Below are 56492 nucleotides of genomic sequence, written 5' to 3' on the forward strand. Positions count from 1 at the left end.
ACCAAGGGCCGGGAATTCCCGATATCCGAAAAGTCATGGAAGACGGATTTTCAACGTCTGGCGGACTTGGTGCGGGACTTCCCGGTGTCAAAAGGCTGATGGATGAATTCAGCTTAAATTCTGTAGCGGGGGAAGGAACAGAGATACAAGCCATTAAATGGCTTCGGTAGGAGGTAAGAACGTGGATTTTAGGGAGGTTATTGAGCAGCGGTATCATCAGCTGCTTAGTCGATATATAGCCGAATTAACAGAAACATCTTTATATCAAGCCCAAAAATTCAGCCGAAAAACAATCGAGCACCAAATTCCTCCGGAAGAAATCATCAGCATACACCGAAAAGTGCTGAAGGAGCTGTATCCGAATCTCCCGGAAGATGTTTTTCATTCGCTGGATTTTTTAATAGAAGTCATGATTGGATATGGAATGGCTTATCAGGAGCATCAAACCCTCAGGGGGATACAGCAGGAAATCAAATCAGAAATTGAAATCGCAGCAAATGTTCAGCAGACGCTGCTCGGAACAAAGATTCCGCAAGAGGAAGCGCTGGATATCGGCGCCATCAGTGTGCCCGCTAAACAGATGAGCGGGGACTACTACCACTTTGTCAAAGACAAGGAATCCATTAATATCGCAATCGCGGATGTGATCGGAAAAGGCATTCCGGCAGCTCTTTGTATGTCCATGATTAAATACGCGATGGACTCTTTGCCGGAAACGGGCATACATCCATCTCAGGTGCTGAAAAATTTAAATCGGGTTGTTGAACAAAACGTTGACGCCAGTATGTTTATTACGATGTTTTATGCAAATTACAATATGGACAAGCATCAGTTTACATATGCTTCAGCGGGACATGAACCGGGATTCTATTATTCTCAAAAAGACAACACATTTTACGATTTAGAGGCCAAAGGGCTCGTTCTCGGCATCTCGCAGGATTATGACTACAAACAATTTGATCAGCATCTGGAAAAAGGCGATATGATTGTTTTATTTTCTGACGGCGTCACAGAATGCAGAACGGAAAACGGTTTCTTGGAGCGCCCTGATCTGCAAAAGCTTATTGAGGAACATATGTGTTCCTCCGCGCAGGAAATGGTCAAAAACATTTATGACAGCCTCCTCAAATTGCAGGATTTTCAGCTTCATGATGATTTTACGTTAATTGTTTTGCGAAGAAAGGTTTAGCATCAGCCAGACGGGGGTATAAGACAATTAGTGATTTGAAGGAAAATTTGAGGTGATACGAATGAATATAAATGTTGATGTGAAGCAAAACGAGAATGATATACAAGTAAACATTGCAGGAGAAATAGATGTATACTCAGCTCCGGTGCTCAGAGAGAAGCTCGTTCCTCTGGCAGAACAAGGCGCTGACTTAAGGATTTGCCTGAAAGATGTCAGCTACATGGACAGTACCGGATTGGGCGTTTTTGTAGGCATCTTTAAAACAGTGAAGAAGCAAGGCGGTTCGCTGAAGCTCGAAAATCTATCTGATCGGCTGATCCGTCTGTTTGACATTACAGGCCTGAAGGACATCATTGATATTTCTGCAAAGTCAGAAGGTGGAGTGCAATGAAGAATAACGCTGATTACATCGAAATGAAAGTGCCGGCCCAACCTGAATATGTAGGGATTATAAGGCTGACGCTGTCAGGCGTCGCAAGCAGAATGGGCTATACGTACGATGAAATTGAAGATCTGAAAATCGCAGTCAGTGAGGCGTGTACAAATGCGGTTCAGCACGCTTATAAAGAAGATAAAAATGGGGAAGTGTCAATACGATTCGGTGTGTTCGAAGACCGTTTAGAAATCATTGTGGCGGATGAAGGAGACAGCTTTGATTTCGATCAAAAGCAGCAGGATCTTGGGCCGTACACACCTTCACACACAGTTGATCAATTATCAGAAGGAGGGCTCGGTCTATATTTAATGGAAACGCTCATGGATGAAGTCAGAGTGCAAAACAACTCCGGCGTCACCGTAGCGATGACAAAGTATTTAAATGGGGAGCGAGTTGATCATGACACAACCATCAAAAACTACGAAACTAACTAAAGATGAAGTCGATCGGCTCATAAGCGATTACCAAACAAATCAAGACGAACAGGCGCAAGAAACGCTTGTGCGGGTGTATACAAATTTGGTTGATATGCTTGCGAAAAAATATTCAAAAGGCAAAAGCTTTCACGAGGATCTCCGTCAAGTCGGCATGATCGGGCTGCTCGGCGCGATTAAGCGATACGATCCCGTCGTCGGCAAATCGTTTGAAGCTTTTGCCATCCCGACAATCATCGGTGAGATTAAACGTTTCCTAAGAGATAAAACATGGAGCGTTCACGTGCCGAGACGGATTAAAGAACTGGGCCCAAGAATCAAAATGGCGGTTGATCAGCTGACGACTGAAACACAAAGGTCACCAAAAGTAGAAGAGATTGCTGAATTCCTTGATGTTTCAGAGGAAGAGGTTCTTGAAACGATGGAAATGGGCAAAAGCTATCAAGCCCTATCCGTTGACCACAGCATTGAAGCGGATGCGGATGGAAGCACCGTCACGATTCTTGACATTGTCGGATCTCAGGAGGACGGATATGAGCGGGTTAACCAGCAAATGATGCTGCAAAGCGTGCTTCACGTCCTTTCTGACCGTGAAAAACAAATCATCGACCTTACGTATATTCAAAACAAAAGCCAAAAAGAAACTGGGGACATTCTCGGTATATCTCAAATGCACGTCTCGCGTCTGCAGCGCAAAGCTGTGAAGAAGCTCAGAGAGGCCTTGATTGAAGATCCCTCGATGGAGTTAATGTAATGATCCAGGTTGAAGAAAACGAGCATATTCAAACTCTTGTATACCAACTGAATAAAGAAGGAAAATCGATTTGCGGCGACAGCTTTTTTATGAAAGCTGATGATAAGGAATTGATTTGTGCAGTAGCTGACGGACTTGGAAGCGGATCGCTTGCCAACGAATCTTCTGCAGCCATCAAAGACTTAGTGGAAAACTATGCGGATGAAGACGTACAAAGCATTATCGAACGCTGTAATCAGGCGATGAAAAACAAAAGGGGTGCAACAGCATCTATCCTGAAAATCAATTTTGAACAAAGGCAGTTTACGTACTGCTCTGTCGGAAACGTACGGTTTATTCTGCATTCCCCGTCTGGTGAAAGCTTTTATCCTCTGCCGATTTCAGGCTATTTATCAGGCAAGCCGCAAAAATACAAAACGCACACCGCCACTTATGAAAAGGGGTCAAAGTTCATTATACATACAGATGGACTCAACGTACCCGATATCCGCTCCCATTTAAAAAAAGGCCAATCGGTAGAAGACATATCGAATTCGCTGAAAATGTATACGACATCGAGAAAAGATGATCTGACCTATATTCTTGGACAGCTGTCCTAGAAAATCAGAAAACGAGAAGCCGTAACGCCGGCTTCTTTTTTTATGCGTTTTTTTCGGTTTTTGATACACTAGAGAAAGAACGACAATATTGGAGGCTTTGGTTACATGGAAACGTCAGCCCTTTTAAAACAGCAAATTGCGAAAGAAATAGGATTATCACAAAAACACGTTGAAAGTGTCATCCGCCTGCTGGAGGACGGCAACACAGTCCCCTTTATCGCCCGGTATCGAAAAGAGCAGACGGGTTCGATGGATGAGGTTCAGATTCAGACGATTTCTGAACGCTGGCAATACATACAGAACCTAAATCAGCGAAAAGAAGAAGTTATCCGTCTCATTGCAGAGCAGGATAAACTGACAGATGACCTAAAGCGAAAAATCGAGCAATCGGTGAAGCTTCAGGAAGTGGAGGACCTTTACCGCCCGTATAAACAAAAACGCAAAACAAAGGCAACAGTCGCAAAAAGCAAAGGCCTTGAGCCGCTTGCAGACTATATTTTAACACTTCCGCAGGATGATCGTTTGGCAGCAGTTGCAGACCAATACATCAGCGAAGAAAAAGAAGTGTTCACACGGGAAGAAGCAATTGAAGGCGCCAAGCACATTATTGCGGAACAAATCTCAGATGAGCCGAATTTCAGAAAGTGGATTCGCCAGGAAACCTTCAAAAAAGGAACCATTAAATCTGCAGCTGGAAAATCGGCAGACGCAGACGAGAAAAACGTGTATGAAATGTATTACGAGTATGAAGAGCCAATTTCAAAAGTCGTTCCGCACAGGGTGCTGGCGATGAACCGCGGCGAAAAAGAGGACATTTTAAAGGTGTCTATCGAGCCGCCCGCGGATCACATCAAGGCGTATTTAGAAAAACAGATCATCAAAAACCGCCCAACGTCCGTAAAAGAGATTTTGCAGGAGACGATTGAAGACAGCTATAAAAGGCTGATCCAGCCGGCAATCGAACGTGAAATCAGAAAAGAGCTGTCAGAAAAAGCGGATGAACAGGCAATTCACATCTTCTCTGAGAACTTGAGAAAGCTTCTGCTTCAGCCGCCGATGAAAGGCAAAACCGTGCTCGGTGTTGACCCGGCCTTCCGAACTGGCTGTAAGCTTGCTGTGTCAGACGAAACTGGAAAAGTATTGAAAATCGATGTCATCTATCCGCATGCACCAGTCAAGAAAACAAAAGAAGCCCACGAAAAAGTCAAAGCCATTCTTGAGCAGCATCAAGTCGAGATGGTGGCGATTGGAAACGGCACGGCGTCCAGAGAAACAGAGCAATTCATCGTCAATGTACTGAAGGACATAACTCGTAAAATTTATTATGTGATCGTCAATGAAGCAGGAGCAAGCGTCTATTCGGCTTCTGAGCTTGCCAGAGAAGAATTCCCTGAGCTTCAGGTTGAAGAGCGCAGTGCCGTATCTATTGCGCGAAGACTTCAAGACCCGCTCGCGGAGCTCGTTAAGATCGATCCGAAGTCTGTGGGTGTCGGGCAGTATCAGCATGATGTCAGCCAAAAACGCTTAAATGAATCTCTGCGTTTCGTCGTCGAAACGGTCGTTAACCAGGTTGGAGTAAACGTCAACACAGCCTCCGCCGCGCTGCTGCAATATGTAGCTGGACTATCGAAGTCGGTCGCAGGCAACATTGTCAAAAAACGTGAGGAAATCGGAAAGTTTTCGAATCGAAAAGAACTGAAGGACATCCCCAGACTCGGTGCGAAAACCTATGAGCAATGCATCGGTTTCTTAAGGGTGCAGGAAGGGACAGAGCCTTTGGATAGAACAGGCATCCACCCGGAAAGCTATAAAGAAACAAAAGCGCTATTGAAAAAGCTCGGCCTTTCAACAGAACAAATCGGTACGGCAGAATTGAAGGATAAAATCAATCAGCTGGCGCTTTCTGAAACGGCGAAAGAACTGGGAATCGGCGAAATCACGCTGAAAGATATTTGTGAACAGCTGACAAGGCCGGAGCGCGATCCGCGTGATGAGGTGCCAAAGCCTTTGCTGAAAACAGATGTCCTTCAGCTGGAGGATTTGAAAGAGGGAATGGAACTCCAGGGCACCGTGCGCAATGTCGTGGACTTCGGAGCGTTTGTTGATATCGGGGTCAAACAAGACGGGCTTGTGCATATCTCAAAACTCAGCAATCAATTCGTCAAGCATCCTCTTGATGTCGTATCTGTCGGCGATATTGTGACAGTTTGGGTTGACGGCGTAGATGTGCAAAAAGGCAGAGTATCGCTGTCTATGGTAAAATAAAAGCACTGCTTACGAGCAGTGTTTTTTCCTATAGAAATACCAGCATTGATTCAGCAGTTTAATTTGGTAATTATCTTTTTCAAGGAACGCTTTTTGCATCTGTTTTTTAAGCCAATTTGGCATAGGCTGATTCCTCCTCAGCTTTTATCATATGAGGGACGGTGATTACCATATTGTATGCGAACGGTGAATTGTCCCGTTCAATGTTTTTTAAGTGAGGTGCACCATGGATAACGAAGAGCTTCAAAAGCTGACAGAGGATATTTCAGAAACGTATTTTAAAAAGCCGTTCCGCCACCATGCGGTTTTTAATGACAGGCTTAAAACCACGGGCGGAAGATATCTGTTAACTTCCCATAACATTGAATTGAACAGGAAATATCTGATTGAGCACGGCAGGGAGGAACTGATCGGCATCATCAAGCACGAGCTCTGCCATTATCATCTTCACCTTGAGGGAAAAGGATATAAGCACAGAGACAGAGATTTTCGATTGCTGCTGCAGCAGGTCAACGCGCCAAGGTTCTGTACACCCCTTAAGAAAAAAACTGAAAGCAAAAAAACTTATATGTATATCTGCACAGCCTGCGGCCAACAGTATATAAAGAAGCGTGCCATGAATCCTGACAGATACAGATGCGGAAAATGCCGCGGAAAAATAAAAAGAATTTTTTCGTGAAAAAGGTTGACGAATATGGCAAGCCTATGTTACATTATAAAAGTCGTCACGAGAGATAAATAAAAAATATTTACCTCTTGACACTGGAAACCAAGGCTGATATAATAAGTCTTGTCTCACTATTCCACAGTAGCTCAGTGGTAGAGCTATCGGCTGTTAACCGATCGGTCGCAGGTTCGAATCCTGCCTGTGGAGCCATATTGGAGAAGTACTCAAGTGGCTGAAGAGGCGCCCCTGCTAAGGGTGTAGGTCGCGTAAGCGGCGCGAGGGTTCAAATCCCTCCTTCTCCGCCATAAGATTTCGATATAAGTTCTCAACCATCGGCCCGTTGGTCAAGCGGTTAAGACACCGCCCTTTCACGGCGGTAACACGGGTTCGAATCCCGTACGGGTCATTCCATTTCGTTGGGCTATAGCCAAGCGGTAAGGCAACGGACTTTGACTCCGTCATGCGTTGGTTCGAATCCAGCTAGCCCAGCCATTTTTATTTTTTGAAATCTAATAGTAAGAGCCATTAGCTCAGTTGGTAGAGCATCTGACTTTTAATCAGAGGGTCGAAGGTTCGAGTCCTTCATGGCTCACCATTGTGTCTTATGCGGGTGTGGCGGAATTGGCAGACGCGCTAGACTTAGGATCTAGTGTCTTTACGGCGTGGGGGTTCGAGTCCCTTCACCCGCACTTTATTTACAAAGTGCACGCAAATTGGTTTTACTAGGTTAAGAGCCTAATAAATCAGCACAAACACAATTCAATGATCACGCGGTCGTGGCGGAATGGCAGACGCGCTAGGTTGAGGGCCTAGTGGGTGAATAACCCGTGGAGGTTCAAGTCCTCTCGGCCGCATCCCAATAATACCAAGGGTTTAACCACCTTTGGTATTATTTTTTTATGCGGAAAATACGGCTATAGAAGAAGACTTGCTCACCAAAACTCACCAGTTACTTAAAGTAAGTCGTCCAAACGGTCGGCAGTTTCCTTCTGTTTATTAGGGAAAAGGTGTCCGTAAGTATTCATTGTGAAAGAAGCGGAACTATGTCCTAATCGTTCAAAAAAATAAAGGGTGATACATATTATACATGACTAATATGCATTACCCATTTCTTTTTTGTTCAAAAATCGCGCCCGATTGTTGAAGAACATAAGCTAATACAACTGACTCGATTTCTAAAGTTGCTCCATTCTTTATTTAAACAACTCATCCACAACCTGTTTTAAAATCTCGTAAGACTGAATTTCCTTGCTCAATTCGTAAATATTAGATAACGCAATTAATTCATCTACTTGATACATTTGTTGGAAGTCAATTAGTTCGCGACGAATTGTTTCTCGATCACCCATGATTGTATACCCCAGTCGATTATGGAGAATTTCTAATTCAAACTGTGATAACGATTCTAGGAAGTTTTCAGTGGGTGGAATAAGCTTACTTAAATTATTTGTATAAATATCAATATACACCTGCAAATGACTTGCAGAAATAAAAGATGCCTCGTCCATAGATTCTGCTGCAATCACATTAATGCAAGCGATCACATAAGGCTCTTGTAAATAAGAAGACGGTTGGAAATTTTCTCGATAAATAGAGAGCGCTTCTTCCATCGCATGGGGTGAAAATTGAGCGCCAAATGCATAGGGTAAACCAAGCTTTGCAGCAATTTCCGCTGAATCGTTTGAGGATCCTAACACAAAAACAGGCACATGCGTTCCAATACCCGGATAAGCGCGAACCTCTCCCTGTACACTCTTATCCCCGACAAAACGCAAAATATCATTTACTTCTCTTTCAAAGAAAAACACGCCATTATGGTTGGAACGACGAATCACATCGGCCGTTTTTTGATCCGTTCCGGGTGCGCGTCCTAATGCCAATCTACACGATTTGGATATAATGTTTCAAGTGTTCCAAATTGCTCCGCTACGATTAATGGGGAATGATTTGGCAGCATAATACCCCCTGAACCTACGCGAATGTCTTTTGTATTTGCTAATATATGTTGTACAATTGATACGGTTGCTGCACTTGCATAAGCGTCGTGATTATGATGCTCTGCAAACCAAATCCGTTTATAGCCCATATGATCTACAGCTTTAGCTAATGACACTGCAGAATCAATCCCTTGTTTCATTGTTTCTCCTTGTCTTAATGGAGCAACTGATAAAACAGATATATCAAATTTTTTCATAATTTCACCTCTAAAAATAATGAACTTATACAAAATCAGTGAAAAAACCATTTTAAATAAATGTCTCATATTAAATGGTGTACATTCCTCTTTTGATTTGTATGCAAATAAATATATACTTTCTCAATCGATCAATACATAGGGAAAATAAAGTTATTTAACAGTTTCACTTTATTTTTAAAGTTTTAAACAAACATAAAAAAATGTACAGTGAACAAACTATGTAAAAAAAATACAACTTGTTTTTCAGAAAGGATACAAGAAAATGATTGATGAAATAGATAAAAGAATACTCGATGAGCTGTCTAAAAATAGTCGCCTTACAATGAAAAAATTAGGGGGAAAAAGTACATCTCACTGCTCCAGCAACCGCATCAAGAGTAGTAAAGTTATTAGACAATGGCATAATAAAAGGATGCAGTATTGAAGTGAATCAAGTGAAATTAGGCTTCTCTATACATGCTTTTCTTAATATTTTTATCGAAAAAATCCATCATCAACCCTATTTAGCTTTTATAGAAACACAAGGTAACTATGTAATAAACAATTATAAAGTTAGTGGAGACGGTTGCTATTTGCTTGAATGTAAATTTCCCTCAAACGAGGTATTAGATCTATTTTTAAATGACTTAAACAAACATGCAAACTATAAAGTGTCGATTGTTATTGGTAAATAGTTAACCTTTATAAAACGGAGATGTGTGGTCATATAACTAACATGATATATTTCTGCTCTAAAAAGCCTTAGTTTGGATATGAAATTTACCAAGCTAGGGCTTTTTTTATACATAATGTCACATTCATACATTATGATAACCACATTATTCATCAGACATTAAATGACGTATTATACGAAAATCATGAGTCAGTACGTCTATTAGAGAAAGAGACAGTCATTGTAAAACATATGCCGAATCGCTTTTTCAATACAGATTTACATGAAAAGCTACAGAACAAGGGGTGAAAGAATTAAATCGCTCCTGCTGAGCATGTTTGCGACATAACGTCTTTCCTTCCACAAGAAAGATGATTCAGCAATTTAAAAAAGGATGTTCAGAAAAATAACTTCTGGACACCCTTTATTCATTATACTTTATTTTGTTTTTCGATATCATTATTCCCATCTGATAAAAGATCAAGGTGCCCTGTTTTTGATCCAAGTAAGACTATGTACAGAGTGTTTTTGCCATAAATATAGATATTGATGAAGGTATACATAAAGCACCCAATTGATCGATTTACTTTAATGTTAGTTCCCTCAATATCTCCATTCTCTTCCGATTTTTACCTGAAGCTGCTGGCCATGTTAAATATAGCTCTCCCAGAACTTTTCATTATGCTATTATTACATAATTTCTCTATCATTTTTTATCTGTTTGATCTATTTAAACGTTAATTCCTTTCGAAAATAAAGTCAAAGAGTTAAAACACTTTTTTTTATCTATGTATTTGAACACTGCTGATATTATACACTTAACTCTGTCGAAGTAAGACAAATAAAAAAGAAAGTGAGTTGTAAATATGAATATTACACAAATTCGAAATGCAACAATTGTTGTAAAATACGCAAATAAAAAATTTTTAATAGATCCTATGTTAGCAGAGAAAGGTACGTACGCTACTTTCCCTGAAACGATCAGACAAGATCTATTTAATCCTTTGGTGAGTTTGCCAACATCAATTGATAACATTCTGGATGGCGTAGATGGAGTAATTGTTACTCATCTACACCTAGATCACTTTGATGATGTGGCAAAAAACGTATTGCCAAAAAACATCAAAATGTTTGTTCAAAATGAAGCAGATGCAAAAGAAGTAAAATCAAGTGGTTTCAAAAATGTAGAAGTACTGCAACAAGACACTGTTTTTGAAGGGATCCAATTAGTAAAAACAAATGGTGAACATGGCAGAGGAGAAGAGTTATTAAACTTAATGGGTGATGTTTGTGGATTAGTATTCAAGCACCCAAGTGAAAAAGTTTTATATGTAGCTGGGGATACAGTTTGGTATGATGCTATCGAAGACGAGATTCATACACATCAACCAGAAATCATTGTGGTTAATGGTGGAGACAATCAAAGATTAGATTTAGGTTCACTCATCATGGGAAAAGAAGACATCTATGAAGTTCACAAGGCTGCTCCTCATGCTAAGATTATATCTGTTCATATGGAAGCTGTTAACCATTGGACACTATCTAGAGAAGAATTAAAAAAGTTTAGTAAAGAAAAAGGATTCTCAAGTAATATTTTAGTTCCAGAAGACGGAGAGTCTTACACATTTTAATATGAACACCGACAAATAAGATTGTCTTGTTCATTTTTTAAAAATAGAAGAAGCTCATAATTATAAAAACTAATCATGAGCTTCTTCTAATAATGAATATAATTAAATATTAAATATATCGAAAATCCTAAATATATAGAATAACAAAAATGGAATGTTATGACAAAAAAACTTGAAAAGCAACAAAGATTTGTCGTTAGGAGGTAGAATTCATGGTAATGACAAAAAAAGATACAAATATATCAACACAGCAGCCTCTTTGGTTACAAGGTTATATTGATTCACCAGAAAAACAAAACCAACTTTATAAAAAAACATTAAAAATATTGATTTTTTCACAAATATTTGGGGGAGCAGGACTTGGTGCCGGGATAACAGTTGGGGCGCTTCTTGCACAAGATATGATAGGATCGGAAAATGTAGCAGGAATTCCAACTGCCCTCTTTACTTTTGGATCTGCCGTAGCTGCCCTACTTATAGGAGCATCTTCACAACGTTTTGGTCGCAGAGCCGGACTTGCAGGTGGTTTCCTTATAGGTGGATTAGGTGCTATAGGTGTTATAATTGCGGCTTTAATCAACAGCGTTGCCCTATTATTTGTTTCCCTTCTTATTTATGGAGCAGGTATGGCTTCTAATCTTCAAGTTCGATATGCTGGGACAGACCTTGCAAATGAGAAACAACGGGGAACTGCTGCAAGTATGGCCTTGGTTTCTACTACTTTAGGAGCTGTAGTAGGCCCTAACCTAGTTAATACAATGGGGGAATTTGCAGATTCAATTGGTGTTCCCAATTTAGCTGGTCCGTTCATCATGTCAGGAGCAGCTTTTATAATTGCTGGAATTATTCTCTTAATTTTTCTTCGTCCAGATCCGCTGTTTGTATCAACAGCTATTGCAAATGCTGAGAAAAAAGACGATAAAGTACAAATAGGAGGAAGTCTAAAAAATCCTTTTATAGACAAAAAAGGAATAATGGTAGGAGCTGTCATTATGATTTTAGCTCAACTAATCATGACAGCTATTATGACAATGACACCTGTTCACATGGGTCATCACGGTCATGGTTTGAGCGAAGTGGGATTAGTTATAGGGCTCCATATTGCAGCGATGTACCTTCCTTCACCATTGACTGGTTTATTAGTAGATAAGTTTGGTCGCACTACTATGGCTATTGCTTCAGGTGCTACACTTCTTGCTGCTGGATTGGTGGCAGCTATTGCACCGGCAGATTCATTATCATTACTCATCCTAGCACTAGTATTATTAGGGGTAGGCTGGAACTTTGGTTTACTAACGGGAACTGCCCTCATTATAGATTCAACACACCCATCTCTACGCGCAAAAACACAAGGAACATTTGATGTCTTAGTAGCACTATCAGGAGCAGCGGGGGGAGCCTTGTCAGGAATGGTTGTTGCACATTCTAGTTACACAATACTATCAATTTCTGGAGCCGTTTTATCATTGTTACTTATTCCTGTAGTTATTTGGTATTTTAAAGGGAATCAGGAAAAAGCATAAGCTTATATAACTTGCTATACATTTAAAGAACCTAAGTAGACATTACTTTAAGGTGGCAACGGAACCTCCTTTTTTTTATTTATTATAGTAAGGAGTTGACATGGCATTAGTGGCATTTGTGTAATTACACAATTATTTAGTTGTTCGTTTACAGTTAAAAATAGTGCCTATTTTGTCCCAAAATGAATATAAAACGATGAAAATGAGTGTAATGAATGACATCATATACTTGAAATAACAGGCTTTTTTTGTAACTAATGATAAGCATCCGCTTTATTGAGGGATTCGAACTAATAAAGAAGATACCAAACCATATTGGTATCTTTTTTGTTTTTGCTGTAGAGTTATTAAATTCCCTCTTAGGAGTAACGTGACGTGTCATCAATGACAGCAATTGAATCCGATAATTACCAATATAGGTTTGTTTACTTTTTTACTTTTTCGATGTCTTCTTCTCCCCAAGGATACTAATCAGGGGATTATGAGCATGTTGAAGTAAATATGGAGACTTCTCACGATTAATCTTTTGGGTTTAACATATAAGATGGGGAACTAATTATATTAACCCTTTATAATGATTCTCATGTAGTCCTGAAAATTGACAATATACCTATAAGGGTATAATATTGATTCATAAACAATATATGGTTAATAATGTAGTGTGTTAAATTGCATAGTATGAATTGATAGTTGATAACATGTAAATATATATTTCAAAGAAGGGGTTCTAGGCATGGAGTATGATCAAAAGATTAAAAATCGTCTACGCCGGATAGAAGGGCAAATTAAAGGTGTATTGACTATGATGGAGCAAGGAAAAGATTGTAGAGAGGTTGTGACCCAATTAGCAGCTTCACGTAATGCTATTGATCGAGCAATGGGTTTAATTGTGAGCACAAACCTTGAACATTGTGTTCGTGAAAGTTTAGAAAAGGGCGAAGACACACAAAACTTAGTAAAAGAAGCAGTCGACTTATTGGTAAAGAGTCGATAAAAAATTCATCAACCTATGTTTAAGGTTGACGAATTTTTATATGTGTTATATTATACCCCCACCGGTATTAAACGAGTTGAATAATAGCAGATCTTTCGAAAAAATTTTTTGGTTTCAATATACCCCTATGGGTAATTAGTTAGGAGAATAAACATGACAGAACAAACAAAACGTACAACAATTGTCTTATTTAGTGGGGATTACGATAAAGCAATGGCAGCTTATATTATTGCGAATGGTGCAGCTGCCTACGATCATGAAGTTACTATATTTCACACTTTCTGGGGATTAAATGCTTTGCGTAAAGAAGAGCTGGTTCCAGTAAAAAAAGGGTTTCTTGAAAAAATGTTTGGAAAGATGATGCCTCGTGGTGCTGATAAGATGGGCTTATCTAAAATGAACTTTGCAGGTATGGGCCCTAAAATGATTAAAAATGTTATTAAAAAGCATAATGCATTAACATTGCCTCAGTTAATTGAGATGGCTCAAGAACAGGGTGTAAATCTCGTAGCTTGTACGATGACAATGGATCTTCTTGGTTTACAGGAAAAAGAATTAATAAATGATATCAACTATGCTGGTGTAGCCGCTTATTTAGCAGATGCTGAAGAAGGCAACGTCAACTTATTTATTTAATATATCCATTACAAGTTAAATAAATGAAGGAGGTGAAACACAATGGATAGTGGGATAATCATCAATACCTTACTCATTTTATTTTTACTTTGGATTGTATTTCGACGATTTTTACCAGTGCAAGGTGTTAAACAGATAACAACTACTGATTTAAAGTCAGAGCTAAAAAATAAAGGAAAACAGTTTATCGATGTACGAACACCTCATGAATTTCGCACAAGGCATATTAAAGAGTTCAAAAATATTCCCTTTTCAAAATTGGCTCATCAAACAAGTCAACTTTCGAAAGACCAAGAAGTTTTTGTTATTTGTCAAAGTGGAATGAGAAGTCTAAAGGCGAGCAAGGTATTGAAAAAACAAGGATTTAAAAATATCACAAATATTAAAGGTGGTATGAATACATGGCCATAAAACCTTAGATATTATTTTTTTGTATATTTATATACCCCCACCCCTATTTGAAAAGGAGGAAAAAATGGTGAAGGCAAATATTGTGTTAGACGCTAAAGGCTTGACGTGTCCAATGCCCATTGTAAAAACGAAGAAGAAAATGAAGGATTTAAAAGCTGGTGAAGTATTAGAAATTCAAGCAACAGACAAAGGATTTACAGCAGATCTGCAAGCATGGGCAAATAGCACAGGTCATGAATATCTAGGTACTGAAACAGAGGGAGAGATACTTCATCATTTTCTTCGTAAAGGAGGAGAGCATTCATCAGAAAGCGCACCTTCTATTCCTGTGATTTCACTAGAAGCTTTCAAACAAAAAGTGGAAAGTGACGAGCTTCTTAACATTTTAGATGTCCGAGAGGTAGATGAGTATGAAGAAGCTCATATCCCAGGAGTTGTGCATATCCCTCTTGGTGAAGTGGAAAAGCGCTCTAACGAGTTAAACAAAGATGATGAAATTTATATTATTTGCCATTCTGGAAGAAGAAGTGAAATGGCAGCTCAAACGATGAAAAAACAAGGTTTTAAAAAGGTTATTAATGTTGTCCCTGGTATGCGTGATTGGACAGGTAAAACAGAATAAATAAGAAAAGGATGATAACAAATGAGTACAAGAGTAGCAATTATTGCGGCAAATGGTGGTCTATTTGATGCCTATAAAGTTTTTAATATTGCGACTGCCGCAGCAGCAAGTGATCAAGAAGTATCTATCTTCTTTACATTCGAGGGATTAAATCTGATTCATAAGCAAGCGCATCAAGAATTAGAAATGCCGAAAGGGAAAGAACACTTTGCGGAAGGATTTAAGAAAGCAAACGTGCCGGCTATTCCTGAACTGCTTGAAATGGCACAAGAGATGGGTGTTACATTTATTGGTTGTCAAATGACTATGGACGTTATGGGTTTAACAAAAGATGATTTTGTAGAAGGAATTGAAGTAGGCGGGGCTGTTACCTTTTTAGATTTTGCTAAAGATGCTGATGTATCCTTAACATTTTAGTCCCATTAAAAAAAGATTCGATATAGGAGGTATTTAAACATGACCGTAAAGGCAATGACCCCAAAAGAAGTGACAAAAAAAATTTTTAACAAAGAACCTTTATTTATTTTGGATGTGCGTAATGAAAATGATTTTAGTGATTGGAAGATTGAAGGGCATGACTTTGACCATTTGAATGTTCCTTATTTCGATCTTTTAGATGGCGTAGAAGATATATTGGAGAAAATTCCTTCTGATATAGAAGTGCTAGTCGTTTGCGCAAAAGAAGGTTCATCCGTAATGGTATCCGAGATGCTTTCAGAAGCAGGTCTTTCTGTATCCTATCTTAAAGGCGGAATGAAAGCATGGAGTGAACATTTAGAGCCGGTAAAAGTCGGGGATTTAAAAGATGGTGGAGAAATTTATCAGTTTGTTCGAATTGGAAAAGGTTGCCTATCATACATGATATTATCCAATGGAGAAGCAGCCATAGTAGATGCTACACGTATGGCAGAAGTGTTTATAGATTTTGCAAAGGAGAAAGGTGTAACGATTACTCACGTATTTGATACACATCTTCACGCAGACCACATTTCGGGTGGGAGAGTCATTACCGAAAAAACAAAAGCAACCTACTGGTTACCGCCTAAAGATGCTGAAGAAGTGGTATTCGATTATCAGCCGTTGGAAGAAGGAAATGATATTATTATTGGAAATACAACGATTAAAATTCAACCGATTTATTCTCCTGGACATACCATTGGCTCCACTTCTTTCATTGTGGATGATCAGTATCTTCTTTCAGGTGATATCTTATTTATCGATTCAATCGGCAGGCCGGATTTAGCCGGTATGGCAGGAGATTGGGTAGGAGATTTAAGAAAAACTCTTTATAGCCGTTACAAAACGTTATCAAAGGATTTAATTGTATTACCAGCACACTTTATGATCATTGATGAGCTAAATGAAGATGGAAGTGTTGGTAAAAAATTAAGTACATTATTTGCCGAGAACCATGGTTTGAACATTGCTGATGAAGCAGAATTTAGGCACTTAGTGACAGATCATTTGCCTCCACAACCCAATGCATATCAAGAGATTCGCGAAACAAATATGGGGAAAATCAACCCAGATGAAGAAAAACAGCGTGAAATGGAGATTGGACCAAATCGTTGTGCAATTCGGTAAAAGATGATTATTACCAAACAGAGGAGAGATAAACATGAAATCAGATAAATTATTAGACGCAAAAGGCCTGGCATGTCCAATGCCAATCGTCAGAACAAAGAAAGCGATGAATGAACTGGAATCAGGTCAAATATTAGAAGTGCATGCAACTGATAAAGGATTCAAAAGTGACCTAGCAGCATGGTCTAAATCAGGTGGACATGACATCTTAGAGCAAGCTGAAGATGGAGATGTATTGAAATTCTGGGTTCAAAAAGGCTAATGAATATGAAGGGGTATCGAATAAAAAGATACCCTTTTCCTTTGAAAAGGAGGAAACCCGAATGGACATTGCCTTTATTATCACTCTTTTCATCATAGGGTTTATTGGCTCCTTTATTTCTGGAATGATTGGTATTGGAGGATCTGTTATTAATTACCCGATGTTATTATACGTTCCTTCTTTAGTAGGAGTGATGTCATTAACAGCCCATGAAGTTTCAGGGATAGGAGCTATTCAAGTTTTCTTTGCAACACTTGGTGGTGTTTGGGCTTATCGTAGGAGTGGGTTTTTAAATAAAAAATTAATCCTTTACATGGGAAGCAGTATTCTTATAGGGAGTGTATTGGGTAGTTACTTTTCTCATCTCATATCTGAAAAAGGAATTAACTTTATATACGGAATTCTGGCCATTATAGCTGTTATTTTAATGTTGATACCTAAAAGAGGCCGAGCACATAAAGAAGGCGAAGAAGTGATATTTAATAAATGGTTAGCTTCGTCCATAGCCTTTATCATTGGCGGCGTATCAGGTATTTTAGGAGCTGGCGGCGCCTTTATCCTAGTTCCCATTATGTTATCGATTTTAAATATTCCTGTAAGAATCACCGTCGCTTCATCTCTTGGGATCACATTTCTTTCGTCTATTGGAGCAACAGTTGGAAAAGTGATCACAGGCCAGGTTCTTTTTGTACCAGCTCTGGTTCTTATTATTGCTAGTTTAATTGCTTCTCCTATTGGCGCAAAAGTTGGACAAAAAGTAAATACAAAATTCCTGCAATGGATTTTAGCACTATTAATAGGTGCAACAGCCTTTAAAATTTGGTTTGAGCTCCTTTGATATGAGACAACGGGTAAAATGAAGAGTCATAACCGAGTATCATAGTTCCGAACGCGCCTCCTGAACCATACTCAGTTAAAAACCATTTATAACTGTCTGGAAGGGTTACTCTGAAATATGTTGTTGGCTTTCAAAAAGGAAGAGTAGGACAATTCTATCCGGAACTATTAAAATAACATAATCTTTATTTCCATATTTTATGTGAAGTTTCTTTTAATCATCAAGTCATTTTTAATATAGGAGCTATCGATTTTTCGAATAGGATCATCTTATTGCGAATGAGGGACAATCTGCATCCTGATATCGGCTAGGTTTCACGATTCAGAGTGAGAAATCACGAAGAAAAAGCAAACTACATATCGAAGTTTGCTTTTTTGCTATATCAACAATGAGATGCACCTATATTTTTATATCCTCTGGGCAAAGCTTATGTAAAAGCTGCTTAACCGACATTTCCTCAGTCAATGATCGTATTCCTTGCCCAGCCCATAATGACATCTGATCATGGTTATTTTGAAGTGAAGCCTGCTGTCTCATTGCCTTCGTTAGTGTATTTTGATATGGATACGGAAGGGTTTGTGTCTCAAACTGTTCTTTTTCCTCCATCCATTTATTTACGATTCCTCTGGCCTCTTTACCTGAAAATAATGTCGTAAGCTTTGTATCTGCTTCGTTTGCTTCTAGTATTTTCTGTTTATGCACTGGATGGGCGTTGCTTTCGTGACAAATTAAAAAGGCAGATCCGATTTGTACGCCTTGAGCTCCAAGGGTTAAAGCTGCTTTTACTCCTCTATGGTCTATTATGCCCCCAGCAGCTATGACTGGTACGCTCAGTGCATCTGCTGCTTGTGGGATCAAAGCCATTAAACCCACGGCAGACTCACCTTTGGAAGGCAAGAATGCTCCGCGATGTCCGCCGGCTTCACTTCCTTGAAGGACTACTATATCCATTCCCCGTTCTTCCATTAACAATGCTTCCTCTACTGTTGAAGCGGTTCCAATTAAACAGCAACCTGAAGTCTTTAGCTCCTTTACAGCGTCTTCTGGCGGCAGATCAAAAGTGAAGGAGCAAGCCTTTACCTTGTATCTTAAAATCATATCGATTTTTTGGTAGAAGTCATCCCACTCTTCCTGCACAGATGTGAATTGATTTACTTGATCAGCTAACGGTATGTTTTTTTTCCACGAGTCTATTTGATCTTCTGACGGCATTTCTAGACCTAACGGAACAAATACATTCACTTGAAAAGGAGCGTCTGTCAGCTCAAACATTTCTTTCAGTTGTTGCTCTAGTAATTCTGGCGTAAGATATCCCGATGCTAAACTGCCGAGAGCATCTTGATTCGAAACGGCAGCTGCCAGTCGCGGCTTTGTAATACCGCCAGCCATTGGAGCTTGAATAATTGGTTTTGTTAAGGAAAACCTCTTCATAAATTCATTCATACCGAATCCCCCCGTTAAGACATGAATTTTGAAAAAAAGATTATTTTCAATTTTAGTCAAAGACTCGTATTCGCTTAAATTTATCGTTTTCCTTCTTTTTGTCAATTCATGTTTTTCTGAAAATGCTCCCTCATATTCGTTAAAAAAGTAGATAAAGCAGGTGTAATTAAAGTGTCCTTTCGTCTAATAAACATAGTTGTTACTAGAGAATATTTGTCAGAGATCGCATGGCTGCGGATGCGGCCTTGTTCTTCATGCGCGGCAATAATTGAACGAGGCAGCAGTGAAATACCCAAGCCGGCGCTAACACAGCCAATAATTTAATATTCGTTACCTCTCCTAAAACAATTAAAACTACAGGACCACTATTTCTTATTAATTGAATTTACCTTTTTCCAATTGAGATTGGAGTCTTATTCGCTTACCTGAAAATTGAACAAATAATTACAAAATAAAATGATAATATTAATTCGCAATTATTTCCGATTGCTGTTATAATAAAGAAGAATTATTTTTGTTCGGTGTAAAGGATAGTATGAATATTGACTTTTCGTCTTGATGATACTTTGGGCAAGGATAGTAACACAATGTGTGGTAACGCACTAGGAGGCAACAAAAATGGAACAAGGTACAGTTAAATGGTTTAATGCAGAAAAGGGTTTTGGCTTCATCGAACGTGAAAATGGAGACGATGTATTCGTACACTTCTCTGCAATCCAAAGTGACGGTTTCAAATCTTTAGACGAAGGTCAAAAAGTAACGTTTGACGTTGAACAGGGTGCTCGTGGGGCTCAAGCTGCTAACGTAAAAATTGCTTAATCTTTAATCGTTTATACAAACAGGCTCTTTATAGGGCCTGTTTTTTTATGTCCTCTGTATAATACTCAATAAAAAACCCTACTCAACATTCGAGTAGGGGCATGTACAAGGTAATAGAAAAAGATTTAAAACGTCAAAGGTTTGTTTACAGTATAACATAATGGATTGACTATATGCGGAATGTATATAAATTGTTTATGTTCTTTTCGAATACAACTACACGTGAAAAATTCTTTTTATGTTGACGATATGTTACAACTTTCAGATCTTTTTTTATGAAAAGAAGATAACAATTGATGTCGCAGTGAATTTAAGAAATTCTTATAGATAGAGGGGAAATTGATTGATTATTTTCTGGAAATAATCACTTAGAGATACCTAAAGCAATGAAAGCCCTGCCTCTCTCCCATCCTTACGGCTCCTTGTCCGTGCCAGTGAGAATCAGGTTTGGCTTAACAATTTGATAAAACTTTAAAAGTTCGCAGGAAGAAATTCTAATAATAAGAGTTGTAGGACATAGAGGGTAATGTTCTAAAAGTAAAGTTGAATGATTTCCTTTTTAATCATCATAATCTGTTTAATTCAGGATCTTTTTCATGACCTGTAATTAACCTTAACAGAAACTTTTTATTTGATTTTCAGTGATTCCTTTAATTACTTCCAGTTCACTAATTAAAAATTCATATGCGTTATCGAGCATTTTTTTTTCGCTTGCATTAAGTGCTTTTTCTTTTTTCATACGCATTAAATCACGTACAACTTCAGCGCCTTCTTGTATTTCACCCGTTTTTATTTTGTCTGTGTTTACTTTATACCTTTGTTTCCACGGCAGTAACTTATCTGATTCTCCATGCTGATAAATGTGGATAATGTGTTTTAAAGCAAGTATATCAGTAACTGGCCGTATTTTTGAACTTAATATGTTACGCGTTGGTATCATAACTGTCATCTTACTGATTGACATTTTTATGACATAATACTGTTGTTTTTCCTCTAAGAATTCTTTTTCTTCTATGGCTTCAATTATACCGGCTCCGTGCATTGGATAAACAATATTATCGCCAATTTGAAACATTAATCCACCTCCATATATTGTACCCTCTTTAGATTATCATACATGTAGGCGAATTATCAAAATTTCAATAATAACATGATGAATTTTTATTTGTCAATCACTTTTTCAAAATCATATCAAGCAAAAACTATTTAATATTAGGGAACGTCGTGTCGGATTCTCCAACTAGAAAATAAGCTCTCATCACGAGTGATTGGTTTTAGAATGTTGAGGGCCTAGTGTAGTGAGCCAATCATCCTTGGAGGATTCGAGTCCTCTCGGCCGCATCAACGATACCAAGGGCACTTAATGTGGACAGAAAAGGTTTGCTGACGTTTGACATTTTGCTACCGAGAGATGACCACAATTTATACATTAGAAGGGAGCACCATTCACAGGGACTCCCTTTATTAATAGTAGAATAAACCTTATGAACTACTGCTTCACATGAATTTTTTTATATGACAATGGTGTCATTTTCATCGCTTGTTGAAATTTGCTTATAAAATAACTGGTACTGTTAAATCCAACTTGATAAGACACTTCTGTCACATTGGTGTCCGGGTGTTGCAGTAACAATAAGCTTTTTTGGATTCTATAATCCAGGACATAACGTAACGGCGTTTTATTCAGCATTCGTTTAAAATAGCGGCAGCACTCAGAACGGCTCAGTTGGCCAGCTTTTGCAATGTCCTCTAGTGTGATTTTTTCAGCATAATGGTGATGGATCCAGTTTAACATTTGTTTCATTCGGTGACTTTTTATCATTTCAGATTGATCGTACTCTAATTGAAAGCCATTTAAGACTAAGTTTTTCCACATTACAGTTAATTGCATGGTAATGTCAATCTCATAGAGCGATGTCCTTTGTTGAACCAGTTGATTTATTTTTTTAACAGCTTGTAGAATGTTTTTTGCCCAATGTTGGTTTCCATCCAAACATAAATAAGATAAATTAGTTGAAAACATATAGGGCTGAACATAGTTTGGATACAGCTCTTGAGATAAAACGAAATGGGGTGAAACATTTAAGCAAATATACGTACAATCCGAGTGATCCTTTTCTTCTGCCATGTGCAGGCAGCCACTGTTGATAAATAATCCATCTCCTTCTTGTACCACTACTTTTTCTTCATTTATTTGAAAGACCGCCACCCCTTTTAGTATCAAAACAAATTGAATTTCGTCATGCCAATGAAGCGGTATATAGCCATTTATATTTTGATTGATCCTTGTCTCGTAACAGGCAACCGGTAATTCTACCGTTCGGTGTTCTGTTAATTCTTTTAAACTCTGATCAATCAAAAAACTTTTCATTTGGGCATTCTCACCTCAATATATTTATATTTTTTCGTTCGATTTGAGTATTTTTTATAAGGGTTCACATTTATTATAACACTATTATTATATTTATTAGTGAGGAGTCAGGTATGAATACTTCCAAAAGAGGAATGGGATTGTTCTATGTAATCACAGGGGCGACATGTTGGGGAATTGGAGGTACAGTAGCGAAAAAGCTTTTTCAAGAATATCAAATTGATGTCAATTGGCTTGTAACGACACGCTTGCTTACGGCTGGAATGCTACTCTTAATGCTCCAATTGTTCAGTAAGGAACGGTCTCAGGTTATTGGGATTTGGAAAAACAAAGCGTCAGCTTGTCAGCTTCTTATTTTTGGTTTATTGGGAATGCTTGCTGTGCAGTACACATATATGGCATCCATTCAACATGGGAATGCTGCCGTTGCTACGTTATTACAATATTTATCCCCAGTCATCGTCATCATCTATTCGCTTTTGCGAAAACGAACTGTTCTTACTAAACAGGATATCATAACAGTATTGCTTGCTTTGGCCGGGTGCTTTTTTCTGCTAACAAATGGTTCAATTTCTCAACTTTCAGTACCAGAAATAGCAGTAGTATGGGGAATCTTATCAGGATTCGCGGCAGCTTTTTATACTTTATATGCTGTTGGTTTATTAATCAAATTTGATTCTCTTGTTGTGGTAGGTTGGGCTATGGTTATTGGAGGTTTTGCATTAAGCTTTATCCATCCGCCATGGCAACTGGATTTTCAATTCTTAACAGCCGAGGCATATGCATACATTTTATTTGTTATATTGTTTGGAACAATGATTGCGTTCTGGTTCTTCATCAAAAGCCTGGAAAGCCTTTCACCTAAAGAAACAAGCCTGTTAGGCAGCTTAGAGCCGCTATCAGCAGTTATAACAACTGTTGTTTGGCTAAAGGAACCATTTGGCTATTTTCAATGGATTGGTGCTGTATGTATTATAGGAATCACTCTGATATTGGCTTTACATAAAGGACCTTCTATTCAGAGTGAAAAATCTATTGGAAATCATGCAAATAATAATTTATAAAAGATAAATAAGATACTTTATTAAGGCCCAGTAGGTGAAGGGTTAAGCGATAATACCAAGAGTTATAGGCCTTTGGTGTTTTTTTCACCTATCTTTAAAAGTTAGTCAGCCATTTCCTTAGTCGTTATTACCATCCGGTAGTAGAATGGTCTCGCGAAAGTAAAGATAAGCCAGACTGTGTTAAAAGGGTATACACCCAATTCTGAAAAGATTGTTGGCACATAGCATGTGAAGTACACCAAAAGGGATCGAGTAGAAGAATGTAGGATGGAGGATACCATATAAAACAATAGGTTCTGGATTGCCTATATTCCATAAATTTTGTTATGTTGTTAGATAAAGGATCTAAACGTGTCATTTAACTGCATATGAGATACATCTTTAAATCGATTTAAAGATGCACTTTGGTATATGGGATTTGATCAAGATTACTTATAGCTGTGATACTCACTGCATATTCTTTTGTTGAGTAACATAAAATGGTTATCGGATTTAAAAAAGGCAGGACTACCCGCTCTTTAGGTAAAGGGGTTATAACATTGTTAAAAAGGTTTTGTCTGGTTTGTTTAACGCTTATGATATCTATCGCTGTTGTGCTAGTAGCTGCTAAAGATTCTCCTGGAAATAACGTCATTTCATTTGATCAGCCAATTATCTTATTGATTTCAATTGGCATAGTAGTTTTTTTATTCATCCCTCCATTAGCCATGTCCTTTTTTGGCAACTGGGTTGTAAGAATCATATCTGGAGTATACCAATGTTTTATCGTTTTAACTTTTCTGGGGCTCATACCAATTGGATTTCTTATCCCTAATGGCTTTTTGACAATCCTTTTTTCTATTGCTGGAACTTTAGTCAGTATAGCGAGTGTTGTCGTAACCTTATGCGTTGGCAAGAATAAAAAACTTACATAATAATAGAATTGCTGCTTTGTCAAGTAGACAGTGATGTAATAAAACTAGGTGAGAGGGCTATAGCGGCCTTCTCTTTTTATGTTGCGGACTTGAATATAGCCCTTGATGTTTTTTTTGTTGCATCATCTCCGCTTTAGGCTTAATCTATTGAATAATAAGCAGAACCTCTAGACGAATAAAATAAATACTGTGATGTCAAAAATAAATTGGCTGGACTTCATTAGTGTTCATTACGTAAATGTACGACGAACCAGTAAGTCTTAACGCCTGGAAAGAGGGGAATTCCTTCATGACAAACAGCAAAACAAATCCGAAGGTTGATGATTTTTTAAGTAAAGCAAAAAAGTGGAAGAAAGAATTTGAGAAGTTGAGAACCATCACTCTTGACTGTGGGCTGACTGAAGAGTTTAAGTGGATGCATCCTTGTTACACATATAATAATAAAAATATCGTTTTAATACATGGGTTTAAAGAATATTGTGCGCTTCTGTTTCACAAAGGTGCCTTGTTGAAGGATCCCCATGAGATTCTTATCCAACAAACGGAGAATGTACAGGGGGCGCGCCAGATTCGGTTCACCAATGTTCAGGAAATAGATGAAATGGAAACCATTTTGAAAGCCTATATTCATGAAGCCATTGAAGTTGAAAAAGCCGGTTTGAAAGTGGAGAAAAAGAATATAGAATTCATTATTCCTGAAGAGCTTCAACATAAATTTGATGAAATCCCTGACTTGAAAACAGCTTTTGAAGCATTGACCCCGGGACGGCAAAGAGCGTACATTCTCTATTTTTCTCAAGCCAAACAATCCAAAACCCGAGAGTCCAGAGTTGAAAAATATGTGCAAAACATTCTCGATGGAAAGGGATTAAAGGAGTAGAATTCGGCTATACAAAGGGGCTAAGTAAACTGCGGGGAATCTCAAATCAATCAATGAGAAAAGTCTACCTAAACAGGAAACATACCAAATGATATTGGTATGTTTTTTAATTTACATTCTTAGTGGAGTGTAAATAATAATTACGGCGCTTATATGTATCCACACTGTTATGTTTTCAGGGGACATCAAGTTTACTGTACATACTCTTTTTTTATTAAATAATCTTTAATGAATTGTATAGCCTGCGCTTCGTCAGCTCCATTAGCCATTATATATATTTGGTGTCCAGGTTTAATTCCTAAGTCCATAATGTCCATGACGGACTTATGCGAGTGTTTTAGGTTGACAGTTTTCCCTCGGTATTCAAGAAAAATATCTGATCTAAATCGATGCGATAAACTTACTAACAGGGTTGCTGGTCTTGCAAATCCTGTTTCCTTCATGATCGTAAACTGTTTTTTAATCATTCTTCACCTCATAGGTTTATTAAGAAAGGGGACATACCATATCCGCTATCAGGTTTATCCCAAAATGGGACGCCTTGTCGCTCTGAGGAAAAGTTTAGCCCCGCGCCAGGCTGTCTGCCGCGGATGGGGATAAAAGCATGACAAGTACCGCCGCTATGTGGAGACCGTGCGCCCAAATAAGCAAGTTGACATACACCCTTTCTCATTTTGTGTGCAAAATTTTTTGTACTAAAATGGACAGTGACTTCATTTGAAAAAGGACAAGCAGTGTTGATTAATAAATCAGCAGTTGTTTATTATTGTAAATAGAAAAATAGTGTGTACAATGGTCAAATTCATGCAATTCGTTGATTATTCAACGTTTCAAACTAAATTGTTGATTATCTTAGGAAAGTTAGGTGACCAGCTATGTCCAAAGTGGATAGAAGAATAACCAAAAGCCAAGAAGCGATTAAGAGGGCTCTGATTGAGCTGATGACTGAAAAAAGTTTTGATCACATAACCATTAAGGATATTGCTGATAGAGCAAATGTTAATCGAGGAACCATTTATCTTCATTACTTAGATAAATTTGATCTCTTAGATAAGATTATGGAAGAGCATATAAACAATATGGGGGATTTTTGCGAATCAGCAGCTGAAATGGATTGGATTGAATCAACGATACACTGTATGGAATACCTAGAGAGAAATTATTTATTCTTTTCAACGATGTTGGCAAGTGAGGGAGCGCGATATTTTCGCAGTCAGTTCCTTAAGTTTAATATCGAAGAGTTCAAGAAAGATGTCGATATAACGAAAGGAAAAAATCAGGGCCAAAGTGAAGATGTCATTGTTGAATTTGCTGCAAATGCATACGTAGGCGTCGTCGAATGGTGGTTAAAAAATGAAATGCCGTATCCACCTCGTATCATGGCAGAAAGAGTGGGGGAATTGTTAGAGAGGATTGTATAATTTAACCTGCGATCAGAATCCTTCATTTCATTCAGAAGCCAATGAGATGGATGGAGATGATCAAACATGCCCCAGACCGTTTTATTATTGCGGTTGAAAACAGCCTGCACAATGTTAGGAGCTTGCATAATAAAAACATACCAAATAAAGAATATTGGTATGTTTTACATTCATATAGAATCTTCATCTGTCAAACTTATTGCTTTTTTGAAATCGGTATCCATATTTCACTTTTAAAAGAGGGTGATGTTACATCCTTATGCTCGTTCCAGAGGATTTCTGGACCTTCTATTTGTTCATAATTTGAAGATGGAAACCATTCGGAATAAATGCGTCCCCATACTTCTTGCAGTGTTTCCGGAAATGGTCCGGCCGCTTCGAATACAGCCCATGTTGAGGCAGGAACTTCTAGCTGTGAGAGATGATGTGGACATTGTTTTGTTGTGGCTGCGCCAATATAGTGATCAAGCTCTCCTTTTCCCTCTAACCGATCTTCAGAAAAGTTCGTGGATGCACTAATCAGACCCAAAGGGGCTACATTCGATAGGTTTTTAAGCTGATTGATTGCTACTTCATCTAAACTTTCCCACATAGATGCAATCTCCGGATTAACCCCTTTGAAAATAATAGGGACCCTTTTCTTTATGCCAACGATGCGAAAGGCCTCTTTTTCTTCAATGCGAAAGTTCATTTCACTTCCTCCTTTGATGGATAACTGGAAGGTCATGCGCGGATAAGCTTTAAGTGAATGGCCATTACGCCTGGCTTCTGATGGTTTTATGCCGTGCAAATGTTGAAATGCCCGTGCAAAAGAATCCGGTGAGTGATAACCATACTTGATTGCAATGTCAATCACCTTTACGCTGCTATCTTTAAGTTCAAAAGCTGCAAGAGTAAGACGTCTGCGGCGGATATATTCCGATAATGTAATACCTGCAAGGAAGGAAAACATTCTTTTTAAATGATATTCAGAGCAGAAAGCAAGCTTTGCAGCTTCTTTAAAATCAATTTCATTAGTAAGATTTTCTTCAATATACTCTAATGCTCCATTCATGCTTTTTAGCAAATCCATTTGTTTGACCTCCTTTAACAAAAGAATAACAGGGGTGAAATATATCTACCCGACTTTCTGTGCACAGTTTTGCAGGATAACTTAACCTAAAACAGTGCCCATTTTGTGCCCGAAATGAATATAAAATAGGCATTGAAATGACTATAAACGTTTTTCTAACTGATCATATGCTTCCTCTTTATTGAGAGCCTGCTAGAATAACCCGGGAGGTTCAAGTCTTCTCTGTAGCATTAATGAATCGACATCATATCAATGAGCTGCTTTACTTTCTCATCGTCGCCTGTATCAACATATACTTTTTTTGTGTTTTTGATGATATTTTCAGTCACTTCACGCATTACGCCTTGATCTAAATGATGAGCGGAATCCCAGCGTAAAGGAACATTGTATACGTTAATCGTGCCATCCCCATTGCCGCTATAAGTTATTGATCCATCCACTAATCGAGAACCTGCTAATTGGATGATATCTTCTGGATAACTGGCACTGGTATCATCATTTGGGTTGATTGGTTCACCGGCTGAAATGTGTCGAACATTCAATTCATCTATCTCTTGATTTGCTCCAAGCTGTAGCCACACTCGAGCATATTCAATTTTCTCAGAAGGATATGCTGCCAATACATGATCTTCTTCACCTTTCTCCTCGTTTTTTTCTTTTTCTGAAGAGGTTTGATTTGATTCATCCGTTGAGGATTCTTCTGATCCTGACGCTGGCTCCGATTCATCTTTGCCTATTTTGGTGCTGTCTTCCATCTTGTTGCTCATTTCATCAGATAGTACATCAGAATCATGATTTGAAGGTTGTTTTGCTTCTTCGTGCTTACTGTCCGAACATCCAGCAAGCAATAAGGCAAGCAGCAGGGCAACATGAAAATAAAGTGTTTTGCTGAGTTTCTTCATTTTTTCATTCCTCTCCATTCACTCGGTTGCAGCTTCATATAAAGCTGTATGCATCTAAATATTACCATGTAATAGATATATCTTTTTGAAAAATGAAGAGGAAACGATTTTGGAAATCGATTCTAAAAGACCGGCTGTTATTCTTATTTCAATATATAGGTCATCCAAGAACTGTTGGTGCCATCCTTCCGCGTTCAAGGCTTCTAGGAGATAAAATGATGGAGGAAATTGATTTTAAGACAGCCAATTACACTGTCGAATATGGACCAGGCACAGGTGTATTTACAAAAAAACTGCTTGAAAAACGAAATCCAAAGACGATTATGTTATTAGTTGAACAAAATAACGCATTTTATTTAATCTTGAAAGAAAAATTTAAAGACGAAAAAATGTATTCATTATCAGTGGATCTGCCGAAGAAGGCAGTCGTTATTTTAAGGAATATGGTATACCTTATACAGACTATGTGGTTTCCGGTCTTCCTTTGCAGAAACTAAGTTTGGTTGTTCTAAGCTAGATATGCTATCAATACCATCATTCTAAGGAAAAATAAAAAAAGAGACCAAGCCAATGCTTGATCACTAAGTAAAATCATCTCTTATGTCACTCATTAGCTTTTTAGGCAGGAACACCAAGCTGATGGAGAATGTCATGCCACATCAACATAAGAATGTCTGTTCAATCATTTAACCTAATTCTTTATTGTTTCAACGGACATCATGACATCTTATATCCTGAAATAAACATTTAAAATGAATATGATTCGCCATCTTCAGGCACGAAGACACGTGAGGAGATTCCTTTTTCATGAATAAAGGACTTTAATTCTTCTCTTGATAATCCCCAATGGTTGACAGCCTCCATGTGGCTCACAATAATGTTTGCTTTTGGAGCAGCCTTATACGTTTCATAGATATCTTCTTTACCCATGACAAGAGAACCGCCTTCATAGAATTGATTATCTCCGCCGTTCACTACAATGATGTCTGGCTGATGTGTATCAATCTCTTCCCGAACTGCATCGTACCAGACAGTATCTCCGGCGATATATAACGTTTTCTCACTTTGGTGTTTGAAGACGACACCGCATACAAGACCTGCCAGTTTTAGAATTTCTCCTCTTCCGTGTTCGCCTTTAGTTTTTATCAGTTGAATGCCTTCAAAGATTGTATCTTTTGTTAACACTTCGACATTTTTGAAACCGGCATTTCGCATTTCTGTAGCATCCTCTTCATTTTGGGAGAACAATTTGATCCCTTTTGGCAATAGCTCTTTAGCTGCCTCATCCCAATGGTCGAGGTGCAGATGGGTAACAATCACAGCATCAATGTCTTGAATCAAATTGTCGACAGATGTTGGCAGCTCAACTAAAGGGTTGTTTTGGTCCTGTCTTGGCGCATTTGGGAATGGAGGGTAAGCCCCTTTATCAGCTAACATAGGGTCTATTAAAAACGTTTTGCCTGCATATTCGACAACAAGTGTGGCATTACGAATTTGTTGAATGTTCATGTGCAAAACTCCTTTTCTTACATATGTGTATAGTCTACATACAGCTGCTGAATAAATACATGGAACAAATCAAGTCTTTCTGTCGATTGACTTGATTTTTGAAAGTATTTTGGATCCATTGTCACTAAGGTATAATCGGGGTAATTGAAACACGGTGAAAGAAACGGATTTTATAGTTATGTACAAGGCTGCACCTTTTTAGGAGCTGATGTACAGGATGGTTTTATTTTCATCATATTGAAGGGACTTGATTTCATGTTAGATCACACGGACATGCAAATATTGAAAGAGTTGTCTAAGAATAGCCGCATTACAATGAAGGAATTAGGCGAGAAAGTTCATTTAACAGGGCAAGCAGCCGCCTCGAGGGTTGCCAAATTAGAAGACAACGGTGTAATTGAGGGATACACCATTAAAGTGAACCAAGTGAAATTAGGGTGTTATATACATGCTTTGCTTAACATCTATACAAAAAGCACCCATCATCAGCCATATTTGTCATTTATCAAAACACAAGCGGAATATGTACTCAATAATTATAAAATTAGCGGGGATGGCTGTTATCTTCTTGAATGCAGATTTCCGTCTCATGAAATGTTAGATCAATTTTTAGTGGAATTAAACAAGCATGTCAATTATAAATTATCGATTGTCATTAACAAATAGAGGCTCTTTCTCTTTCAAAGCTAAATAATATGTGAGGTCTAAACCCTCTCGGCCACATCAAATACCAAGGGCTGCAGACCCTTGGTATTTTTCATGCCTTCTTTTATAGTCTGTCTTACTTTGCAAATCGCCGAGCCCCTGCTACGCACATGATAACGGCGATATTCACTGCCACGAGTGCCCAGCCTACTTTCTCGTGCAGAATCACTGAGGCTAGCAAGAGCCCAAAGAAAGGCTGGAGAAGCTGCAGCTGTCCGACTGACGCAATTCCGCCTTGGGCAAGACCCCGATACCAAAACACGAAGCCGATCAGCATGCTGAATAAGGAGACATAGGCAAGACTGAGCAGCGCAGAAACGCCAATAGACGACCATGAGTCCGGCGTAAAATAGAACGACAATGGCAGCATAAGAGGAAGCGAGAGAACGAGTGCCCAAGAGATCACCTGCCAATAGCCGAGACGTCTAGAAAGCCTGGCCCCTTCTGCATAACCAAGACCGCAAACAACGATAGAAGCCAGCATGTATGCGTCGCCAAGCGGAGATGAACCTCCCCCCTGAATCAGGGCGAAGCCTGCCACTAGCAAGCTGCCAGCAGCTGAGAATATCCAGAAGACCGGCCGGGGGCGTTCCCCTCCGTGCAGTACGCCGAAGATCGCTGTCGCAAGCGGAAGAAGCCCAATGAAGACAATCGCATGAGCGGATGTGACATACTGAAGCGCTAAGGCTGTCAGCAAAGGGAAACCGATCACCACGCCGAGCGCCACTACCAACAGTGAAATGATGTCTCTTTTGGCAGGATGCTGCTGCCGGAAGATGAGTAGGAGACATCCAGCCAATACACCAGCTATTGCAGCACGGCACACGGTGAGGAACAATGGGTCGAAGTCCGCCACAGCCAAGCGGGTCGCTGGCAGCGAGCCGCTGAAAATGAGTACGCCTATAAAACCATTTATCCAGCCATTTGTTGTTTTGTTCAATTGCAATCACTCCAAATATATTTCTTTTTCATGATCTGGATGTTCTTAACAAAACCAGTATCTAAGGATTACAATGACTATAAACTGAAATCGGCCTTTTATAAACAGCCAGTTTTCATAAATAAATGCATACCAGTTAGGAGAAAAACGTGCAAATGGATATCACGCCTTTTTTGAATAGAAACCTGGATATTCCGCTTTATCAGCAGCTTTATCGGTATTTCAAAGAAAACATGCATCAAGGGCGTATTCAAAAAGGAATGAAGCTCCCTTCAAAAAGAATCCTGGCGAGTCAGCTTTCCATCAGTCAAACGACTGTAGAACGTGCGTATGAACAGCTTGCGGCTGAGGGCTATATCGTGAGCAAGCCAAGAAGCGGATGGTTTGCTGACTATCATGATTCTGATGTTGCCTATCATAAAATGCCGAGCGCATCACCTTTTAAAGAAAAAGTTCAAGAAAATAAACAATGGATTGATTTTCACTATGGAAATGTAGATTCTTCTTACTTTCCTTTTTCCGCCTGGCGAAGAAGCATGGTCAATAGCTTAGACCAATATGGCGACGAGCTTTATCGGCCGGGAGATGCTTTAGGAGAGTTTGCACTAAGAACACTCATTGCGGAGTACCTGTATCAATCACGCGGTGTCCATTGTGTCCCTGAACAAGTCATCATAGGTGCCGGCAATCCTATTCTTCTGCAAATTTTGTGCCAAGTTTTTGAACCGAATATTTCCATAGGATATGAGGATCCCGGTTATCCAAGAGCACGCAAGATTTTTGAAGCCAATCGTTTGAATATACTTCCTATACCGGTTGATGATGAAGGAATCTGCATACAGAAGATCAAAGAACAGCAGCCGAACCTTGTATATGTCACGCCTTCCCATCAATTTACGCTGGGAACCATTATGACGATTAACAGAAGAATGGAGCTCCTCAAATGGGCGGCTGAAAGTCATTCATTTATCATAGAGGATGATTATGATGGGGAATTTAGATACACAGGGCAGCCGGTTTCTTCTTTGCAGGGGCTTGACCAGCATAACCGTGTCATTTATATGGGCACTTTTTCTAAGTCTCTTCTTCCCTCGCTGCGTATCAGCTACATGATTCTTCCTTCGCCTCTTTTGAAAAAAGGCCATAAAATAACGTCCTTATATAAGCAAACGGTGTCCTGCCACAGTCAGCTGACGCTGGCTGACTTTATAAAAAGCGGAGAGTGGCAAAAACACATCAACAGAATGAGAAAGCTTTACCGGAAAAAAAGAGCCGCTTTATTAGAGGCTGTACAAAGAGAACTGGGAAAGCATGTCAGGATTCGCGGAGAAAACTCTGGGCTTCGTATCTTACTTGACGTTTATTTGCCATTTAGTGAAAAAGAGTTGATTGAGAAGGCAAAGGAACATGGGGTGAAAATTTACCCTGTTTCACTTTCTTATAAAAACAATCCTCCTGCGAAAAGGGTCTCACTTGGATTTGCAGGAGTTTCAGAATTCAACATACGAGAAGGCATCAAAAAACTAAAAACTGCCTGGAGGATATGAGAGGCCAGAAAGCCATTAGGGGATGATGGCTATTAAAATATCCACAGTTATGAATGACAATACTGAAGATATAAGTGCCCTCAGTCTCTAGCTCCTGATCAGTTTTGGATGTAACACTTCAGATGACAGGCGATTGATGAAGCTTTACGTGAGATTTTTTTATTTGCTGATGTCGCAGTGATACAATAAACAAGTACACAAATGACAAAATAGAGGTGTAAGAATGAAGTTAGATGAGTTTACAATCGGTCAGCTATTCAAAACGAAATCTTTAACATTAACAAAAGATGATATTATGCGGTTTGCAAGTGAATTTGACCCTCAATATATGCATGTAGATGAAGAAAAAGCGAGTAAGGGCAGATTTAATGGAATTATTGCTTCTGGCATACAAACACTGGCCATTTCTTTTAAGCTTTGGATTGAAGAAGGTTTGTATGGAGACGATGTGATTGCCGGAACAGAAATGAATCATATGACATTCACAAAACCCGTTTATCCAGGTGATGAACTGCATACCATCGTTGAGGTGCTTGATAAGCAGCCAAAGAGAAATGGATTGGGAATCCTCACTGTATTGTTATCTACTTATAATCAAAAAGAAGAAAAAGTTTTTGAAGGTGAGTTATCGGTATTGATGAAGCAATAACTTATAAGGCCCGCTTTCCTAAAGCGGGCTCGATTCAAAAAGCTAATGGGTGATGGATTTTAGCAAGTTTCTTTTGAAAAATAAGAGGTTAACACATCATAAACAATAGGCAAAGAAGTAAATCCCTCATCTTCTAGAAAATGACCCCCGTGCTGGACTTCATATAACGCAGCGTCAATTTGTTGTGCCAGTTCCTTGCTCCATGAGAAAGGCACAATTTGGTCATCCTTAGAAGCAATGACAGCACGGTGCTTCGCGGACTCGATGATTTTTTGATGATCAATCGATCCCTGTGTAAATTCATCTAACATCTTTAAAGCAGGCAGTGATTTGGCAAAGCCGGAAACCAGTATGATTCCGCCAAGTTGTTTACGTAATTGAATATGTTCCAAAAATCTCAAGATGGCGGGGCATCCTAAGCTGTGCGCAACCAAATACGTATTTTCATCTAAAGTGTGTAGATAAAAAGAGAGTGTATCCAGCCAATCCTCAAGTCTTGGCTGGTGCGGATGAGGCATATTTAAAATGTCTGCTTTGACCCCATCTGCGAGCAGACGTTTTTTCAGCCAAGGGAACCAATGGTTTGTTGAGGATGCTCTGTAGCCATGAATGATATAGACTTGTTTTGTCATTTTTTTCTCCTAACGACTATTTTCATTCAGTATAAAATTCCTCTCTTTGGGAAACAAGTACGCACTTTTTTGTAAGTGGCTTTTACTTATGAGACATTCCTTGTGCCATTCCCCACTTACACATTTCATCTATAAGGGGATACAAAGACAGCCCTCTGGCAGATAACGAATACTCCACTTTCAGTGGGGTTTGAGAAACCTCAGACCGATGAATAAGACCGTCGGTTTGCAATTCCTTAAGCTGTGCGCTTAACATTTTATGGGTGATGAAGGGCATAGCCCGTTTCAGCTCGCCGTATCTCATCGTTTTTTCACACCCTAACTCATAGAGAATTCTCATTTTCCATTTGCCTCCTATCAGAGATAAGGTGTATTCAAATGGGGCTTGTTTACTGCGGCATAGGCTATTCATTGTAATCAAACCTCCTTTTGTAAGTATAATAACAGAATAAATCAGGAATTTCGGTGCGGTGTTGAAGTTTGAGGGGCCTGGCGGGTAAATCTGAGGCGGCTTACGTTCTCTCGGCTGCGAACATGAAACCAAGGATCTTGCTTGATTGGCCAGGGCTGAAGCTTAATCTGTCAGAGCTTGAACCACATGATATTTGTGACGTGATCCACAATCTGAACTGAAAGGGCGATTGCTCAACAGGCTGCATGGCACACTGAATGTTATAAGTCAAAGAGGGTTATCTTACTGTTAATTACTTTATTTGAAAAAACCGATGTTTTTAGCTGAAAATATCTATTATGGTATAGTTAAATATAACGAAATATTTGAGAAATGAGGAATGGTATGAATACAGTCAAAAAACATAAAAAATCTAAAGCGAAAATGATTCTGCAAGTCATTATGGTTGTGATCGGAGGAATTATAGCGGCATATGGACTGGAAACAGTGCTCATTCCAAACAGTGTCTCTGATGGAGGGGTGACTGGTCTTAGCATCGTTGGTTCACAACTATTCAATCTGCCGCTGGGGATTCTGATTGCTGTGATCAACATTCCGTTTGTGTGGTTAGGATATAAGCAAATTGGGAAAAACTTTGCGTTATTATCCATTATCGGAATCATATCGCTTGCCGCGGGGACAAGCTTTTTCCACCACACACCCGCTATCATTGAAGGAGATACCTTGTTAATCACCGTAGTCGGCGGGATTATCCTTGGATTCGGAATGGGGTTAGCGCTGCGTAATGGCGGCGCGTTAGATGGAATTGATATGCTTGCTGTGCTATTATCCAGAAAACTGCCATTTGGAACGAGCGATCTTATCTTATTCTTAAACCTTTTTGTATTTATTTTTGTATCCATAGTATTTGGCTTGCAAGGGGCGTTGCTTTCAGTCATTGCTTACTACATTGCCTCCAAAGTCATTCATGTCGTTGAGGAAGGTTTAAGCGGTTCTAAAACCTTTCAAATTATTACCTCCGAACCTGAATTAATGGTAGAGACCATACGTGATCAATTGGGCCGAAGCGCAACATATAAAGAAGCTTACGGGGGGTTTTCCCACGAGAAATTTAAAGAAATCACATGTGTCATCAACCGCTTAGAAGAAACCAAACTAAAGGAAATTATTAATGATATCGATAAATCTGCCTTTGTTACCGTATATGACGTCGCTGAGGTAAAGGGCAGCAATTTTAGAAACCTGAATAATCATTAGAAAATTTTCGCCACCATCTATTTTGGACATGTCATCATGAGTCGTATCATAGAAATACCAAGGGTTTTGCGCTCTTGGTATTTTTATGTTTGAAGACATTTCCGTCTCATCTACCAGTTTACATGTTGTTTCAATTTTAATGTGTAAATGGAGCAGCTTTGACAATGGATATCGGTAAATAATGTAGGGGTCTCATCAGGAGGTTGATATGAAGGAATTATAAATATTTGATGTTCCAAATATAAGGGATTGTTTATATAAATAAAAGCTTATATAATGGCAGTGGCTAAGGAAACGCGGGGAGATACTCAGGTTTTCGTTTTCGGCGTTTTGATACTTAAGATAAACGGAGCGCTGCATATAGAGACGTATAATCATTTGGCGTATAGATGACGATTTGGTTATATATTGATTTGTGAAGGAGGAGTACATATGACGATTGACGTTGCTGCGATGACTCGCTGTTTAAAAACACTAAGTGATCAAACAAGGCTTATGATGATGACATTATTTCTTGAAAAAGAATATTGTGTCTGTCAATTGGTTGAGATGTTCGACATGAGCCAGCCCGCCATAAGCCAGCATTTGCGAAAATTAAAGAACGCAGGATTTGTGAACGAGGACAGAAGAGGGCAATGGCGTTATTATTCAATAAACAGATCATGTCCTGAGTTTGATACATTGCAATTTCTTTTACAGCAAATCGATCAGGAGGACAAATGGTTAACTCACATCAAACAAAAGGAAACTCAAGCGTGTTGCCAGTAAGGAGGCATTAGATTGACTTCAGTCATTTTGGCTTTATTTATCTTTTTATTCACTTTAGTCTTGGTAATATGGCAGCCGAGAAACTTGTCTATAGGGTGGTCAGCCTGCGGAGGAGCTGTTTTGGCTCTAATAGCTGGAGTTGTCAGTTTTCAAGATGTATTAACGGTGACAGGCATTGTTTGGAATGCGACATTGGCTTTTGTGGCTATCATTATTATCTCATTAATCCTCGATAACATCGGTTTCTTTGAATGGGCAGCGCTTCATATGGCGAAGGCTGCAAAAGGAAACGGTGTGCGCATGTTCGTTTATGTATCAATATTAGGGGCGGTAGTCGCTGCTTTATTTGCAAATGATGGTGCAGCTCTTATATTGACACCAATTGTATTAGCGATGGTCAGAGCTTTAAACTTCAATGAAAAATTGGTTTTTCCTTTTATCATTGCCAGCGGGTTTATTGCAGATACGACCTCGCTTCCGTTAGTAGTGAGCAATTTGGTTAACATCGTTTCAGCAGATTATTTTCATATTACGTTTATTGATTATGCATCCAGAATGATTGTCCCGAACTTGTTTTCGTTATTCGCGAGTATCATTGTACTGTACCTTTTCTTCAGAAAAAGCATACCAAAACGTTATGAGCTGACTGAGGTGAAAAAACCTGTAGAAGCCATAAAAGATCAATACATGTTCAAGCTGTCATGGTATATCTTAGGACTTCTGTTAGTTGGATACTTTGCAAGTGAATTCTTATCGATCCCTGTTTCAGTGGTAGCAGGGATCATTGCAATCTTTTTCTTAATGGCTGCAAAAAAGAGTCCGGCCGTTCATACCAAAAAAGTGCTGAAAGAAGCGCCGTGGGCTATCGTGTTCTTCTCAATTGGCATGTATGTTGTTGTGTATGGTGTCCGAAATGCTGGATTGACAGATGTCCTTTCAGATGTGATTCAAGCCATGGCTGATCATGGATTATTTGCAGGTACGGTTGGAATGGGCTTTATCGCGGCGATTCTTTCTTCCGTTATGAATAACCTGCCGACTGTCATGATTGATGCATTGGCCATTGCCGGCACAGATACACATGGAATGATGAGAGAAGCGCTCATATACGCAAATGTCATCGGCTCAGATTTAGGACCTAAAATAACGCCGATTGGTTCCTTGGCGACACTATTATGGCTCCATGTCCTGTCACAAAAAGGTGTGAAGATTTCTTGGGGCACATACTTTAAAACAGGAATCATTCTCACAATCCCAACATTATTGATTACACTTGTCGGCCTGTATCTTTGGCTGATGATCATCCATTCATGTTCTTAAAAGGAGAAGATAGACATGTCAAAGAAAACAATTTACTTTTTATGCACTGGTAACTCCTGCCGCAGCCAAATGGCTGAAGGATGGGGGAAAAAATACCTTGGAGACAAGTGGAACGTGCACAGCGCAGGAATCGAGGCTCATGGCTTAAACCCTCATGCCGTCAAAGCAATGAAGGAAGCAGGGATTGATATTTCCGACCAAACCTCAGATATCATTGATCCGAACATTTTAAACAATGCTGATTTGGTTGTTACCCTCTGCGGTGATGCAGCTGACAAATGCCCAGTGACACCTCCGCATGTAAAACGCGAGCACTGGGGATTTGATGATCCTGCAAAAGCACAAGGAACAGATGAAGAAAAATGGGCGTTTTTCCAAAGAGTCCGTGATGAAATTGGAGACCGCTTAAAACAGTTTGCTGAAACTGGGGAATAAGACTCAGAAGAAAATTGATGGTCCATCAATGTGTTGTTCAACAGGTGTCTGTAGGCTTAGTGCAGACACCTGTTTTTTTATTCTACTTGAAGGAAAGTTATTTAGCTTAGAGAAAGGAAAATTAATTTTGTTAACAGAATTTGAAGGGGGAAGATGTTACAAAGGGGTTGTCTGTTTGCAGGAACTAATAAAATCCAAATATAACAGCTTGAAACATTTTGTCCTACATTTGTCTATTCAATATTAGACCAAACCATTCCGGGAGCTATTTATGTAGATAACCAAACATTCCCTAGATGTTTTTTGTAGGGACTGAATCAGGCATTTATTTTGTTGCGGGAGAAGAGGGGAATCAAGTTTTTAATGATTTCATTGCTGAATATTATGAAAAACAAAGGAATTCAACAAAGAGATTTACCCTTTTTTCTTCTAACGATACATGGGATAGCGTGATGAAAACAATACTGAGAGACGACTTTAATCAAATAAGAAGAGCTGCATTTTCTTTTCAGCCAAAACCTTCGAAAACGGCTTTTCAGCTGCCAAAGGGGCTAGTGTTAAAAAGAATAGACGAAGACATCATTTCAAACAGTACAGCGTTTAACAGCGCTTATTACGAGGAGTATTGGAATTCTGCCACGCATTTTTTGGGAAATGGCTTTGGATTTGCCGTCGTACACGGCGATCATGTTGTTAGTGAGTGTACTTCTATCTTTTTAGGAAACAATCGAGCAGAAATGGATATCTATACACTTGAAGAATATAGAGGCATGGGCTTAGCTTATTGTGCAGGAAGTAAGTTTATAGAATATGGTCTGGAAAATGGGGTGACTCCTAGCTGGGATTGTGATGTTTGCAACAATTCGTCTATTACATTGGCAGCTAAATTAGGCTTTAATACTCTATTTACTTTTCTGGATAATCGTAATGAAAGAACCTAAAAAAGGTTCTTTTTTTCATTAAGAAGGAGAAATATAAAAACCTTGCGGATTGTTCGACCTGAAACTCGGTTAATGTTTTGAAAATGAAATGATAAACAATAAATACACATCAATGGCTTGTTGTTTTTAGCTAAAAAGGTGAAATGACTGTGTTGACTCTTACCTTCGAGGATACCTTAGTATAAGAGCATGGAAAGGGGGAATTGAAGTGTATACCGTTCGTGAAGTTGCTAAGTTAGCTCACACCACAGTGAAGACGTTACATTACTATCACAAATTAGGCCTTTTGATTCCGGAGCAAATGACGGAAGCAGGCTATCATTTATACGGAAAAAAGGATATCGAACGATTGCAGCAAATCCTTTTTTACAAAGAACTGGATTTGCCTCTCAAAGATATTAAACAATTATTAGATGGAGAAACCGATAGAGAAAGTATGCTGATCCAGCAAAAATATTTATTAGAACAAAAAATCGATCGGTTGAAAGGACTGGTTAAGACAATCAATTCCTCGATCAAAAGCGCCAAAGAAGGAGTCGATTTAGACATGGAAGCAATGTTTAAAGGTTTTGAAACTGAAGAAGAATGGGAAGAAGCCTTAAAAGACCAAAATGAACATTTGAAAAAAGAGTATGAGTTTGACTTATCAAATGAAACCATTGATGTAGAAGCAATGAACGATTCTGCCATAGAAGCGCAGTCATTTAATGAAGACATGGTTCGATTCCTGCAAGAAGGTCTCTCTCCAAACGATGCAACCGTTTTGAATCGTGTAAAAGAACATTTATCCTTTTTAAGAAAAAAGGGGCATCCATCATCACCGCAAGACTTTCTAAATCAAACAGAGTTTTTCATCGTTGATGAGTTTCATAGAAATATGCTTGAGCAATTGCAAACAGGTTACGCTTATTTCCTAAATAAAGCAGCAGCTAATTTGGCAAATATAAAATAGCATCCCTCATAAGCCGCTTTTACCCAGTTTCAAAAGAGGTTTATAAATGAAATTGTAAGCATAAAAATGAGATACCAAACAATGTTGGTATCTTTTTCTTTAGAGTTTTTTAATCCTTTTAGAAGAAACATGGGGGATTAAAATCTGATTCGTTTTATTTCCTTTAAGGTAGGTAAAACACACTCCGCTGACTGTCACCACCCCGCCTAGCAGGGAGAGGAGTACGGGTATTTCACCTATCCACAACCAAGAAATAAGCAAGGCTAAAGCCGGTGTTGCATAAAGCGAAAGGGTTGCTTCTGATGAGCCGACGAGTGAAGTGACATATGCAAGGGCAAAGTATGGCACAATGGTTGGCAATAAACCTAAATAAACAATGGACAATGTTGCGTTCATGGAAGCGTTCATCATCTCTCCGCCTAAGCCTGGCAGAAACATAAGCATAGGTATTGTTCCGCCCCAAAATGAAAATGTAACGAATCGGATAAAGCCATATTTTTTTATATAGCGGGGTTAAAAAACGAAATAAATACTCTCCGAAAAAGCGGCCAGCAGGATGAACAAAGAATGTTGCAACATGGAATGTGCCTAAGGGAGGATTCTTTATCTGGATCAAAATATTGCCTGCAATATCAATGAAGTTACTTTATACGAAAGCCTTATCAAAAGGGATTCTTCTTAATCTCGGCAGTATTTATGCTCGGGAAAAAGGGAATTATATTCGCTTATCATATGCTTATGCATCACTGGAAGATCTTCAAAAAGGGATTTATGAATTGGGCTTGATGATTAAAGAATTGGCCAGCAGGCAGTATTTATCCAATCCTAAAAAAAGAGATCAAGCTTAATGTTCGCTTGATCTGGCGAGTTTCCTCTATAAATAGATCAAGTCTTAGCTTGGTCTTAAAAAGATCATGTTTCTGAACGAAAGGTCTTCCCTACTTCTCTGCCTAAACCAAAATAATGTCTAAAATTATAGATAAGCGGGCTCCATTTAGAGGGGTTGATATGGTTTTCGTTTAATATGATTCTTTCCTCGGCGTGAACATGTAACGCCTGTGTCTCTACAATCGCAAAAGATGATTCATATTCTGGAATCCGAATATGTTTTACCTCAGCTTCAATATGGATGGGGCATTCTTTAATGCGTGTAGGTAAAACTGTTTTTGATTGCAAAGCTGTTAACCCTGCTGCCTCGTATTTTTCTTTTTTATATGTAAACCCGAGCTGTTTCTTTAAAGGCGGAATATCCTTTTTTCCGCTATAGGATGAAATTCTTTCAACGTTTTCCCATAAATCAGGGCCGGGTAAGTTTATGACACATTCTTTGTGTCTATTTATGTTTTCAATCGCTTTTCCTCCCAGGCCTATTCCAAGGACAATATAGTTTCCAAGAGCCCAAGAAGAAGACATAGGACTAATATTAGTGGTTCCATCCTCATTCAATGTGGAAAGAAGAAATGTTGAGGTTCCATAATACATGATGTTTGGTTTGATTTCTTTAAAATGAAGAGTGTCTTGTTCAATATTCAATGCTTATCCCTCCTTGTCATCATTACATTCATATTGTAAAGGTTTAACATTTCAACTATCATCGAAATATGAATGTAAGGAGGAAAAACATGAATCCTAATATTGCCAAAATCTCTTCGCTGCTATCTGATCCCTCGCGTTCTTCCATTCTTCTCAGCCTAATGGATGGAAGGATACACCCTGCGGGAGAGCTTGCATATCTCGCTAATATTAAACCTCAAACCGCAAGTTTTCACCTGAATAAATTGCTTGAAGCAAAGCTGATTAGCGTAGAGAAGCATGGAAGGCATCGGTATTACAGGTTGTCTAACTCAGATGCTGCAAACATGATCGAACAATTGCTTCATATTGCGCCTGAAGCCAAAGTCACATCTTTAAAGGATTCAAAAGAGAAAAGGGACATGCATTTCGCCCGCACCTGTTATGATCATTTGGCGGGTTATGTGGGCGTACAAATTACAAATTCACTCGTTGAGCAAGGGATGTTAAAAAAAATTGATGTAAACTTTAAGGTGACGTCAGAGGGATCTTTGTTCTTTTCGAATTTAGGCATCCACGAAGAGCAGCAGCGAAGTAAGAGGAGAGCATTTGCCTGCTGCTGTTTGGATTGGAGTGAGCGGCAACATCATATTGCAGGGGCGTCAGGAAATGCCCTATTGGTGCGAATGTTAGAAGAAGAATGGATCGTTCGTATGCCGAAAACGAGGGCGATTAGGATTACACAAAGCGGGAAAATCGCATTGGATAAATACTTCAAAGTGAATATTTAGGGAACTTTTTATTAAGAGAATGAGAAAGAAGGAGTAAGATTCGTTAAAATCTTACTCCTTCTCATTATCTTGAAGTTGCTTGATTCCCCATTGCAATAGAGATGCGATTCCAACTGTTTATCTGATTGATGATGAGAACTAGGTCAACATATTGTTTTTCATCATAATGTTCCCGCACTCGATGATAGAGCTCATCAGGAACCCTTTTAGATGGAATGAGCGTGATGTGTTCAGATAGTTCGAGCGCTGCTTTCTCTTCAGGTGAATAAAAATCACATTCATTCCAAGCAGGTAAGCAGTAAATTCGCTGTTCCGTTTCCCCCATTTTGCGGGCATCAGAAGTATGCATATCTAAGCAGAAAGCACACCCGTTTATTTGAGAAACTCTGATTTTAATTAGCTCCCTCGTCAATCGGTTAATTGAAGATTGTTTCGTGTATTTCTCCATATCCATCATCATCTTCATACCTTCAGGTGCAACATCATAGTAGGACACTCTTTGACTCATAAGGCAAGACTCCTTTCCTTAAGATACATAAATTGTATCCCGGCATTGATTATTTTACCAATGTACAGTTTGTATGGCGTCTATTTTACCACCTTTTGGCAAGAAGCTGCTTTGAATAAAAGTAAGGATAGCCAACAATGATGAGAGGAGCTGCTAATGCAAGGAGTATCCATGAACCTGAGTGACTGTCTCTAATGACCCCAATGAATATACAAGTACCAATTAGAAAATATAAAAAAACACCTAAAAACCAATACATATTCATTCCTCTTTTTCTTTACACGTTCTATTTGATTGAGCATCTTTGTTTCTATGCTCATCTGTTTCTTCGTTCACATTGCTTAATCGATCAAGGCACTGATTTCTTAACACTTTCTCAGTTCGAATTCCTTTTCTTTTTAATGATAAAATGGTGAGATCAATCGATTTCAATGATGATCATTCCTTCAATGAATAGTGAGTTCCTCATTATTTTAAATGTAAAGTTGGAAAGATAAAACGTACATAAAGGCAGAATGCTTATGTACCTTTGGGCAATGCTCGTATGTTGGGAACATCTAATGGTTCACAGCACCTTGGTATTGTTGTGTTCCTTCTCTTCCTATAAAATGATTGGATAAATGTGTGTTGCACGTTCAATGAAATGGGTTCTATTTTCATTAGTCTCTGTTCGGTTAAACTGGTAAAGGAAGTGGATAAGGTTTGCAGATAAAGAATTCTATCAAAGAAAAATACTACCCACATGATAGGCGGGCATTAAATATGCTTGCCCTCAGAGTTCCAGGACTTGCATTTATTCTCATGATCTACATAGCCTCTATCGTGCTGCAATTTGTTTCTGGGAGCTGGTCCATTTTATTGCTTCATGTGTTTACAATATTAATCGCAATTTTTGTGTTACTGCATTGGCACTCATATCGGTGGGTGAAGAAGAGGGTGATTCTGTATTTCGTCGTACAAGGTTTTATCACTTTTACACTTGCTAATCTCATGACTGGCTTCTTAGTGCTGATCATCATTGGCCTTTATGCATTTTTGATTGGACAGATTATAGGAATGGCAGACAGAAGAAAGACTTTCCTCATCCTTTATTTATTGCTTCTGCTGTCAATCAATGTGCCAAATCAGATTCACAAAGGTGAATACTTGCATTTTCTTGTCATTGCCGTACCTATTATGATCGTGATTATTACTTATGCCGCTACATTTTTTTCCCAAGTTGATGAAAAGATAAAAGCGCAGCTGACTCTTGAAAGACTGGAGCTGGCTCATCAGCAGGTAGAACAGCTGACGCTGCAAAACGAGAGACAGCGTATGGCCCGGGACTTACACGATACGCTTGCTCAAGGGCTAGTCAGTTTAAATATGCAGCTGGATGCGATTCATGTTCATCTCGCCAACGGCAATATAGAGAGAGCAAAAGAAATCATTCAACAATCAATAAAAAGAGTGAGAGGTACATTAGCGGATGCGCGTTCAGCGATTGACGATCTACGCAGCAAATCAGAAGAAATCGGTTTTTTAAAAGAAAGAATTACTTCACTATTGGATCATTTTCAAGAGTCGACAGGCATGGGTGTGTTTTTAGACTACAGATTACATCAGGTGTTAGACGTTCGTACAGCTGAAAACTGTTATTACATCATTGGAGAATGCATAACGAATGCAGCTAAGCATGCTGAAGCAGAAACGGTCTCGGTATCTATCTGGGATGATGATAAGAGAAGGCTCCATTTAACTGTGAAGGACAATGGGAAAGGATTTGATGTTGAAAAGGGCAAGAAAAAGAGAGGACATTATGGGCTTCTCGGTATAGAAGAACGCGTCAGAGCAATGAAAGGCCAATTCAATATAAAGAGTGTAAAATCTAAAGGAACACAAACTGAGATCACTGTACCAATTCAAGGAGAGATGAAAGATGAATAAGGTTTTAATCGTTGATGACCACCTTGTCGTGAGGGAAGGTCTGAAGCTTTTAATTGAAACGAATGATCACTACACCATCATAGGAGAGGCGGAAAATGGCAAAGCAGCAGTCCGCCTAGCAGATGATTTAAAACCGGATATTATTCTCATGGATCTGTATATGCCAGAGATGAGCGGGTTAGAAGCCATTAAACTAATAAAAGAAAAACACGACATCCCCATCATTATTTTGACTACGTATAATGAAGATCATCTCATGATCGAAGGAATTGAATTAGGGGCGAAAGGATATCTATTGAAGGATACGAGTTCAGAAACCCTTTTTCATACAATGGATGCAGCAATAAGAGGAAACGTGCTGTTGCAGCCTGATATCTTAAAACGTCTGCAAGACATCCAACTGGAGCAGATGAAGAAGCAGGGCAGTAATACGCAGCTGACAGAAAAGGAAGTCATTGTTCTAAAAGCAATTGCTAAAGGTTTTAAAAGCAAAGCGATCGCCTATGATTTGGGCGTCTCTGAGAGAACAGTAAAGTCCAGGTTAACGTCCATTTACAATAAATTAGGCGCAAATTCAAGAACTGAAGCCGTGACGATTGCCATGCAAAGAGGTATTCTGACATTAGACAAATAACATCAAATTTGAAATTTGCCCAAACGTACATGCCCGAATGTACGTTTTTTTTATTTCATTGTCAACTACAATGAGAAAGCAAAGAATGTTATCTAGCAATGTGCTGAAAGGAGATTATCATGTCTAGAATGTTATATAAATTAGGAGGATGGGTTGCTCGCAATCGCATAAAAGTAATATGTGCGTGGATCGTTGTGTTAGTTGCTTCGGTAGGCCTTGCAATCACGTTAAAACCAAGTTTTTCTGAGGATATGTCCATACCTGACACACCTTCGGAAAAAGCGATGGATGTCATTCAAAAAGAATTTCCTCACGGTCCTGATAAAGGGAGCATACGGGTGATTTTCGGAGCTGAAGATGGAGAGAAACTTACTGCAGAGTCAGCCAAAAAAGCAATCGAAAATACGTTTAAGGAAATCAATAAAGATGATTCCGTAGACTCGATTGCAAGTCCTTTTGTGACAGGAACAATCGCGAAAGATGGCACAGTTGCCTATGCTGATATTACGTATAAATCTTCAGCAGATGATATAAAAGATTACTCTATCGAACATGTAAAAAACAGTTTGAAAATAGCTGATGCTGAGGGCTTGCAGACGGAGCTAAGCGGAGATATACCAGGAGCCGAGATGGAGATAGGCGGAGTGTCTGAAATTGTCGGCATTATCTTGGCCTTTGTCGTTTTAGCCATTACATTCGGCTCCTTATTAATAGCAGGTTTGCCGATTTTAACTGCGCTAATTGGTTTAGGTGTAAGTATTGGACTGGTGTTGATTGGGACACAAGTATTCGATATTGCTTCCGTCAGCCTTTCATTAGCTGGAATGATTGGCCTTGCTGTTGGGATAGATTATGCTTTATTTATTTTTACGAAGCACCGCCAGTTTTTAGGCGAAGGCGCACAAAAAAATGAATCAATTGCGAGAGCGACAGGAACAGCTGGAAGTGCAGTTGTTTTTGCGGGACTTACTGTGATCGTCGCACTTTGCGGATTGACTGTCGTTAACATTCCTTTTATGTCTGCAATGGGGCTGACAGCAGGGCTTAGTGTATTGTTGGCTGTTCTCGCTTCAATCACGCTTGTGCCTGCCGTTTTGTCGATAGTGGGGAAACGGATGGTTCCGAAGTCAAACAAGAAAAAAGAAAATCAAAGCGCTGAAACAAATGTCTGGGGACGCTTTGTCACAAAAAATCCTATCATGCTAAGTGTATGCAGCATTCTTATTTTGCTCGTCATTAGTATCCCGTCGATGCATTTGGAGCTGGGCTTGCCTGATGCAGGGATGAAAGCGAAGGATAATCCAGATCGCCGGGCTTATGACTTGCTTGCCGATGGTTTTGGAGAAGGATTTAATGGTCAATTAACAATCGTAGCGGATGCCACAAGTGTGACAGAAAATAAGGCGGAAGCCTTCGCAGATGCAGTGAAAGAAATAAAGGAGCTAGACCATGTATCAAGTGTCACTCCTGCACGGCCTAATGAAGAAGGGAACTTTGCCATCATTACGGTAGTTCCAACAACAGGCCCAAATGATGTGGTAACGAAGGATTTGGTAAAGGATGTACGCAGCTTATCAGATAAAAACGGGGTAGATTTGCTCGTTACTGGATCGACTGCAGTGAATATTGATATTTCAGACCGCCTTAATGACGCGATACCGGTGTTTGCTGTACTCATAGTTGGTTTTGCGTTTGTCTTGCTGACCATCGTTTTCCGTTCGCTGCTTGTGCCGCTTGTTGCGGTTGCAGGATTCATATTGACGATGACAGCCACACTTGGAACCTGTGTATTTGTTTTACAAGACGGTAATCTCATCGACTTTTTGAAAATACCTGAAAAAGGGCCGATACTCGCGTTCTTGCCGATTTTATCTATTGGGATACTGTTTGGATTAGCCATGGATTATCAAGTATTCCTTGTAAGCAGAATGCGTGAAGAATATGTGAAAACAAAGAATCCAGTACAAGCGATTCAAGCTGGATTAAAACACAGCGGTCCTGTTGTCACCGCAGCCGGCCTGATCATGATATTCGTTTTTGCAGGATTTATCTTTGCTGGTGAAGCGTCTATCAAAGCCAACGGATTGGCTCTTTCCTTTGGTGTGCTCTTTGATGCATTTATTGTACGAATGACACTCATTCCAAGTGTCATGAAGCTGATGGGGAATGCAGCCTGGTATTTGCCAAAATGGCTAGACAAGATCATTCCGAATGTGGACATAGAAGGGCACCAACTCACGAAAGAAATACAGCCAGAAATAGATTATGAACAAAAGAAACAAATCATGTAATAGAAAAAGCAGATCTTTTATGATCTGCTTTTTTTAACTTCAAGCGCCCGTTATTAAAAATGCAATCCAAATGCCTGAATCACAAAAATCACAACAGGCGGGATCAAGAGGGAAGGCAGCAGATTCAGTGTTTTGAACTTCTTGATTCCAAGAATGCTTAACCCTGAGCTGAGGATGAGTATGCCTCCCACAATTGTGATTTCGTTGATAAGGTCTGTATTGATGGCGCTCTCCATTACTGAAGCAAATAAATAGATGGAGCCCTGCCAGGCAAATAATACAATCGCAGCCGCTGCAATTCCAAAACCAAAAGTCGAAGCGAGCACAATGGAGGTAATCCCATCTAACATACCGTTTGTCAGGAGGTATGTATAATTTTCATTCAGCGCGGCTTCAACAGGGCCCAATATTGAAAGCGAACCTATGCAAAATAATAAGATCGCGGTTGATAAACCTTCCGCTAAGTTGCTTTTAGAGAATTTGTTCACGAGCTTGTTGAATCGCAATTCCAGATTGATGATTTGGCCAAGCAAACCGCCAATGGCCAAGCTCACAATGAAAAGAATGGGGTATTTACTATCAGGCAAATGCTGTGTGATGGCATTGATCCCCAGCGCGACTGCAGCGAATCCCATTGCTTGCATCAGGATATCCTGGTATTCATTTTTAATGCCTTTTTTGAATACCCCTCCGATGATGCTTCCTGCAATGATCATAACTGTGTTAAAAATGGTTCCAAACATAAGTTTTCTCCTCCAATAATGATTCCTGCATACAAAATAAACCCTCTAGTTAGTAGAGAGTCAAGGGAGATTGACAGCATATTCTTCGGATTTATTTGATGGGCAGCAGGATTTCAGTCACATAATTATCCAGATGATTCGTAATCCCATAATCAATGAGTGTGATTTCGATTGAGTCCCCGGCTATCTCATAATGATGGTCTTTCATATATGCCAGTACCTTTTTGTAATATGGTTCGGCTTCTGGATGTGACCCTTTAAACCTGATTTGCAGATATTCTCTTGAAGGAAAAATGATTTCGGATGAAGTCTCTTCATTTTCATCTTCAAGAATCATGAAGATACTGGAATATTTGTCGAACTGATTTGCTTTTACATTTGCTGCTGAAATGGATAAACCGATCTTGCCTATAAAGATGTCTTCATTCACATTCAGGCGGGTTCTCAAAGCTGCTAAGGAATGTTCGATATCATGGCCGAGAATATATTCATGCTGTAAATAAGCCACACGTAGTGCGGGAAGTTTGATTTTTGAAATGTGATTTAGCGGCGTGTGAACGGCATCTTCTATTTGTGTGATCCGGCGGGAGATCTTTCTTTCAATGCGTTCCAATTCTTTCTTTTTACGGTCAATTTCAGCTTGCTGGCTTTTCAGTAAATGAATCAGGGTGTTTGTATTTTGAGAATTATAAAAATCAAGAAGTTTATTGATTGGCAGGCCTAAAGCCCTTAAATACTTGATCGTATCCAACCGCTCAAATTGTTGGGTAGAATAATTTCTATAGTTCGTTTGCTTGTCTTTATATTCCGGTTTCAACAGACCGATTTCATCATAATACCTAAGCGCAGAAATTTTTACATTGAATAACTTTGAAACTTCTCCAATCGAAAAAAATTCCTTCATTCTAACAACCTTTCTGTACATTTGTTTGCTTTATTCTTTCCATACATCCACATTATATATGATGAAGGAGCCCTAAAGGTAATCGGGGTTAGAGGCTGAGGGTAGAAGGCGGAATAATGCAGAAAAAAAGCCCCTTTTTTTGAAAGGAGCTTTTCTATTCTTCAAAATAAGGATTCACATGGATAAGCACTTCTTCAACATCTGAAAACTGTCTTTTGATTTCATTTCGGATGTCGCGCGCAATATCGTGTCCCTGCTTAATCGTCAAATCATGATCCAATGATAATCGGACATCAAGCAATTTATAGTGGCCATGTTCCCGTGCACGGATTTTATCGAGCCGTTTGACTTGAGGACAATGCAAAATAATAGCTTTATATTCCTCTATCAGCTCGGGATCGACACTTTTCTCCATGAGCACATCAACAGACGGCCTGATTAATTCCATTGAAATCTTAAAAATAAGGTAAGCCACAATTGCGCTGGCAATTGCATCGGCGTACAGCAGATAAGACCATCCGCGGATGCTTCCGATAATCGCCAATAGGACGCCGATAAAAGCGGCAAGAGAGGCCACGATATCGCCTTTGTGATCGTATGCAATTGCTATAATCGCTTTGCTGTTCCATTTTTCCCCCTGCTTAATGGAATATCGGTATAAGATCTCCTTAGCCGCGTATGAAATCAGAGCTGCAAACAATGCGCTGTATTGCGGAACGCCCGGCCCTTCAACAAAGGACAAAATCGCTTCTATTAAAATGTAAACGGATACGATCACTAAGATAATCCCTACAATCGCCTCGCTGATGACTTCCGCTTTGCCATGCCCAAAAGGATGGTCTTGATCAGGCGGTTTATTGGAAATACCGATCACTGCCAGGACAGCAATCGACGCAACGACATCCGCTGCGGAATGTATTCCGTCTGCAAAAACCGCTTCACTATTGCCTATCAGCCCAAAAAAGACCTTTCCGGCCATTAAGATCAGATTGGCTATTAATGCTATCAAAGCAACTTTTTTGCTTATTTGTTCTCTTTCACTTGCCATTTTTTCCTCCTGAAAAACTGCACAAAAAAATAGGAGCGCCTTTTATCGCTCTCCGTATCCTTGTGTAATCACTTTGCTTATCATACCAATTGCATTTCGTTTGGGTCTATAGCAACGTTGTTTCCTGTTTACTACTAAATAAGGTGACAGAAAAAAAGTTGGAGCCAGGCTAAAGATCAGACAGCTAAACAAAATCCCGTTTAGTGAAAATTTTTCCATGTTTTTAAAAAAATATTGACTTTAAATCATTCGTGTTTTATTATTATCTCATATTCAAGATATTTTAATTCGAGATATACGGTTAGGATTATAAATGAAAACATGAAAATCATAAACTGAGTATCGCTAAATAATGAAGAGTCATCTAATTATTTGCAATGGATTTTTTGGAATAATATCTCGAATTCGAGATAAAGAGGTGTGTCATAATGGCTGAATTTTTACAGTTAGTCAATGAAAGAAGATCTGCAAGCAACTTCCTTCCAGATCATCCAATCACAAAAGAAGACCTCAATGAGATGTTCGAATGGGTTGCATTAGCTCCATCAGCTTTTAATTTGCAGCACACAAAATATGTGGCGGTACTTGAACCAGATGTAAAAGAAAAACTGAAGCAGGCTGCAAACGGACAATATAAAGTATTGAGCTCATCTGCCGTTCTCCTGGTATTAGGGGATAAGCAGGCATATCAGCAAGCGGCTGACATCTATGAAGGGTTAAAGATGTTGGGGATCTTAAATAAGCAAGAGTATGATCACATGGTTCAAGACACCGTTTCGTTTTATGAAGACAGGGGAGAATCATTTAAGAGAGATGAGGCGATAAGGAATGCGTCACTTTCTGCGATGATGTTTATGCTGATTGCTAAGGAAAAAGGTTGGGACACCTGCCCTATGATCGGATTTGATGCGGAAGCCGTGAAACAGATTTTGAATATAGATGACCAATTTGAGATTGTCATGATGATTACAATCGGGAAAGAAAAAACAGAGAGCAGAAGGCCGCGCGGCTACCGGAAGCCTGTGAATGAGTTTGTTGAATATATGTAAAAAACGCAAAAAGGAGCGGATAAAAATGCTTAAAAAAACGATGGGGATACATCATATTACAGCAATTGTCGGTCACCCTCAAGAAAACGTTGATTTCTACGCAGGAGTGCTGGGGCTTCGTTTGGTCAAGCAAACGGTCAATTTCGATGATCCAGGCACGTATCATCTTTATTTTGGGAATGAAGGCGGGAAGCCAGGAACAATCATCACCTTCTTTCCGTGGGCGGGTGCCCGCCAAGGCATCATTGGTGACGGTCAAGTAGGCGTGACTTCTTATGCCGTGCCGAAGGGGGCTATGGCATTTTGGGAAAAGAGACTTGAAACGTTCAACGTTCCGTACACAAAAATCGAGCGTTTTGGTGAACAATACGTAGAATTTGATGATCCGCATGGCCTGCATGTAGAAATCGTGGAAAGAGAAGAAGGAGAAGCCAATACTTGGACCTTCGGAGATATAACACCTGACGTTGCGATTAAAGGTTTTGGAGGTGCAACGCTGTTATCAGCACAGTCTGAAAAAACAGGTGAACTGCTAGAAACTATTATGGGGCTGGAACGAGTCGGTAAAGAAGGAGACTTCGTTCGTTATCGTTCTGCCGGTGATATCGGAAATGTGATTGACCTTAAAGTAACGCCTATTGGCCGCGGACAAATGGGAGTCGGCACTGTGCACCACATTGCTTGGCGGGCTAGTGATGACCAAGATCAATTAGCTTGGCAAAGACATATTGCTTCTCAGGGATATGGTGTGACTCCTGTTCGGGATAGAAATTATTTTAATGCAATTTACTTCAGAGAACATGGGGAGATCCTGTTTGAAATCGCAACGGATCCGCCGGGATTTGCGCATGATGAATCACCAGAAACAATGGGCGAAAAATTAATGCTGCCTGTTCAATATGAACCGCATCGGAAACAAATTGAACAGGGGCTGCTGCCGTTTGAAGTGAGAGAGTTAGATTGATTTGACACATAAAAAATAAAGAAACATATATTCAATTGATGAATGCTGGACGGTACTGTCAGCAAAGAGATGAAAACAAAGATGAGGAGAGATACAAATGGAAGATACAGGACTGTTGCTTATTCGTGTGATGATTGGTGTGGTGTTTCTGTTTTATGGATCACAAAAATTATTCGGCTGGTTTGGCGGATACGGGATTAAAGGAACCGGACAATGGTTCGAGTCAATTGGGTTGAAACCAGGTAACGTCGCGGCCGCTTTAACAGGTCTTGGGGAATTAGTAAGCGGAATTTTATTTATTTTAGGTATATTCCTTCCACTTGGAGCTGCTATCATCACGATCATTATGTTAGGTGCCATCGTAAAAGTCCATGGAGCGAAGGGATTTGCGAATGGCGGCCGGCGGTTTTGAATATAACGTGGTGCTGATTGCAGTCTCCATCGGGGTTGCACTCATCGGTTCAGGGGCTTACGCTTTGCATTTTTAATACGAAAGTATGTTAGAACAGTTACTGGCAAGCGGTAGGTAACTGTTCTTTGTTTTTCCATATTCGTGCAAGCTTGCAGGTAAAAGCAAAAAGCGGATATCATTCATATAAATGTGTATAGTGAATAATACGTATCGATGAGCTTGGTCATGAAAGACAGACCAATTTGAAGGAGTAAATGGATGAAAGAGATGACAGAATTACAATCATTAGATGATATAGAGAATTTTATTAAACTGCATCTATTCAGTTTTATCTATATATCAAGACCCGGCTGTACAGTATGTCATGCTGTTCTGCCGCAGCTCAGAATTTTATTGGATCAGTTTCCAAACATCACATTGGCGCATATCAATGCTGACGATGTAGAAGAGGTTGCCGGCCGATTTTCAGTCTTCACCGTTCCTGTGCTTCTTTTGTTTATCGATGGAACTGAGTTTCTGAGAGAAGCCCGTTTTGTTCATTTTGAACAGCTTGAAGAAAGGCTGAAAAGGGTTTATCGGTTATATGAATAAAAGCCCGCTTTAAGGGGTTTTTTTTCATTAGAAAGGGAATAATGTCATGCCATTCCCCATGCTTGTTGTAAAAGCTGGACACCATGTGTGATCTCCTCCATATTGTGCGAGCGCATCAATCATTTCTCATGACGATATCCGCAATGATCTGATTGATTGTTTCGATCATGATTAGGGAGTTCATGTAAGCTTTTCTCTTTATATTTCCACGATCCTCACATCTTATTTTGCAGGAAACCTATTTCTCTTATCGAATGATAGAGAGTCAGAGGCTTAACCGGCTTATTTTTCATTTGTAGGCAGTGATTGTCCGGCATTGGCTGGACTTTTTTCATAGGGAGGAATACAGGATGACGTTAACCTTGGAAGACATGAGTGTAGAAGAGTTCGAAGCATTTCGCGGGATGTCCGTGCAAAATTATGCGAAACAAAACATAAAATCGGGAACTTGGACAGAAAAAGAGGCATTCGAAAAATCGGAGCAGGCATATGAGAACATGATTCCGAAGGGACGAAACAGCAGAAATCATTATTTTTGGAACATCATAAATGAACAAGGAGAAAGGATGGGGTGGCTCTGGCTGTATGCTGATCCGTTTCATCCGCAAAAGGAAGCGTTTATCTATTCCTTTGGATTGTATGAAGCCTTTCGCGGAAAAGGGCTGGCTCAATTGGCGCTTCAAACGCTGGATGAAAGAGCAAGAGAGCTTGGTGCGGAAAGACTTGCTCTTCATGTGTTTGCGCACAACGAGACAGCCGTCTATCTTTATCAGAAGATGGGCTATGCCATGACCAATATACGTATGCGGAAACAGCTGTGCTGATCAAAGCCGCTTACTTAAGCGGTTTCCCAAACACAATATGCCAATGTAGATGTTTAGAGTCCTGGTAAGCTCCTAAGTTGGTGATCACACGGCATGCGCCTTTTTCTTCCGTCACCATGGAAGCGACCTTTTGAATGACACTCATTAATTCAAGAAGCAACTCATGGTCGTTCTCTTCCAGGGTGATCAATGAGGAAATATGTTTCTTAGGGACAGCCACAATATGGACTGGATAAAAAGGCTTTGTATGATAGTATGCCAATACGTTATCTGTCTCTATTACTTTATTCACTTTCGTTTTGCCGCTAAAAACCTCATCACAGTAAAAGTCTTCAGTCATATGATCCATCCTCACTTTTTTTGTTTCATTTAATAATCTTCTGCATTTCTTCATCACCTCCCTTCTTTTGTGGGATTTCCATTTGGGGGCCGCATGCCCATGGAGAGAAAAGGACAACAGCTGTTGGTCTTTTTTTTATGCAATGATTTGGAGCTGTTAAGGTTATATGGATCTTCTCCACGTGTGAAGACAAATCAAACGTAATAATCTGACTATTGTCAGTTTATTAGTTGAAATAATTAAATGATAAACGATTTCCATAATATTTTTATAGATTAACAGTTTACAGTCTGACTATAGTCAGGTAAAGTGAGTGTGATGAAATTAAACAATGAACAGAAAAAGGAGAAGAAACCTGATGGAGGTACAAGTAGAAAAAACACATACTGTAAAAATGTGGTCCTTATCATTTGTTTTTGTCACGCTTTCAAATGCATTTTTATTTATGGTGTTTGAAATGTTATTGCCGACATTGCCATTGTTTGTTACTGCTATCGGAGGAGGGGCAAAGCAAGTCGGATTGGTTACAGGTATTTTTATGATATCTGCCATTGCCATACGTCCTTTTGCAGGGGTTTTGGCAAAACGATTTAACAAAAAATACTTACTTATATTTGGAATTGTTATTAGTGCTTGCTCAACCGGTGCATACTACTTGGCGTCAGATGTGAGCGTCCTATTGCTCATTCGCTTAATACATGGTGCCGGTTTTGGGTTAGCAACTACTTATTTTGCCACGATTGCCGCGGAAATTATTCCGAAGGAGCGCCGAGGTGAGGGGATTGGATATTTTGGGGTAGGCGAAACGATTGCAGTTTCGGTTGGACCTATGATTGGTATCGCAGCACTGGAGCTTTATGATTTTGAGAGGCTTTTTCTTGGCGGGATGTCCATTCTTTTACTGGCTGTGCTTATGGCTGTACTTGTGCGGAGGCAGCCAGAAGCAAAAGACACGGCTGAAAAGGGAATGGTAAAGGTAAAGGTGTTAGAAAGACGTGTGCTGTTTCCTTCGTTTCTCATTTTATTAGTCGGCATTGCTGCATCTGGGATCATGTCCTTCTTTTCACTCTATGCGATCGAAAAGGGTTTCCGAAGTGTCGGAATGTTCTTCTTTCTGATTGCGGCAGCCAGTTTTTTTATACGTCTTATCTCCGGGAAAATATTTGACCGATTCGGAGCGGGAGCCATCCTTATCCCCGCCTCAATATTTTCAATAGCAGGCCTTTCAATATTATATATTGCCCAAACCAATGCAATGTTTTTTACTGCGGCGATATGTTACGGATTTGGATTCGGCTCAATATTCCC

58 protein-coding genes, 7 tRNA genes and 12 pseudogenes (2 of these 77 cut by a window edge) are annotated in these 56492 nt (G+C 39.3%); 53 read left to right on the forward strand and 24 right to left on the reverse strand.

Annotation, left to right across the window (positions count from 1 at the left end; translation table 11 throughout):
• The 7 genes from rsbT to MOB98_RS13905 form a co-directional block, all read left to right on the forward strand.
• On the forward strand, positions 1 to 170 hold the 3' portion of the coding sequence (gene rsbT / locus MOB98_RS13875) for a serine/threonine-protein kinase RsbT (protein WP_003225192.1). The gene continues 232 nt to the left of window position 1, outside the view; the window shows 170 of its 402 coding nt (coding positions 233-402); its start codon lies off the left edge, out of view; it ends in the stop codon at positions 168 to 170.
• An 11-nt stretch (positions 171 to 181) separates the two neighbouring features.
• A complete protein-coding gene (gene rsbU, locus MOB98_RS13880) occupies positions 182 to 1189 on the forward strand; it encodes a phosphoserine phosphatase RsbU (protein WP_268359135.1) in 1008 nt (335 codons plus the stop codon).
• Between the two features lie 61 nt (positions 1190 to 1250).
• Complete coding sequence (gene rsbV, locus MOB98_RS13885; RefSeq protein ID WP_014662855.1) at positions 1251 to 1580, forward strand: anti-sigma factor antagonist RsbV; 330 nt, start codon at positions 1251 to 1253, stop codon at positions 1578 to 1580.
• The gene (rsbW, locus tag MOB98_RS13890; protein WP_268359132.1) at positions 1577 to 2059 is read left to right on the forward strand and encodes an anti-sigma B factor RsbW; all 483 of its coding nucleotides are present in this window, start codon (positions 1577 to 1579) and stop codon (positions 2057 to 2059) included. Before rsbV ends, rsbW begins: the two co-directional genes overlap by 4 nt.
• On the forward strand, positions 2025 to 2813 hold the full coding sequence (gene sigB, locus MOB98_RS13895; RefSeq protein ID WP_003225200.1) for an RNA polymerase sigma factor SigB: 789 nt from the start codon (positions 2025 to 2027) through the stop codon (positions 2811 to 2813). Before rsbW ends, sigB begins: the two co-directional genes overlap by 35 nt.
• Positions 2813 to 3412 (forward strand): phosphoserine phosphatase RsbX, encoded by a 600-nt coding sequence (rsbX, locus tag MOB98_RS13900; RefSeq protein WP_268359129.1) that lies wholly within the window; start codon positions 2813 to 2815, stop codon positions 3410 to 3412. The genes sigB and rsbX overlap by 1 nt, the downstream gene beginning before the upstream one ends.
• Positions 3413 to 3517: 105 nt before the next feature.
• Positions 3518 to 5677, forward strand: a complete 2160-nt coding sequence (locus MOB98_RS13905) for a Tex family protein (RefSeq protein WP_268359127.1) — start codon at positions 3518 to 3520, stop codon at positions 5675 to 5677.
• A gap of 9 nt (positions 5678 to 5686) precedes the next feature.
• Here MOB98_RS13905 and cmpA read toward each other — a convergent pair whose 3' ends face one another.
• A complete protein-coding gene (gene cmpA / locus MOB98_RS13910; protein WP_003225207.1) occupies positions 5687 to 5800 on the reverse strand; it encodes a cortex morphogenetic protein CmpA in 114 nt (37 codons plus the stop codon).
• 103 nt (positions 5801 to 5903) lie between these two features.
• Here cmpA and MOB98_RS13915 point away from each other — a divergent pair, with 103 nt between their 5' ends.
• From MOB98_RS13915 to MOB98_RS13950, 8 genes are all read left to right on the forward strand, one after another.
• The gene (locus tag MOB98_RS13915) at positions 5904 to 6356 is read left to right on the forward strand and encodes a SprT family protein (RefSeq protein WP_268359125.1); all 453 of its coding nucleotides are present in this window, start codon (positions 5904 to 5906) and stop codon (positions 6354 to 6356) included.
• 123 nt (positions 6357 to 6479) lie between these two features.
• Positions 6480 to 6554, forward strand: a tRNA-Asn gene (locus MOB98_RS13920).
• 4 nt (positions 6555 to 6558) lie between these two features.
• Positions 6559 to 6649: transfer RNA gene (locus MOB98_RS13925), tRNA-Ser, on the forward strand.
• Positions 6650 to 6678: 29 nt separating this feature from the next.
• Positions 6679 to 6750, forward strand: a tRNA-Glu gene (locus MOB98_RS13930).
• Between the two features lie 11 nt (positions 6751 to 6761).
• Positions 6762 to 6836 (forward strand) — tRNA-Gln (locus tag MOB98_RS13935).
• A 27-nt stretch (positions 6837 to 6863) separates the two neighbouring features.
• Positions 6864 to 6939, forward strand: a tRNA-Lys gene (locus tag MOB98_RS13940).
• Between the two features lie 11 nt (positions 6940 to 6950).
• A tRNA-Leu gene (locus MOB98_RS13945) sits at positions 6951 to 7033 on the forward strand.
• Positions 7034 to 7114: 81 nt separating this feature from the next.
• Positions 7115 to 7198: transfer RNA gene (locus tag MOB98_RS13950), tRNA-Leu, on the forward strand.
• Positions 7199 to 7297: 99 nt separating this feature from the next.
• On the opposite strand, the pseudogene MOB98_RS13955 reads toward MOB98_RS13950, so the two are convergent.
• Both MOB98_RS13955 and MOB98_RS13960 read right to left on the reverse strand, forming a co-directional pair.
• Positions 7298 to 7402, reverse strand: a pseudogene (locus tag MOB98_RS13955) (hypothetical protein); the annotation flags it as partial.
• 135 nt (positions 7403 to 7537) lie between these two features.
• Positions 7538 to 8538 (reverse strand): annotated as a pseudogene (locus MOB98_RS13960) (LLM class flavin-dependent oxidoreductase).
• 265 nt (positions 8539 to 8803) lie between these two features.
• On the opposite strand from MOB98_RS13960, the pseudogene lrpA reads away from it, so the two are divergent.
• From lrpA to MOB98_RS14020, 12 genes and pseudogenes are all read left to right on the forward strand, one after another.
• Positions 8804 to 9215: pseudogene (lrpA, locus tag MOB98_RS13965) on the forward strand (transcriptional regulator LrpA).
• Positions 9216 to 9391: 176 nt separating this feature from the next.
• A pseudogene (locus MOB98_RS13970) lies at positions 9392 to 9499 on the forward strand (cysteine hydrolase); the annotation flags it as partial.
• Between the two features lie 560 nt (positions 9500 to 10059).
• A complete protein-coding gene (locus MOB98_RS13975) occupies positions 10060 to 10824 on the forward strand; it encodes an MBL fold metallo-hydrolase (RefSeq protein ID WP_268367131.1) in 765 nt (254 codons plus the stop codon).
• 212 nt (positions 10825 to 11036) lie between these two features.
• Entirely contained in the window at positions 11037 to 12347 is a 1311-nt protein-coding gene (locus tag MOB98_RS13980) for an MFS transporter (protein WP_268367132.1), read from the forward strand.
• A 733-nt stretch (positions 12348 to 13080) separates the two neighbouring features.
• A complete protein-coding gene (locus MOB98_RS13985; protein ID WP_003237170.1) occupies positions 13081 to 13341 on the forward strand; it encodes a metal-sensitive transcriptional regulator in 261 nt (86 codons plus the stop codon).
• 153 nt (positions 13342 to 13494) lie between these two features.
• The gene (locus tag MOB98_RS13990; protein WP_268361560.1) at positions 13495 to 13977 is read left to right on the forward strand and encodes a DsrE/DsrF/DrsH-like family protein; all 483 of its coding nucleotides are present in this window, start codon (positions 13495 to 13497) and stop codon (positions 13975 to 13977) included.
• Positions 13978 to 14019: 42 nt separating this feature from the next.
• Positions 14020 to 14388, forward strand: coding sequence for a rhodanese-like domain-containing protein (locus MOB98_RS13995; protein ID WP_268361562.1), 369 nt, complete (start codon positions 14020 to 14022; stop codon positions 14386 to 14388).
• 64 nt (positions 14389 to 14452) lie between these two features.
• On the forward strand, positions 14453 to 15010 hold the full coding sequence (locus MOB98_RS14000; protein ID WP_268361563.1) for a sulfurtransferase TusA family protein: 558 nt from the start codon (positions 14453 to 14455) through the stop codon (positions 15008 to 15010).
• Positions 15011 to 15031: 21 nt separating this feature from the next.
• On the forward strand, positions 15032 to 15427 hold the full coding sequence (locus MOB98_RS14005; protein ID WP_268361564.1) for a DsrE/DsrF/DrsH-like family protein: 396 nt from the start codon (positions 15032 to 15034) through the stop codon (positions 15425 to 15427).
• Between the two features lie 35 nt (positions 15428 to 15462).
• A pseudogene (locus MOB98_RS14010) lies at positions 15463 to 16594 on the forward strand (MBL fold metallo-hydrolase); the annotation flags it as partial.
• Positions 16595 to 16628: 34 nt separating this feature from the next.
• A complete protein-coding gene (locus MOB98_RS14015; RefSeq protein WP_268361566.1) occupies positions 16629 to 16856 on the forward strand; it encodes a sulfurtransferase TusA family protein in 228 nt (75 codons plus the stop codon).
• A 61-nt stretch (positions 16857 to 16917) separates the two neighbouring features.
• Positions 16918 to 17694: a sulfite exporter TauE/SafE family protein gene (locus MOB98_RS14020; RefSeq protein ID WP_268361569.1), complete on the forward strand. Its 777-nt coding sequence runs from the start codon at positions 16918 to 16920 to the stop codon at positions 17692 to 17694.
• Between the two features lie 22 nt (positions 17695 to 17716).
• On the opposite strand, the pseudogene MOB98_RS14025 reads toward MOB98_RS14020, so the two are convergent.
• From MOB98_RS14025 to MOB98_RS14035, 3 genes and pseudogenes are all read right to left on the reverse strand, one after another.
• Positions 17717 to 17803 (reverse strand): annotated as a pseudogene (locus MOB98_RS14025) (SMI1/KNR4 family protein); the annotation flags it as partial.
• Between the two features lie 290 nt (positions 17804 to 18093).
• Positions 18094 to 19137 (reverse strand): nitronate monooxygenase, encoded by a 1044-nt coding sequence (locus tag MOB98_RS14030; protein WP_268361571.1) that lies wholly within the window; start codon positions 19135 to 19137, stop codon positions 18094 to 18096.
• A gap of 101 nt (positions 19138 to 19238) precedes the next feature.
• Positions 19239 to 19457: pseudogene (locus tag MOB98_RS14035) on the reverse strand (LysR substrate-binding domain-containing protein); the annotation flags it as partial.
• Between the two features lie 298 nt (positions 19458 to 19755).
• Between MOB98_RS14035 and cspC the strand changes: the two are divergent.
• Complete coding sequence (gene cspC / locus MOB98_RS14040; RefSeq protein WP_268361572.1) at positions 19756 to 19956, forward strand: cold shock protein CspC; 201 nt, start codon at positions 19756 to 19758, stop codon at positions 19954 to 19956.
• 613 nt (positions 19957 to 20569) lie between these two features.
• Here cspC and MOB98_RS14045 read toward each other — a convergent pair.
• Positions 20570 to 21031, reverse strand: coding sequence for a CarD family transcriptional regulator (locus tag MOB98_RS14045; protein ID WP_268361576.1), 462 nt, complete (start codon positions 21029 to 21031; stop codon positions 20570 to 20572).
• A 414-nt stretch (positions 21032 to 21445) separates the two neighbouring features.
• Positions 21446 to 22327 carry an AraC family transcriptional regulator gene (locus MOB98_RS14050; RefSeq protein ID WP_268361579.1) on the reverse strand — a complete coding sequence of 294 codons (882 nt, stop codon included), beginning with the start codon at positions 22325 to 22327 and terminating at the stop codon, positions 21446 to 21448.
• 113 nt (positions 22328 to 22440) lie between these two features.
• On the opposite strand from MOB98_RS14050, the gene MOB98_RS14055 reads away from it, so the two are divergent.
• The 3 genes from MOB98_RS14055 (at position 22441) to MOB98_RS14065 (ending at position 25185) form a co-directional block, all read left to right on the forward strand.
• Positions 22441 to 23391, forward strand: coding sequence for an EamA family transporter (locus MOB98_RS14055; RefSeq protein ID WP_268361581.1), 951 nt, complete (start codon positions 22441 to 22443; stop codon positions 23389 to 23391).
• A gap of 539 nt (positions 23392 to 23930) precedes the next feature.
• Positions 23931 to 24305 carry a hypothetical protein gene (locus MOB98_RS14060; protein ID WP_268361595.1) on the forward strand — a complete coding sequence of 125 codons (375 nt, stop codon included), beginning with the start codon at positions 23931 to 23933 and terminating at the stop codon, positions 24303 to 24305.
• A gap of 289 nt (positions 24306 to 24594) precedes the next feature.
• Positions 24595 to 25185, forward strand: a complete 591-nt coding sequence (locus MOB98_RS14065) for a YdeI/OmpD-associated family protein (protein WP_268361584.1) — start codon at positions 24595 to 24597, stop codon at positions 25183 to 25185.
• A gap of 191 nt (positions 25186 to 25376) precedes the next feature.
• Here the strand turns inward: MOB98_RS14065 and MOB98_RS14070 are convergent, their stop codons facing one another.
• Positions 25377 to 25652: an HPr family phosphocarrier protein gene (locus MOB98_RS14070; protein ID WP_268361586.1), complete on the reverse strand. Its 276-nt coding sequence runs from the start codon at positions 25650 to 25652 to the stop codon at positions 25377 to 25379.
• Between the two features lie 408 nt (positions 25653 to 26060).
• Between MOB98_RS14070 and MOB98_RS14075 the strand changes: the two genes are divergently transcribed.
• On the forward strand, positions 26061 to 26606 hold the full coding sequence (locus MOB98_RS14075) for a TetR/AcrR family transcriptional regulator (protein ID WP_268361588.1): 546 nt from the start codon (positions 26061 to 26063) through the stop codon (positions 26604 to 26606).
• A 196-nt stretch (positions 26607 to 26802) separates the two neighbouring features.
• On the opposite strand, the gene MOB98_RS14080 is transcribed toward MOB98_RS14075, so the two are convergent.
• Positions 26803 to 27678, reverse strand: a complete 876-nt coding sequence (locus tag MOB98_RS14080; RefSeq protein WP_268361590.1) for an AraC family transcriptional regulator — start codon at positions 27676 to 27678, stop codon at positions 26803 to 26805.
• Between the two features lie 230 nt (positions 27679 to 27908).
• Positions 27909 to 28580 (reverse strand): hypothetical protein, encoded by a 672-nt coding sequence (locus tag MOB98_RS14085; protein WP_268367134.1) that lies wholly within the window; start codon positions 28578 to 28580, stop codon positions 27909 to 27911.
• Between the two features lie 92 nt (positions 28581 to 28672).
• Between MOB98_RS14085 and MOB98_RS14090 the strand changes: the two are divergent.
• Positions 28673 to 29076 (forward strand): annotated as a pseudogene (locus MOB98_RS14090) (class I SAM-dependent methyltransferase); the annotation flags it as partial.
• Between the two features lie 251 nt (positions 29077 to 29327).
• Here the strand turns inward: MOB98_RS14090 and MOB98_RS14095 are convergent.
• Entirely contained in the window at positions 29328 to 30089 is a 762-nt protein-coding gene (locus MOB98_RS14095; RefSeq protein ID WP_268358398.1) for an MBL fold metallo-hydrolase, read from the reverse strand.
• A gap of 255 nt (positions 30090 to 30344) precedes the next feature.
• Between MOB98_RS14095 and MOB98_RS14100 the strand changes: the two genes are divergently transcribed.
• A complete protein-coding gene (locus MOB98_RS14100; RefSeq protein ID WP_268358397.1) occupies positions 30345 to 30755 on the forward strand; it encodes an Lrp/AsnC family transcriptional regulator in 411 nt (136 codons plus the stop codon).
• 115 nt (positions 30756 to 30870) lie between these two features.
• Here MOB98_RS14100 and MOB98_RS14105 read toward each other — a convergent pair whose 3' ends face one another.
• A complete protein-coding gene (locus MOB98_RS14105; protein ID WP_268358396.1) occupies positions 30871 to 31734 on the reverse strand; it encodes a DMT family transporter in 864 nt (287 codons plus the stop codon).
• A gap of 155 nt (positions 31735 to 31889) precedes the next feature.
• On the opposite strand from MOB98_RS14105, the gene MOB98_RS14110 reads away from it, so the two are divergent.
• Positions 31890 to 33281, forward strand: a complete 1392-nt coding sequence (locus MOB98_RS14110; RefSeq protein WP_268358399.1) for a PLP-dependent aminotransferase family protein — start codon at positions 31890 to 31892, stop codon at positions 33279 to 33281.
• Between the two features lie 223 nt (positions 33282 to 33504).
• Positions 33505 to 33930 (forward strand): MaoC family dehydratase, encoded by a 426-nt coding sequence (locus MOB98_RS14115; RefSeq protein WP_268358395.1) that lies wholly within the window; start codon positions 33505 to 33507, stop codon positions 33928 to 33930.
• A 59-nt stretch (positions 33931 to 33989) separates the two neighbouring features.
• On the opposite strand, the gene MOB98_RS14120 is transcribed toward MOB98_RS14115, so the two are convergent.
• Together MOB98_RS14120 and MOB98_RS14125 are read right to left on the reverse strand one after the other, a co-directional pair.
• A complete protein-coding gene (locus MOB98_RS14120) occupies positions 33990 to 34562 on the reverse strand; it encodes an alpha/beta hydrolase (RefSeq protein ID WP_268358394.1) in 573 nt (190 codons plus the stop codon).
• A gap of 82 nt (positions 34563 to 34644) precedes the next feature.
• On the reverse strand, positions 34645 to 34974 hold the full coding sequence (locus tag MOB98_RS14125) for a winged helix-turn-helix transcriptional regulator (RefSeq protein ID WP_268358392.1): 330 nt from the start codon (positions 34972 to 34974) through the stop codon (positions 34645 to 34647).
• A gap of 384 nt (positions 34975 to 35358) precedes the next feature.
• Between MOB98_RS14125 and MOB98_RS14130 the strand changes: the two genes are divergently transcribed.
• The 6 genes and pseudogenes from MOB98_RS14130 (at position 35359) to MOB98_RS20825 (ending at position 40647) form a co-directional block, all read left to right on the forward strand.
• Positions 35359 to 36231, forward strand: a complete 873-nt coding sequence (locus tag MOB98_RS14130; RefSeq protein WP_268358390.1) for a YitT family protein — start codon at positions 35359 to 35361, stop codon at positions 36229 to 36231.
• 432 nt (positions 36232 to 36663) lie between these two features.
• Positions 36664 to 36999: an ArsR/SmtB family transcription factor gene (locus MOB98_RS14135; RefSeq protein ID WP_268358388.1), complete on the forward strand. Its 336-nt coding sequence runs from the start codon at positions 36664 to 36666 to the stop codon at positions 36997 to 36999.
• A gap of 12 nt (positions 37000 to 37011) precedes the next feature.
• Positions 37012 to 38319 carry an arsenic transporter gene (locus MOB98_RS14140; protein WP_268358387.1) on the forward strand — a complete coding sequence of 436 codons (1308 nt, stop codon included), beginning with the start codon at positions 37012 to 37014 and terminating at the stop codon, positions 38317 to 38319.
• 15 nt (positions 38320 to 38334) lie between these two features.
• Complete coding sequence (gene arsC, locus MOB98_RS14145; RefSeq protein WP_268358386.1) at positions 38335 to 38754, forward strand: arsenate reductase (thioredoxin); 420 nt, start codon at positions 38335 to 38337, stop codon at positions 38752 to 38754.
• 175 nt (positions 38755 to 38929) lie between these two features.
• Positions 38930 to 39695: pseudogene (locus MOB98_RS14150) on the forward strand (GNAT family N-acetyltransferase).
• 208 nt (positions 39696 to 39903) lie between these two features.
• Positions 39904 to 40647 (forward strand): MerR family transcriptional regulator, encoded by a 744-nt coding sequence (locus tag MOB98_RS20825; protein WP_268358384.1) that lies wholly within the window; start codon positions 39904 to 39906, stop codon positions 40645 to 40647.
• A 99-nt stretch (positions 40648 to 40746) separates the two neighbouring features.
• Here MOB98_RS20825 and MOB98_RS14160 read toward each other — a convergent pair.
• Positions 40747 to 41211: pseudogene (locus MOB98_RS14160) on the reverse strand (DMT family transporter); the annotation flags it as partial.
• Between MOB98_RS14160 and MOB98_RS14165 the strand changes: the two are divergent.
• Positions 41211 to 41495 (forward strand): annotated as a pseudogene (locus MOB98_RS14165) (hypothetical protein); the annotation flags it as partial. The pseudogenes MOB98_RS14160 and MOB98_RS14165 sit on opposite strands and share 1 nt — an antisense overlap.
• A gap of 64 nt (positions 41496 to 41559) precedes the next feature.
• On the opposite strand, the gene MOB98_RS14170 reads toward MOB98_RS14165, so the two are convergent.
• On the reverse strand, positions 41560 to 42129 hold the full coding sequence (locus MOB98_RS14170; protein WP_419900968.1) for a flavin reductase family protein: 570 nt from the start codon (positions 42127 to 42129) through the stop codon (positions 41560 to 41562).
• A 140-nt stretch (positions 42130 to 42269) separates the two neighbouring features.
• Between MOB98_RS14170 and MOB98_RS14175 the strand changes: the two genes are divergently transcribed.
• The gene (locus tag MOB98_RS14175) at positions 42270 to 42950 is read left to right on the forward strand and encodes a winged helix-turn-helix domain-containing protein (RefSeq protein ID WP_268358382.1); all 681 of its coding nucleotides are present in this window, start codon (positions 42270 to 42272) and stop codon (positions 42948 to 42950) included.
• A gap of 64 nt (positions 42951 to 43014) precedes the next feature.
• Here the strand turns inward: MOB98_RS14175 and MOB98_RS14180 are convergent, their stop codons facing one another.
• The 3 genes from MOB98_RS14180 to MOB98_RS14190 all read right to left on the reverse strand — a co-directional run bounded on the left by MOB98_RS14180 (position 43015) and on the right by MOB98_RS14190 (position 43890).
• Positions 43015 to 43458, reverse strand: a complete 444-nt coding sequence (locus tag MOB98_RS14180; protein ID WP_268358381.1) for a carboxymuconolactone decarboxylase family protein — start codon at positions 43456 to 43458, stop codon at positions 43015 to 43017.
• Between the two features lie 85 nt (positions 43459 to 43543).
• The gene (locus MOB98_RS14185) at positions 43544 to 43723 is read right to left on the reverse strand and encodes a hypothetical protein (RefSeq protein WP_268358380.1); all 180 of its coding nucleotides are present in this window, start codon (positions 43721 to 43723) and stop codon (positions 43544 to 43546) included.
• Entirely contained in the window at positions 43720 to 43890 is a 171-nt protein-coding gene (locus MOB98_RS14190) for a hypothetical protein (RefSeq protein ID WP_268358379.1), read from the reverse strand. The genes MOB98_RS14185 and MOB98_RS14190 overlap by 4 nt, the downstream gene beginning before the upstream one ends.
• A gap of 330 nt (positions 43891 to 44220) precedes the next feature.
• Here MOB98_RS14190 and MOB98_RS14195 point away from each other — a divergent pair, with 330 nt between their 5' ends.
• From MOB98_RS14195 to MOB98_RS14205, 3 genes are all read left to right on the forward strand, one after another.
• A complete protein-coding gene (locus MOB98_RS14195; protein ID WP_019713423.1) occupies positions 44221 to 45384 on the forward strand; it encodes a sensor histidine kinase in 1164 nt (387 codons plus the stop codon).
• The gene (locus MOB98_RS14200; RefSeq protein WP_019713424.1) at positions 45377 to 46018 is read left to right on the forward strand and encodes a response regulator transcription factor; all 642 of its coding nucleotides are present in this window, start codon (positions 45377 to 45379) and stop codon (positions 46016 to 46018) included. Before MOB98_RS14195 ends, MOB98_RS14200 begins: the two co-directional genes overlap by 8 nt.
• 119 nt (positions 46019 to 46137) lie before the next feature.
• The gene (locus tag MOB98_RS14205) at positions 46138 to 48309 is read left to right on the forward strand and encodes an MMPL family transporter (RefSeq protein ID WP_268358377.1); all 2172 of its coding nucleotides are present in this window, start codon (positions 46138 to 46140) and stop codon (positions 48307 to 48309) included.
• 53 nt (positions 48310 to 48362) lie between these two features.
• Here MOB98_RS14205 and MOB98_RS14210 read toward each other — a convergent pair whose 3' ends face one another.
• The 3 genes from MOB98_RS14210 to mneP all read right to left on the reverse strand — a co-directional run bounded on the left by MOB98_RS14210 (position 48363) and on the right by mneP (position 51004).
• A complete protein-coding gene (locus MOB98_RS14210) occupies positions 48363 to 49052 on the reverse strand; it encodes a DUF554 domain-containing protein (RefSeq protein WP_268358376.1) in 690 nt (229 codons plus the stop codon).
• Between the two features lie 91 nt (positions 49053 to 49143).
• Entirely contained in the window at positions 49144 to 49956 is an 813-nt protein-coding gene (locus MOB98_RS14215; RefSeq protein ID WP_268358375.1) for a MerR family transcriptional regulator, read from the reverse strand.
• Between the two features lie 154 nt (positions 49957 to 50110).
• Positions 50111 to 51004, reverse strand: a complete 894-nt coding sequence (mneP, locus tag MOB98_RS14220; RefSeq protein WP_268358374.1) for a manganese transporter MneP — start codon at positions 51002 to 51004, stop codon at positions 50111 to 50113.
• Between the two features lie 428 nt (positions 51005 to 51432).
• On the opposite strand from mneP, the gene MOB98_RS14225 reads away from it, so the two are divergent.
• The 5 genes and pseudogenes from MOB98_RS14225 (at position 51433) to MOB98_RS14245 (ending at position 54844) form a co-directional block, all read left to right on the forward strand.
• On the forward strand, positions 51433 to 52053 hold the full coding sequence (locus tag MOB98_RS14225) for a nitroreductase family protein (protein WP_268358373.1): 621 nt from the start codon (positions 51433 to 51435) through the stop codon (positions 52051 to 52053).
• A 25-nt stretch (positions 52054 to 52078) separates the two neighbouring features.
• A complete protein-coding gene (locus MOB98_RS14230; RefSeq protein ID WP_268358372.1) occupies positions 52079 to 53017 on the forward strand; it encodes a ring-cleaving dioxygenase in 939 nt (312 codons plus the stop codon).
• 97 nt (positions 53018 to 53114) lie between these two features.
• Positions 53115 to 53505 (forward strand): annotated as a pseudogene (locus tag MOB98_RS14235) (DoxX family protein).
• Between the two features lie 182 nt (positions 53506 to 53687).
• The gene (locus MOB98_RS14240; RefSeq protein WP_268358371.1) at positions 53688 to 54020 is read left to right on the forward strand and encodes a thioredoxin family protein; all 333 of its coding nucleotides are present in this window, start codon (positions 53688 to 53690) and stop codon (positions 54018 to 54020) included.
• A 350-nt stretch (positions 54021 to 54370) separates the two neighbouring features.
• A complete protein-coding gene (locus tag MOB98_RS14245) occupies positions 54371 to 54844 on the forward strand; it encodes a GNAT family N-acetyltransferase (RefSeq protein ID WP_268358370.1) in 474 nt (157 codons plus the stop codon).
• 10 nt (positions 54845 to 54854) lie between these two features.
• Here the strand turns inward: MOB98_RS14245 and MOB98_RS14250 are convergent, their stop codons facing one another.
• Complete coding sequence (locus MOB98_RS14250; protein ID WP_050542681.1) at positions 54855 to 55184, reverse strand: HIT domain-containing protein; 330 nt, start codon at positions 55182 to 55184, stop codon at positions 54855 to 54857.
• Positions 55185 to 55542: 358 nt separating this feature from the next.
• Between MOB98_RS14250 and MOB98_RS14255 the strand changes: the two genes are divergently transcribed.
• Positions 55543 to 56492, forward strand: partial view of an MFS transporter gene (locus MOB98_RS14255; protein WP_268358368.1) — the 5' portion only. The gene runs 232 nt beyond the window's last position; 950 of the gene's 1182 nt are visible here — the first part of the coding sequence; the start codon lies at positions 55543 to 55545; its stop codon lies beyond the right edge, outside the window.

Source organism: Bacillus sp. N13C7, from assembly GCF_026790065.1.
In the GTDB taxonomy this organism is placed as follows: Bacteria; Bacillota; Bacilli; order Bacillales; family Bacillaceae; genus Bacillus.

Coding starts and splice junctions, on each gene's coding strand:
- MOB98_RS13995 (WP_268361562.1), top strand. CDS start 14,020: ATGGATAGTGGGATAATCATCAATACCTTACTCATTTTATTTTTACTT.
- MOB98_RS14135 (WP_268358388.1), top strand. CDS start 36,664: ATGACGATTGACGTTGCTGCGATGACTCGCTGTTTAAAAACACTAAGT.
- mneP (WP_268358374.1), bottom strand. CDS start 51,004: ATGGCAAGTGAAAGAGAACAAATAAGCAAAAAAGTTGCTTTGATAGCA.
- MOB98_RS14170 (WP_419900968.1), bottom strand. CDS start 42,129: ATGTATTATGGAACCTCAACATTTCTTCTTTCCACATTGAATGAGGAT.
- MOB98_RS14120 (WP_268358394.1), bottom strand. CDS start 34,562: ATGACAAAACAAGTCTATATCATTCATGGCTACAGAGCATCCTCAACA.
- MOB98_RS13985 (WP_003237170.1), top strand. CDS start 13,081: ATGGAGTATGATCAAAAGATTAAAAATCGTCTACGCCGGATAGAAGGG.
- MOB98_RS14100 (WP_268358397.1), top strand. CDS start 30,345: ATGTTAGATCACACGGACATGCAAATATTGAAAGAGTTGTCTAAGAAT.
- cspC (WP_268361572.1), top strand. CDS start 19,756: ATGGAACAAGGTACAGTTAAATGGTTTAATGCAGAAAAGGGTTTTGGC.
- MOB98_RS14080 (WP_268361590.1), bottom strand. CDS start 27,678: ATGGATTTGCTAAAAAGCATGAATGGAGCATTAGAGTATATTGAAGAA.
- sigB (WP_003225200.1), top strand. CDS start 2,025: ATGACACAACCATCAAAAACTACGAAACTAACTAAAGATGAAGTCGAT.
- MOB98_RS13980 (WP_268367132.1), top strand. CDS start 11,037: ATGGTAATGACAAAAAAAGATACAAATATATCAACACAGCAGCCTCTT.
- MOB98_RS14175 (WP_268358382.1), top strand. CDS start 42,270: ATGAATCCTAATATTGCCAAAATCTCTTCGCTGCTATCTGATCCCTCG.
- MOB98_RS14240 (WP_268358371.1), top strand. CDS start 53,688: ATGAAAGAGATGACAGAATTACAATCATTAGATGATATAGAGAATTTT.
- MOB98_RS14205 (WP_268358377.1), top strand. CDS start 46,138: ATGTCTAGAATGTTATATAAATTAGGAGGATGGGTTGCTCGCAATCGC.
- MOB98_RS13905 (WP_268359127.1), top strand. CDS start 3,518: ATGGAAACGTCAGCCCTTTTAAAACAGCAAATTGCGAAAGAAATAGGA.
- MOB98_RS14050 (WP_268361579.1), bottom strand. CDS start 22,327: ATGAAAAGTTTTTTGATTGATCAGAGTTTAAAAGAATTAACAGAACAC.
- MOB98_RS14200 (WP_019713424.1), top strand. CDS start 45,377: ATGAATAAGGTTTTAATCGTTGATGACCACCTTGTCGTGAGGGAAGGT.
- cmpA (WP_003225207.1), bottom strand. CDS start 5,800: ATGCCAAATTGGCTTAAAAAACAGATGCAAAAAGCGTTCCTTGAAAAA.
- MOB98_RS14230 (WP_268358372.1), top strand. CDS start 52,079: ATGCTTAAAAAAACGATGGGGATACATCATATTACAGCAATTGTCGGT.
- MOB98_RS14085 (WP_268367134.1), bottom strand. CDS start 28,580: ATGAAGAAACTCAGCAAAACACTTTATTTTCATGTTGCCCTGCTGCTT.
- MOB98_RS14180 (WP_268358381.1), bottom strand. CDS start 43,458: ATGAGTCAAAGAGTGTCCTACTATGATGTTGCACCTGAAGGTATGAAG.
- rsbW (WP_268359132.1), top strand. CDS start 1,577: ATGAAGAATAACGCTGATTACATCGAAATGAAAGTGCCGGCCCAACCT.
- MOB98_RS14000 (WP_268361563.1), top strand. CDS start 14,453: ATGGTGAAGGCAAATATTGTGTTAGACGCTAAAGGCTTGACGTGTCCA.
- MOB98_RS14110 (WP_268358399.1), top strand. CDS start 31,890: ATGGATATCACGCCTTTTTTGAATAGAAACCTGGATATTCCGCTTTAT.
- MOB98_RS14125 (WP_268358392.1), bottom strand. CDS start 34,974: ATGAATAGCCTATGCCGCAGTAAACAAGCCCCATTTGAATACACCTTA.
- MOB98_RS14030 (WP_268361571.1), bottom strand. CDS start 19,137: ATGAATGAATTTATGAAGAGGTTTTCCTTAACAAAACCAATTATTCAA.
- MOB98_RS14015 (WP_268361566.1), top strand. CDS start 16,629: ATGAAATCAGATAAATTATTAGACGCAAAAGGCCTGGCATGTCCAATG.
- MOB98_RS14130 (WP_268358390.1), top strand. CDS start 35,359: ATGAATACAGTCAAAAAACATAAAAAATCTAAAGCGAAAATGATTCTG.
- MOB98_RS14075 (WP_268361588.1), top strand. CDS start 26,061: ATGTCCAAAGTGGATAGAAGAATAACCAAAAGCCAAGAAGCGATTAAG.
- MOB98_RS14225 (WP_268358373.1), top strand. CDS start 51,433: ATGGCTGAATTTTTACAGTTAGTCAATGAAAGAAGATCTGCAAGCAAC.
- MOB98_RS14185 (WP_268358380.1), bottom strand. CDS start 43,723: ATGAATATGTATTGGTTTTTAGGTGTTTTTTTATATTTTCTAATTGGT.
- MOB98_RS14245 (WP_268358370.1), top strand. CDS start 54,371: ATGACGTTAACCTTGGAAGACATGAGTGTAGAAGAGTTCGAAGCATTT.
- MOB98_RS14095 (WP_268358398.1), bottom strand. CDS start 30,089: ATGAACATTCAACAAATTCGTAATGCCACACTTGTTGTCGAATATGCA.
- MOB98_RS14250 (WP_050542681.1), bottom strand. CDS start 55,184: ATGACTGAAGACTTTTACTGTGATGAGGTTTTTAGCGGCAAAACGAAA.
- MOB98_RS14005 (WP_268361564.1), top strand. CDS start 15,032: ATGAGTACAAGAGTAGCAATTATTGCGGCAAATGGTGGTCTATTTGAT.
- MOB98_RS14055 (WP_268361581.1), top strand. CDS start 22,441: ATGAATACTTCCAAAAGAGGAATGGGATTGTTCTATGTAATCACAGGG.
- MOB98_RS14210 (WP_268358376.1), bottom strand. CDS start 49,052: ATGTTTGGAACCATTTTTAACACAGTTATGATCATTGCAGGAAGCATC.
- rsbX (WP_268359129.1), top strand. CDS start 2,813: ATGATCCAGGTTGAAGAAAACGAGCATATTCAAACTCTTGTATACCAA.
- MOB98_RS14215 (WP_268358375.1), bottom strand. CDS start 49,956: ATGAAGGAATTTTTTTCGATTGGAGAAGTTTCAAAGTTATTCAATGTA.
- MOB98_RS14070 (WP_268361586.1), bottom strand. CDS start 25,652: ATGATTAAAAAACAGTTTACGATCATGAAGGAAACAGGATTTGCAAGA.
- MOB98_RS13915 (WP_268359125.1), top strand. CDS start 5,904: ATGGATAACGAAGAGCTTCAAAAGCTGACAGAGGATATTTCAGAAACG.
- arsC (WP_268358386.1), top strand. CDS start 38,335: ATGTCAAAGAAAACAATTTACTTTTTATGCACTGGTAACTCCTGCCGC.
- MOB98_RS14115 (WP_268358395.1), top strand. CDS start 33,505: ATGAAGTTAGATGAGTTTACAATCGGTCAGCTATTCAAAACGAAATCT.
- MOB98_RS13990 (WP_268361560.1), top strand. CDS start 13,495: ATGACAGAACAAACAAAACGTACAACAATTGTCTTATTTAGTGGGGAT.
- rsbV (WP_014662855.1), top strand. CDS start 1,251: ATGAATATAAATGTTGATGTGAAGCAAAACGAGAATGATATACAAGTA.
- MOB98_RS14065 (WP_268361584.1), top strand. CDS start 24,595: ATGACAAACAGCAAAACAAATCCGAAGGTTGATGATTTTTTAAGTAAA.
- MOB98_RS14045 (WP_268361576.1), bottom strand. CDS start 21,031: ATGTTTCAAATTGGCGATAATATTGTTTATCCAATGCACGGAGCCGGT.
- MOB98_RS14020 (WP_268361569.1), top strand. CDS start 16,918: ATGGACATTGCCTTTATTATCACTCTTTTCATCATAGGGTTTATTGGC.
- MOB98_RS14195 (WP_019713423.1), top strand. CDS start 44,221: ATGCTTGCCCTCAGAGTTCCAGGACTTGCATTTATTCTCATGATCTAC.
- MOB98_RS13975 (WP_268367131.1), top strand. CDS start 10,060: ATGAATATTACACAAATTCGAAATGCAACAATTGTTGTAAAATACGCA.